Source organism: Comamonas sp. A7-5, assembly GCF_039581385.1.
Taxonomy (GTDB): domain Bacteria; phylum Pseudomonadota; class Gammaproteobacteria; order Burkholderiales; family Burkholderiaceae_C; genus Comamonas; species Comamonas thiooxydans.
In genome coordinates this window covers 1-53,833 of sequence record NZ_JBCPWO010000022.1, presented here as the reverse complement: position 1 = coordinate 53,833, position 53,833 = coordinate 1, and the positions used below count along the sequence as shown (strand labels likewise).

The following is a 53,833-nucleotide window of genomic DNA, read 5'->3' as shown; positions in this document are numbered from 1 at the left end:
CCAAGACGCCCGCCGATGTGCGTGCACGCGCCCATGCGGCCATCACGGCAGCGCTCAAGAGCGACGCGCTCAAGGAAAGCGTGGGTGTGGTCGGCCTGATTGCCACCAGTTCCACGCCCGAGGAAATGGCCCGTTCGCAGCAGGCCGAATTTGAGCGCTGGGGACCGCTGGTCAAGCAGATCGGCTTTACTGCGGATACTTGAGACCCCCTGAACGGCTGCGCCGTTTCCCCCTGAGGGGGACGGCGCCATCGCCGCGAGGCGGCTCTTGCTGGGCGCCTCTGACTATAGGGTTGCGCTTCTTGCATAGCCCGCGTTTTGGTTGAGTTTTTGCTGCAAACGCAGCCGGTTTTGTATGTCCTATTTGCCCCTCAGTGCCGATAACGCGTTTCTTCTTTTTGATGTGCTCAAGGCCGATGAGCAGTTGCAGCGCCTGCCGGCGCATGCGGCAACGGACCGGGGGCTGATGCAGCAGGTGCTGGAGGAGGCCGGCAAATGGGTGGGCGAGGTGGTGGCGCCGCTGTCGCGCGAAGGCGATGAGGTCGGCGTGCAGTTTGCAGCGGGCAAGGTCACCACGCCGCCTGGATTTGCCCAGGCATATCAGGACTTCTGGCAGGCGGGCTGGCCTGCACTGGCCTGTGCCGAGGAGGACGGCGGCCAGGGGCTGCCCTGGGTGCTGGAAGGCGTGCTGTACGAATGGCTGAGTGCTGCCAACCATGGCTGGACCATGGCGCCGGGCCTGCTGCATGGTGCTTATGAGTGCCTCAAGCACCATGGCAGCGATGCGCTCAAGGCCGCCTATCTGCCCAAGGTGGCCAGCGGTGAATGGCTGGCAACCATGTGTCTGACGGAGGCCCATGCGGGCAGCGACCTGGGGCAGGTACGCACGCAAGCCGTTCCGGTTGGCGAATCCGAGCTGGGCGAGCGCTTCGAGATCAGCGGCAGCAAGATTTTCATTTCGGGCGGCGAGCATGATCTGACCGATAACATCGTGCATCTGGTACTGGCGCGTCTGCCCGGGGCTCCGGCAGGGCCCAAGGGCCTGTCGCTGTTTCTCGTGCCCAAGCTGCTGCCAGGCGGCGAGCGCAACCGCGTGGTCTGTGAGCGCATCGAGGAAAAAATGGGCCTGCATGGCAGCCCCACCTGCGTGATGCGCTTTGATGGGGCTGCAGGCTGGTTGATAGGCCAGCCCGGAGCGGGTCTGAACGCCATGTTTGTCATGATGAATGCCGCGCGCCTGCATGTGGCGCTGCAGGGCATAGGCCTGCTGGACGCGGCATGGCAGAAGGCCCATGCCTATGCGCTGGAGCGCCGTCAGATGCGAGCGCCAGGGGCGGTGCCGGCCTCGCGTGGCGCAGGCGATGCAGCAGATCTGATCATCGAGCATCCGGCCATTCGCCGCACGCTCGATCTGCAGCGTGCCTGGGTGGATGGGGGGCGTGTGCTCGCCTACCAGACCGGTATCTATCTCGATGTGGCGCGACTTGCCGAAAGCGCCCGCGAGCGCGAGCAGGCCCAGCAGTGGTGCAGCCTGATCACGCCCGTGCTCAAGGCCGCCTGGACCCAGCAGGCGTTCGAGGGCTCCAGCGCCTGCCTGCAGGTGTTCGGCGGCCATGGCTACATCCGCGAGTGGGGCATAGAGCAGATCGTGCGTGATTCGCGCGTGGCCATGATTTACGAAGGCACGAATGAAATTCAGGCCATCGATCTGCTGGTGCGCAAGGTGCTGCCGGACGGTGGTCAGGCCATGGGGCAATGGCTGCTGACTTTGCGCAACAGCCTGGATGCAGGTCGGGCGCTGGATGCAGAAGTGCTGCGCTGCCTGGCCCAGCTGCGCTACTTCACCACGGTGCTGGCGCAGGCCTGCAAGGAAGATGACACCCTGGCCTGGCGCGTGGCCGACGACTACCTGCGCTGCGTGGCCGTGGTGCTGCTGGGCTGGGCGTGGGCACGTATTGCGGCTACAGCAGGGGGCGATAGTGAGCGCTGGCGAGGCCCCTGCAAGCAGGTGCAGCAGCGCATATTGCCCGAAATGGACTGGCGTCTGACTCTGATGAAGGCGCAGTGGGCGCAGGCTTCCGTCGTACACGGCAACCAGCTGTTCACCTCTGCGCATTGATCAAAATGGCTGCAAGATGCGAGCAATACCGGCACAATTGCGGTCTTTTCATCGCGCTCCTGGATTGCTCTTTTGCCTTCGAAGTTGACATCGCCAATGCTCGCTCACAAGACTGCTGAACCAGACTCCAAACCTGCACGCTCTTTGCGCGGCACGCGCTCCAGAGAGGCTGGCTTGGATCTCCCTGGCTCGGGGCAGGAGCCCAGGGACAGTGCCGAGGTTTTTGCCGTCGATCAGGTCGATGCCAGCTTTCTGGAGTCCCTGCTGGGCTACAACGCCAGGCGCGCCTCGCTGGCTCTGGTGGGTGTTTTCATGCGCTGCATGGAGCGTTTTGACCTCAAGATCGTCGAGTTCTCCGTGCTGTCTCTGGTGGGCAGCAATCCGGGTATCACCTCGCGCCAGCTCTGTCAGCAACTGGCCGTGCTGCCGCCGAATATGGTGGGCATGATCGATGCGCTGGGCAAACGCGGCTTTCTGGAACGGCGTCCGCACCCGCGAGACGGCCGCGCCACGGGTCTGTACCTGACCGGGGCAGGGCGCGAACTGGTGGATACGGCCGAGCCCGAGCTCAAGAGCAGCGAGACCCGTGCCATCGGGCATCTGAGTGCTGCCGAGCAGGTGCAGCTCATGGAGTTGTTGCAAAAGCTGTATCGCTGATCCCATGGCATGGCGCAGATCCTGCGCCCGGCGCGATAATGTGCGGCATCATGCAGATTCGCTTTACCAAGATGCAAGGTGCGGGCAACGACTTTGTCGTGCTCGACGAAACCCAGGCTCGCCTGGGCTTGAGCACCGCCCAGTACCGCTACCTGGCCAATCGTCACTTTGGCGTGGGCGCCGACCAGATCCTGACGGTGCGCCCGGCACCCGCAGAGGGCGTGGACTTTGAATATGTCATCCACAACGCCGACGGTGGCGAGGTCGAGCAGTGCGGAAACGGCGCACGCTGTTTTGCGCGCTATGTGCATGACAAGGGTCTGACCGACAAGAGCGTGATCCGCGTACAGACCCTCTCGGGCGTCATCGCCCCCGAAATTCATGGCAATGGCCGCGTCACGGTCGATATGGGTGCGCCTCAGCTGGATCCGGCCAAGGTTCCGTTTATGACCGACGGTCTGCAGGCCGAGACTCTGGGTTCGACGCAAAAATGGCCTCTGACGCTTGATACGCCTTTGCAGCCGGCTACAGTCTGGATAGCAGCCGTTTCCATGGGCAATCCGCATGCGGTGCAGCTGGTGGACGATGTGAATGCCGCTTTGGTGGAGTTGCATGGCCCGTTGATCGAGAACCATGCCCGTTTTCCTCAGCGTGTGAACGCCGGCTTCATGCAGATCCTCAACCGCGGTGAGGTCCGCTTGCGTGTCTATGAACGTGGTGCCGGCGAGACCCTGGCCTGCGGTACGGGGGCTTGTGCCGCCGTGGTGGCCGGCATTGGCTGGGGCCTGCTCGACCAGCGCGTCGATGTGCATACCCGCGGCGGTCTGCTGACCATTGAATGGACTGGCGGTGCGCACGATCGCGTGCGCATGACCGGCCCTGCCGAATTTGTTTTTGAAGGCCAGATCGACATACCTGATACCTTATGAACAGCTTGACCGATACCGCCATGACCGAAGAGTCGATTGCCGACTACCTCCAGGAAAACCCCGATTTCTTCGAGCGCCATGCCGAGATGCTGACAGGCGTGCGTTTGATCAGCGGCCATGGCCCACGTGCCGTCAGCCTGCAGGAACGTCAGGCCGAGATGCTGCGCGAAAAGATCAAGGGTCTGGAGCATCGCATAATGGACATGGTGCGCCATGGCAGCGAGAACGCTTCCATCGCCAACAAGATTCATCAGTGGACCCATGCCCTGGTCAGGGTGCAGGACCTGCGTGAGCTGCCCCATGCGCTCACCGCCAGCCTGCAGCACACGTTTGATGTCCCCCAGGTCGCACTGCGTCTGTGGAATGTGGCGGGTGCGCACAGCGGCACCGTCTACACCATGGGAGTGAGTGATGATGCCAAGGCCTTTGCTTCGTCGCTGACCATGCCGTTCTGCGGCCCCAATATGGGCTTCGAACCCGTGACCTGGCTGCCCAACCCCAATGCGGTGCAGTCGGTCGCGCTGCTGACCCTGCATGACGGTGCCATGGACAGCACTTCCAACGCCTTTGGCATGCTGGTGCTGGGATCGCCCGACCCGCTGCGCTTCGATGCCACCATGGGTCTTGAATTCCTTTCACGCATCTCCGAGCTGGCCAGTGCCTCGCTCTCGCGCATGCGCGCTCCTGCGCTGACGCTGGCGCACGGCTGAGGCTGCAAAAGGGGGTAGATACTGATGCAAGAGCGCGAGCAGCCCTCTTTTGAGGAGCAGTACGCGCAGCTTCCGGAAGTTGTCCACAGCTACCTGGAGCATGTGCGTGTGCAAAAGCGCCTGGCCGAGCGCACGCATACGCTGTATGCGCTGGACCTGATCAAGCTGCAGAGCTTTGCACAGGCGGCAGCTCAGGAGCTTTTGACACTGCAACCCTCGCATATTCGCCGCTTTGCTGCGCAAATGCATGGCGCCGGCCGCAGTGCACGCGGTATCGCACTGATTCTTTCTGGCTGGCGCAGCTTTTTCCGCTGGGCGGCCCAGCGGGGGCTGGTGCCTTTCAACCCCGTGGAGGGCGTGCGCGGCCCCAAAGCTGCCAAGCCTCTTCCCAAGGCACTGGCTGTGGACGATGCCGTGCAACTGGCCAGTTTTCAGAACCCCGAAGCTGATCCATGGATGGAGGCGCGTGACGTCGCCATGACCGAGCTGCTCTACAGCTGTGGCCTGCGTGTGGCCGAACTGGTGGGGCTGGATCTACGGCCCGACCAGCAGAGCCGGCATGAAGGCAGGGGCTGGATTGATCTGGAGGCGGGTGACGCCCATGTTCAGGGCAAGGGCAGCAAGCGCCGCATTGTGCCCGTGGGGCGCATGGCGATCGAGGCCTTGCAGCGCTGGCTGGCGCTGCGCAGCAGCGCGCTGGTCGGGACCGCACAGCTCAAGGCACAGGATGAAGCGGCCTTGTTCGTCGGCCGCCGGGGCGAGCGGCTCAGCGCCCAGTCGGTCTGGTCACGTCTCAAGCAGCGAGGCCAGCAGGCGGGGCTTGCGACTGGCGTTCACCCGCATGTGCTGCGCCACTCCTTTGCCAGTCATATGCTGCAGTCCAGTGGCGATCTGCGTGCCGTGCAGGAGTTGCTCGGGCATTCCAGCATTGCCACCACGCAGATATATACGCGGCTGGATTTCCAGCATCTGGCCCAGGCTTATGAAAAAGCCCACCCGCGTGCGCAGCGCAGCAGCGTCGGAGAGACGCCCGCTCCATTGCGCGTGCCGGACGACGAAGAGCAAAACTGAAGAGTCCTGATTTGATAGCTTGAAGTGATTGTTGAGTATGTGATGGAGGTGATTTTTTGCTGAAATTTCTGCCATCCCTGCTGCCCATGCGCGCTTGAAAGCACCGCTACACTCCCCAGCTGTTATCACCGGAGCGCGCATAGGGATGCGCCGCCCGTGTTTTTTGGGCAGCCGCATGTGGCGGCTGGCCGCAGCAAGAGGTTTCAACGCATGGCTCTCATTCCTGTCACCATCCTCACGGGCTTTCTGGGCTCGGGCAAGACCACGCTGCTCAAGCGCGTGCTGCACGAATCCCACGGCATGAAGATTGCCGTGATCGAGAACGAGTTCGGCGAGGAGAACATCGACACCGACATTCTCAAGACCGAATCCAAAGAACAGATCCTGCAGATGAGCAACGGCTGCATCTGCTGCACCATCCGCGAAGACCTGCGTGAGGCTTTGCAGTTGCTGGCCGCCAAGCGCCGCAAGGGGCAGGTGGACTTCGACCGCATCGTGATCGAGACCACCGGCCTGGCCGATCCCGGTCCCGTGGCCCAGACCTTCTTCATGGATGACGAGATCGCCGAGACCTACCTGATCGACTCCATCATCACTCTGGTGGATGCCAAGCATGCCAATCAGCAACTCGACGATCGCCAGGAAGCGCGCCGTCAGGTGGGCTTTGCCGACCAGATGTTCCTGTCCAAGACCGATCTGGTGACGGATGCGGAAAAGGAGGCGCTGATCCACCGCCTCAAGCACATGAACCCGCGCGCGCCCATCCGTGCCGTTCATTTTGGCGATGTGCCCCTGAGCGAAGTGTTCGACCTGCGTGGCTTCAACCTGAACGCCAAGCTGGACATCGACCCTGATTTCCTCAAGGAAGATGATCACGACCACGATCATCACGACCACAGCGCTTGCGACCATGACCATGGCCAATGCGAACACGATCATGAACACCAGCACGACGAGCATTGCGGCCACGACCACCATGACCACGAGCATGGCGAGCACTGCAATCACCCGCATCACCATCATCACGACGATGACGTGAAGAGCTTTGTCTACCGCGCCGATCGCGCGTTCGACCCGGCCAAGCTGGAAGACTTCCTGGGCGCCATCGTCAATATCTACGGCCCCAAGATGCTGCGCTACAAGGGCGTGCTCGACATGAAGGGCACCAGCCGCAAGGTCATCTTCCAGGGCGTGCACCAACTCATGGGCAGCGATCTGGGCCCCGAGTGGGAAGTCGATGAAAAGCGAGTCAGCAAAATGGTCTTCATCGGCATCGACCTGCCGCAGGACATTCTTCGCCAGGGACTGGATCAATGTTTGGTGTAAACCCTGGGTTTGGGGGCTGTTTCGGCGAAAGCTAACGGTTTGCTGACAATGACTGACGGCCTGCCAAGCAGGCCGTTTTGTTTGTCTGTTATTTCTCGCAAACTGACCGAAACAGGCGCAGGCTTTGTTGCAAATTGTGGGGTATGTGCAACGGAGCCGGGCTGGGGGGACTGGCGTGGCTACAATGCCGGCCCTAAAGAGGGTGTTGGAGCAATCCGGCCCTGCAAGGGCTCTGTACTGTAAGGAGACAGGACGTGACCGCTGTGAAAAGTAATCTGCCCAAGGCTGCAGCCAAAGCTGCGGCAGCGGCTGTGCACCCCCGCAGCGTCGAGACCTCTTTGGTGGACGCCGCGTTGAACAACCCGGTGCTGGTACCTGCAGCAGCGGGAGAATCTTCCAAATCGTCCAGATCCAAGCGTTCTGCATCGCCTCCAGCGCGGCAGCCTGAAACAGATGTTCCGTCCTTGGCAGCTTCGGCAGTCAAGGCTGCGGCAACCATGAGAGATACGAAAGCAATGACCAACACAAAGCAAGCTGTGCCCAAGAAAGATCCCAAGCTGGCCAACGCCTGGAAGACCAAGTCGGTAGAGGAGCTGACCGATGCTGAAGTGCTGGCCATGTCTGATGACGATTACATGAACGACGCCCAGTTGGCCTACTTCCGTCGCAAGCTGGTCGCGCTCAAGAACGATATGCATGTGAATGCGGGTGAGACTGCGGAAAACCTGCGTGAAGACACCGTCGTGGTGCCCGATCCTGCCGATCGTGCCACCATCGAGGAAGAGCACGCTCTCGAGCTGCGCACCCGTGACCGCGAGCGCAAGCTGCTCAAGAAGATCGACCAGTCCATTGCCCGCATCGATGCCGGCGACTACGGCTACTGCGACGAAACCGGCGAGCCCATCGGGGTGGGACGGCTGCTGGCTCGCCCCACGGCTACACTGTCGTTGGAAGCCCAGCAGCGCCGTGAACTCAAGCAGAAGATGTACGGCGATTGATCTGCGTCAGGCGTTGGCGGGGCTGCAGGCAGCAAAGTAGAGGACCATGGCAAAAGAAGAAAACAAGTCGGGAGGGTTGCTGTCCAAGGTGGTGCGTTTCGTGCGCCACCCGACCGTGAATTGGTCCGATTTGGAGAATCTCAACCAGGACAGCGAAGAAAGCCAGTACAGCAAGCAGGCGCTAAAGGAGATGCTGGAGCGCAAGCGCCAGAACGACTTTGTGCGAAAGCGCGAGTTTGACCAGTTGCGCAAGCTGCGTCAGGCTCAGTTGTCGAGGACCGCGGTGACTGCCAGGGCCCCGCTCGAGACGCCGACCCCACTGGCACCTTCCTCTTTTTTGCAGACTGCCCAAAGTTCCGTGCCGGGCGAGCGCGCAGAAACCATCAAGAAGATCGACGAGATCGAAGCGCAGATGGCCCAGCAATGGTGGCGCGGCAAGCTGGCCGCTGATGCCGCCACCATGCCGCTGCAACTGCCCGAGGGCGGAGGCAGCATGCCTTCGGTATTTAAAAGCCAGCCGCTTTCGATCAGCACGTTGCCGCTGCTTCAGGATGTGTTGCCAGGCGATCTGGAGCTGCCGCAATCGGGGCGGCAGGGCAATCCTGTTGCTTTGCCGGGCCTGCGTGGCGAGACGGACTTTTCACCAGCGTTTGCCACGACCGAGGTCTCCGCTCCAACCGATATCAACATGGTTCCGCCGTCCTTTGCGCGCTTCGAGCATGATGCCGCGCTGGAGGATGCTGCGATTGTCTTTGCCAGCGGTGACAGCGTCGCAGCCGAGACCAGCCTCAAAGCCTTGATTGCCGAGCGTGCTCAGGATACGCCGGCGCAGTTGCAGGTCTGGCTGGCACTGCTGGACATGTACCGCGCAGCAGGCATGCAGGCTCAGTTTGAAGACGCTGCCATGGACTTTGTGGCGCGCTTCGGTCGTTCGGCACCGCAATGGTTTGTGATGCCGCAGCAGGCGGGCAGGCTTAGCGAAACCGCGCCGGATGCCGCAGCAGTGCAGACCGGTTTTCGCTGGCAGGCTCCTGTGCATTTGGATGAGCCTGGCTTCAAGGCGCTGCTGGCCAGCAAGGCGCGCAGCGTCGGCAGCTCGGTCATGGACTGGAGCGTTCTGGAGAGCCTCGACCCCGGCGTGAAGAAGCCGCTGCTGGATGCGGCACATCGATGGGCCGACGAAAAGGGATCACTGGTTTTTGCCGGTCATGAAAGATTGCAGGCCGTGCTCAGCAAGCACACCCCTTCCGGTGATCGAGCCGTCGATCAGGACTGGTGGTATTTGCGTCTGGCCATGCAGCGCCTGATGCATCTGCAGGACGAATTTGAGCTGACGGCGCTGGACTATTGCGTGACCTACGAGCTGTCGCCACCCTCGTGGGACGATCCGGTCTGTGCGTATTCGAATGAAGGGCAGGCGCAGAACCTGCGTGCCAAGGATAGCCGGCTCTTGGGGCCGGAGACGATTCAGCCCGGCATGCTCTGGAAGGAGCATCAGCCGCGTTTTGCGCTGCAAGGAGTGATCGACGGCGATGCATTGCCCTGGCTGGCCGAGGTTCAGGAAAAGGCCAAGCTTGGCGAAGCCATCGCCATTGACTGCGCGCGCCTGGTGCGCATGGACTTTGCTGCCGCAGGCTCGGTGCTGAACTGGGCTGCGCAGATGCAGGAGCTGGGTCATGTGTTGCAGTTCAGTCAGTTGCACCAGTTGCTGGCGGTGTTCTTCAATGTTGTTGGCATTCAGGAACATGCACAGGTGATCCCAAGGAGGGACTAGCTCCCTGAGAGGCTATGCCGCCTCCCCCCAAGAGACCGCGTCTCCGGCTGGAGTCGGGCCGTTTGAGGCCTTGTCCACAGCAAGCGCTGCAAATTTAATTTTTCTGGGCCTCTTGAGGTCGATCTTGTCTGTCCCCATCTGCTCCAGATGGAACAGTTTCACGGCACCACCATTTTGAGCGTGCGCCGCCAGACTCCCGAGGGCGTGCAAGTCGCCATCGGCGGTGATGGTCAGGTCACATTGGGCAATATCGTCATCAAGGGCACGGCGCGCAAGGTGCGCAAGCTCTATCACGGCAAGGTGCTGGCGGGCTTTGCGGGGGCAACCGCAGATGCCTTCACGCTGTTCGAGCGCTTCGAGGCCAAGCTGGAAAAACACCAGGGCAACCTGACCCGCGCCGCGATCGAGCTGACCAAGGAGTGGCGTACCGACCGCGTGCTGCGCAAGCTTGAAGCCATGCTGGCCGTGGCCGATGCGACGACCTCGCTCATCATTACCGGCAATGGCGACGTTCTGGAGCCCGAGCAGGGCATTGTGGCCATCGGCTCCGGCGGCGCCTATGCGCATTCCGCAGCCAAGGCCTTGCTCAACAACACCGAGCTGTCGGCCGAAGATGTGGTGCGCAAATCCCTGGCGATTGCCGGCGAGCTGTGCATCTACACCAATATGAATCACACGATCGAGACGCTGTAAGCACTCGTCTATCCGAATTGATAGCTGCCGGCGCTTTATGGTTGGGCGCCGGAGGCATATTTGACTGAGAATTCACATGTCTTTTGCCATGACTCCCCAGGAGATCGTCTCCGAGCTGGACAAGCACATCGTCGGCCAGCATGGTGCCAAGCGCGCGGTGTCGATTGCATTGCGCAATCGCTGGCGCCGCCAGCAGGTGCCCGAGGGCCTGCGCCAGGAAATCACGCCCAAGAACATTCTGATGATCGGCCCCACGGGCGTGGGCAAGACGGAGATTGCCCGCCGCCTGGCAAAACTCGCCGACGCTCCCTTCATCAAGGTCGAAGCAACCAAGTTCACCGAAGTGGGCTATGTGGGCAAGGATGTGGACGCCATCATCCGCGATCTGGCTGAAGTTGCCGTCAAGCAGACGCGCGAGTCGGACATGAAGAAGATGCGTGCCCGCGCCGAAGATGCTGCCGAGGAGCGCATTCTCGATGTGCTGATCCCGCAGGCCCGCACTGGCGAAGTACCCGCGGACAACACGGCGCGTCAGGTTTTCCGCAAGAAGTTGCGCGAAGGTCAGCTTGACGACAAGGAGATCGAGATCGACATCGCCGAGCAGATGCCTCAGGTGCAGATCATGGGCCCCCAGGGCATGGAAGAGATGGCCGAGCAGCTGCGTGGCATGTTCAGCCATATGGGCCAGGAAAAGCGCAAGACGCGCAAGCTCAAGATCGCCGAGGCCCTGAAGCTGCTGACCGATGAGGAAGCAGCAAAGATGGTCAATGAGGAAGACGTCAAGACCCGCGCCATTGCCAATGCCGAGCAAAACGGCATTGTCTTCATCGACGAAATCGACAAGGTGGCGACGCGCCAGGAAACCAGTGGCTCCGATGTATCGCGTCAGGGTGTGCAGCGCGACCTGCTGCCCTTGGTCGAAGGTACCAGCGTCTCGACCAAGTACGGCGTGGTCAAGACAGACCACATTCTTTTCATCGCCTCGGGTGCTTTCCACCTGTCCAAGCCCAGCGATCTGATTCCCGAGCTGCAGGGGCGCTTTCCCATTCGCGTGGAACTGGAATCTCTGTCGGTACAGGACTTCGAGGCGATTCTGATGCAGACTCACGCCTCCCTGGTCAAGCAATATCAGGCGCTGCTGGCGACCGAAGGCGTGACTCTGGAGTTCAAGCCCGAGGGCATCACGCGTCTGGCAACGATTGCCTTTGACGTCAACGAGAGTACCGAAAACATCGGTGCACGGCGTCTGTCCACAGTGATGGAGCGTCTGCTTGACGAAGTCAGCTTCGATGCGGCCAAGCTTTCGGGTCAGACCGTGGTGATCGATGCAGCCTATGTGGATCAGCGCCTGCAGGTGCTGAGCAAGGATGAGGATCTGTCGCGCTTCATTCTTTGAAGAACCGAGCGCTTGAAGCGAGCTGCCCGCCTGTGCGGGCAGTTTGCGTTTGTAGGAGAAGGTCGAGACTTAAATCAGTTCTTTCCATTGAATTGAATGGTTGCAATTGACGCCTCCTAATGAGAGTCCACTTGCATTGACTTTGCTAAGTGCTTGTAAAGGAAAGGTATTTTCAGAATAAGGCTTTTCTTTTTCTCTCTAAGTGCTTGATTTCATTGCAAATAATTGTTCCTTCGGGTTTGGATTCACCTTAAATTGCTGATACAGTGCAAAAAAGTGCAATTAAGTGGTGAAAGCTGCCCTCGTGCCCATTTTGGGGGAACGAGCGGCTCCAGATGACCGGAGTAACTTGCCGTGTTTCAAGGGGCGTCTTCGCTGAATCTCGATGGAAAGGGGCGGCTCTCAGTGCCGACCCGGCATCGTGACGCCCTTTTGTCCTTGGCGGAGGGGCAGGTCACTTTCACCAAGCATCCCGATGGCTGTCTGTTGCTGTTTCCGCGCCCCGAGTGGCTGCAGTTTCGCGAACGCGTCGCGCAACTGCCGATCACGGCTCAGTGGTGGAAGCGGATTTTTCTGGGCAATGCCATGGATGCTGAGATGGATGCAACCGGTCGGCTGCTGATTTCGCCCGAGTTGCGTGAGGCCACAGGTCTGACCAAAGAGGTCTTGATGCTGGGCATGGGGGCGCATTTCGAGGTCTGGGACAAGGCCACATATGAAATGCGCGAAGCGGAAGCGCGCCAGCAACCGATGCCGGCGGCTTTCCAGGATTTTGTTTTGTAGGAAGTGCTTGTGAATCAGCCGTTGCAACATATCACCGTCTTGCTGGACGAGGCCGTGGACGCCCTGCTGGGTGGTGCCGCCGAGCCGCCCGCTGGCCAGTGGGTCGATGCGACGTTCGGTCGAGGCGGTCATTCCCGGCTCATTTTGCAAAGGCTGGGGCCGGACGGGCGCTTGATCGCGTTCGACAAAGACCCGGACGCAATTGCTGAGGCGGCGCGCATCACCGATGCGCGTTTTTCGATTCGGCATGAAGGATTTCGCCATCTTGGCGAACTGCCCGAAGGCAGTGTGCAGGGTGTGTTGATGGACCTGGGGGTGAGCTCGCCCCAGATCGACAACCCGGACCGGGGCTTCAGCTTCCGCTTTGACGGCCCCCTCGACATGCGCATGGACACCACGCGTGGTCAGAGCGTGGCCGAGTGGCTCGAAGATGCGGAAGTGCAGCAGATTGCGGAGGTGATACGTGACTACGGCGAAGAACGGTTTGCTGGCCCCATTGCAAAGGCGATTGTTGCTCGGCGCGAAAGCCAGGGCCCATTACGCACCACTGCCGAGCTGGCCCAACTCGTGGCTGGCGCGGTCAAGACCCGCGAGGCTGGGCAAAACCCGGCAACACGGACCTTCCAGGCTCTTCGGATTTTCATCAATGCCGAACTTCAGGAGCTTGAGCAAGCGCTAGAAGCCAGTCTGCGCGTGCTGGCTCCCGGCGGCCGTCTGGCCGTGATCAGCTTCCATTCGCTGGAAGATCGCATCGTCAAGCAGTTCATTGCCAAGCATTCCAAGGAGGTCTACGACCGCCGTGCACCGTTTGCGCCTCCCACGCCCATGCGTCTGAAGGCGCTGGAGCGCATCAAGCCCAGTGCTGCCGAGGTGGATGCCAATCCTCGTTCGCGTTCCGCCGTGATGCGCGTCGCCGAGCGCACCGAGGTGCCTGCATGATGCATCGCCATGCCGCTCCGAGCATGGCTGCGGGAGGGCTGCCATGCTGCGCATAAACCTGCTGCTGCTGCTGGCGGTCATGACCAGCGCCATCTTTCTGGTGCATACCCAGTATGAGTCGCGTCGTCTGTTCACCGAGCTGGACCGCGCCGAGGCAGAGGCGCGTCGGCTGGCGACGGATCAACTGCGCCTGCAGGTGGAAAAGCGTGCCCAGGCCGCGCCTCAGCGCATCGAGACCTTGGCGCGCGAAAAGCTGCAGATGAAGCAGGCTTCTCAGGCCATTACGCAGTACGTGCATGAAACGGCTGCAGGAACTGCGCAATGACACGCAGCGTGCTCTATACCACCAGCCCTTTGCTGGCTTCGAAAACACCGCTGTGGCGCAGCAAGTTCATCGTAGCTGCGCTGGCGCTGGGTTTTGTGGGCCTGGGCGCGCGTGCAGCCTATGTGCAGGTCTTCGGCAACGACTTCTTCAAGCGTCAGGGCCTGGTGCGCTTTGCGCGTACTCTGGAGCTGCCGGCCAACCGTGGCCGTTTGCTGGATCGCAATGGCCTGATTCTTGCGTCCAGCGTGCCGGCGGCCAGTATCTGGGCCATTCCCGAGGACGTGGATCTGAAGGACCCTGAGGTCCAGCAAAAGCTCAAGGAAGTGGCGCGCCTCATGGACATGCCGCTGCGCTCCCTGATGGAGAAGCTGGATGTCGAGGACAAGACCTTTGTCTGGGTAAAGCGTCAGCTGGACTGGGATGTGGGCCAGAAGATCGTGGCGCTCAATATCAAGGGCATCTACAACCGCAAGGAATACAAGCGCCAGTATCCCGAAGGGGAGTCTGCGGCGCATATCGTGGGCTTCACCAATGTGGAAGACCATGGTCAGGAAGGCATGGAGCTGGCGTTCGACAAGGAACTAGCCGGCAAGGCTGGCTCGCGTCGTGTGATCAAGGATCGTCTGGGCCGCGTGGTGGAGGGCGTGGGCGATGAAGTGCCGCCGCAGGATGGGCAAGATATTCAGTTGTCCATCGACAGCAAGGTCCAGTACTACGCCTATCAGAAACTCAAGCAGCAGGTCGAGACCTTCAAGGCCAAGGCAGGCAGCGTGGTGGTGATGGATGCGCACACCGGCGAGCTGCTGGCCCTGGCGAACTATCCGAGCTACGACCCGGGGCATCGCAAGAATCTGACGGGCGAGCAGCTGCGCAACCGCGCGCTGACCGATACCTTCGAGCCGGGTTCGACCATGAAACCCATCACAGTGGCCGCAGCCCTGGAGCTCAAGCGTGTCAAGCCGAGCACCATCATCGATACCGCACCCGGCCGCTACACGGTGACGGGCTCCACCATCACCGATACGCACAACTACGGCGCGCTGACGGTGGAGGGCGTGATCCAGAAGTCCAGCAACGTGGGCGCGACCAAGGTGGCGCAAAAGCTCTCACCTCAGGAAATGTGGGAGTACTTCAGTGCGCTGGGCTTCGGCCAGAAGCCGCAGATTCAATTCCCGGGCGCGGTCTCGGGTCGTCTGCGTGCCTGGAAGACCTGGAAGCCTATCGAGCAGGCCACCATGTCCTATGGCTATGGCCTGTCGGCCTCGCTGTTCCAGATGGCACGTTCCTACACCGTGTTCTCCAACGACGGCAATGTCATTCCCTCGACGATTCTGAAAACGAACGAGCCTCCTGTGGGCGTGCGTGTGATCTCCAAGGAAAATGCCGAGGCGGTGCTGCACATGCTGCGTCTTGCTGCAGGCCCAGGCGGTACCGGCCAGAAGGCCCAGGCCGAGGGCTACACCATCGGCGGCAAGTCGGGCACTGCCCGCAAGCAGGTGGGCAAGAGCTATGCCGCGGGCAAGTACCGGGCCTGGTTCACGGGCATTGCTCCCATCGACAAGCCGCGCATCATCGTGGCCGTGATGGTGGACGAGCCCACGGCAGGTTCTTACTACGGTGGCACGGTGGCCGGCCCGGTGTTTGCGGACGTGGTCCAGCAGACATTGCGTTTCATGGGCGTTCAGCCCGACAAGGAAGTCAAGCCTCAGATCGTGGCTGCACCCGCTGAGGAGCCTGTGCTATGAGCACCCCCATTCAAATCCTGAACAATGCAGCCGAGGCCGTTGCCTGGCTGCGCAGTCGCGTGCAGGGTGACCTGCAGACCGATAGCCGCAAGGTCAAGGCCGGCGATGCCTTTGTCGCCTGGCCTGGAGCTGCCACTGATGGCCGAGCCTATGTGGGCAAGGCTCTGGAGCAGGGCGCCGCCGCCGTGCTGGTGGAGGCCGATGGTCTGCAGGCCTTCGATCTGAGCGGCGACAGCATTGCAGCTCTCAAGGGACTGAAGGCTGCGACGGGACTGATTGCCGACCAATGGTTTGCACATCCCAGTGGCGAGCTCGACGTGCTGGCCGTGACCGGCACCAACGGCAAGACCACCACAGCCTGGTGGCTGGCGCATGCGCTCTCGAAAGTGACGCTGAACACGCGCACCGGCTGTGCGCTGGTGGGCACCCTGGGTGTGGGCGTGCCGCCTGCGCTGGAGTCGACAGGCATGACCACGCCGGACCCGGTGTTGCTGCAGCGTGCGTTCCGCAGCTACGCCGACCAGGGTCTTGCCGCCTGTGCCATCGAGGCATCGTCCATCGGCATCGTCGAGCACCGTCTGGACGGCAGCAAGATTCGCGTGGCGTTGTTCACTAATTTCACGCAGGACCACCTGGACTACCACGGCAGCATGGATGCCTACTGGCAGGCCAAGGCCCAGCTGTTCGACTGGCCCGGCCTGCCGGCCGCCGTGGTCAATATCGACGATGCGCATGGCGCCAGGCTCTGGGCCAGGCTGCAGGGCCGTGCGATGGATGTCTGGAGTGTTTCCATTCAAGGACCTGCGCGTCTGCAGGCCAAGGACATCGGACTGGGCGACGAAGGCCTGAGCTTTACCGTGCTGGAAGCTGGTCACAGCCTGCGCATGAATACGCGTCTGGTCGGTCAGTACAACGTCTCCAATCTGCTTGGGGTGCTGGCCACCCTGCGCTGCCTGGGCCTGACGCTGGAGCAGGCCGTACAGGCCTGCGCCGATCTGGAGCCCGTGCCCGGTCGCATGCAGCAGATCGTCAAGCCCGGTCAGCCTCTGGTGGCCGTGGACTATGCCCATACGCCCGATGCGCTGGAAAAAGCCTTGCGCGCGCTGCAGCCCGCCGCGCGGCAGCGCCAGGGCAAGCTGTGGTGTGTGTTCGGCTGCGGCGGCGACCGGGACAACAGCAAGCGTCCGCTGATGAGGCAGGCCGCCCAGGCGCATGCCGACGGCGTTTTCGTCACCAGCGACAACCCGCGCAGTGAAGTGCCCGAAAGCATCATCGACCAGATCCTGGCTGGCATGCAGGCGGGCGAGGCATTGCATGTTCAGGCCGACCGCGCGGCGGCCATTGCCCAAGCCATTGCCCGTGCCGATGCGCGCGACGTGGTGTTGATTGCCGGCAAGGGACATGAGGACTATCAGGAGACGAAGGGCGTGCGCCATCCGTTCTCCGACATGGCTGAGGCGCAGAAGGCGCTCGCAGCCCGCGAAGGAAAGATTCGGTCATGATGACCCTGGCAAAAGCGCTGGAGCTGATCCAGACGCATATCCCCAAAGCCCGCCTGGTCGGCAACGGCCAGCTGGAGCTGACACGTGTGCACACCGATACGCGCACGTTGCAGAACGGGGACTTGTTCGTGGCCCTGAAGGGCGAGCGTTTTGACGCCCATGATTTTCTGTCTCAGGCGCAGGCCGCCGGTGCTGTGGCGGCCATTGCCAGCCATGGGCTGGAGGCTGCAGGCATGGCCGGCATCGAAGTGCCGGATACGCTGCTGGCACTGGGCGCGCTGGCACAAGCATGGCGTGCACAGTTCGATCTACCCTTGATTGCCGTGACCGGCAGCAATGGCAAGACCACGGTCACGCAGATGATCGCGTCCATTTTGCGCGCGCATGTGGGTGGGCAGGGCGAGGCAGCACTGGCCACGCGTGGCAATTTCAACAACTCCATCGGCATGCCGCTGAACCTGTTGCGCATGACGGGCGCGCATCGCATTGCGGTGCTGGAGATGGGCATGAACCACCCCGGCGAGATTGCCGAGCTGGCTGCCATCGGCCAGCCCACGGTGGCTCTGGTCAACAACGCTCAGCGCGAACACCAGGAATTCATGGGTACGGTGGAAGCCGTGGCGCGTGAAAACGGCTCGGTGCTGCGCTTTCTGCCCAAGGACGGAGTGGCCATCTTCCCTGCCGGAGATGAATACACGCCGCTGTGGACCGAACTGAGCGCCGGTCGCTCCAGCCTGATGTTTGGCGAGGCCGCTGATGGGGCTCAGGTTTTTGCCAGCGATGTGGCCTGGGCCAACGGAGCCTGGAGTTTTGCGCTGAACACCCCGCAAGGCGTGGCAGCCGTGCAGTTGCATATTGCCGGCCGCCACAATGTGCGCAACGCACTGGCCTCAGCTGCCTGCGCCCATGCCGCCGGCGTGCCTTTGCCTGCCATTGCACAAGGACTCTCCGGCTTCGAGCCCGTGACGGGGCGCTCGCGCGCGCTGGCCGTGCAGATCAAGGGTCAAGGCATCACGGTGGTCGATGACACCTATAACGCCAATCCCGATTCCGTGGCAGCTGCTATTGCCGTGCTGGCCGAGCTGCCTGCACCGCAGTTGCTGGTGCTGGGCGACATGGGGGAGGTCGGCGATAACGGCCCGCAGTTCCATGCCGAGGCCGGCGCGCTGGCGCAGCAGGCAGGTATTGCCCATTTCTTTGCTCTGGGTGACCAGAGCACGTTTGCGGCCTCTGCCTTTGGCAGCGGAGCTCGGCATTTTGATAGCATGTCCGCCCTTCAGCAGGCGGTGTGCGCAGTTTTACCCAAGGTAGGTAGCGTGTTGGTCAAGGGTTCGCGGTTCATGAAGATGGAGCAAGTGGTGCAGAGCATTGAGGCCTGCGCAGACAAGAAGCAGGGCAACTGCGAGGAGGCCGCATGCTGCTGATGCTGGCTCAATGGCTGCAGGGTATTTCGCCGGAGTTCGGCTTTCTGCGCGTCTTCCAGTACCTGACGCTGCGTGCCGTGCTGGCTGCCGTCACCGCCTTGCTGATCGGCCTGATCGTCGGCCCCAGGGCGATTCGCATGCTGACCGCACTCAAGATCGGTCAGCCCGTGCGCGGCTATGGCATGGAGACCCATCTGGTCAAAAGCGGCACGCCCACCATGGGCGGCGTGCTGATTCTGTTCTCGATCGCCGTGTCCACTTTGCTGTGGTTTGACCTGTCCAACCGCTTTGTCTGGATCGTGCTGCTGGTCACGCTGGGCTTCGGTGCGATTGGCTGGGTGGACGACTGGCGCAAGGTCGTCAACAAGGACCCCGAGGGCATGCGCTCGGGCGAGAAGTATTTCTGGCAGTCCGTCATCGGCCTGCTGGCTGCGCTGTATCTGGTGTTCTGCATCTCCGAGAACAGCAACGCCGAGGTCTTCGCGCTGTTCATCTCCTGGGTGCAGTCGGGCTTTTCCATGGATCTGCCGCCCAAGGCCGGCCTGATGGTGCCCTTTTTCAAGGAAGTCAGCTACCCGCTGGGCGTGCTGGGCTTCATCGTCATGACCTATCTGGTCATCGTGGGCGCCAGCAATGCCGTGAACCTGACCGACGGCCTTGACGGCCTGGCCATCATGCCCGTCATCATGGTCGGCACGGCGCTGGGCATCTTCGCCTATGTGACCGGCAACGCCACCTATGCGCGCTACCTGCTGTTTCCCAGCATCCCCGGCACGGGCGAGCTGATGGTGTTCTGCGGCGCCATGGCGGGTGCCGGTCTGGCTTTTCTCTGGTTCAACGCACATCCCGCCCAGGTCTTCATGGGCGACGTGGGCGCGCTGGCGCTGGGCGCTGCTCTGGGAACGATTGCCGTGATCGTGCGCCAGGAAATCGTGCTGGCCGTGATGGGCGGCATCTTCGTGGCGGAAGCCATCTCGGTGATGCTGCAGGTGACTTACTTCAAGTACACCAAGAAGCGCTATGGCGAGGGCCGCCGTCTGCTGAAGATGGCACCGCTGCACCATCACTTCGAGAAGAGCGGCTGGAAGGAGACCCAGGTCGTGATCCGCTTCTGGATCATCACCATGCTGCTGTGCCTGCTGGGCCTGTCCACCCTGAAGCTGAGGTAGTCGCCATGCAAGACGAAGACCTCAAGCTCGATGATCAGGTTCTGCAGCCGGATGCGGTTGTGGATGCTATGCAAACGCAAGCGCCTATCGCTGATCTGCAAAGCATTTCAGATGAAAATATGTCTGAAATGATTCAGGAACAAGCGCAAGAAGCTCCTGAAATGCAAGCGCCTGTCAGCATCACCAAGACGCTGGATGCCGAGCCGGTGCCCGATATCTCCACCTTGACGGCAGCCAGGGACGCGGCCGCCTTCGTGGCACAGATCTTTGCCGACCCCAGCATCTCCGATGCGGCCGATGCCGAAGTGACCGAGGTCGAGTCGCAGCCCGAAGCCGAGCTGGAAGCAGTGGTGGAGCTGCCACCTGTCCCCGTGCACTGGCCGCAAGGCGCGGCCCAGCACCTGCAGGGCCAGCGCGTGCTGATTCTGGGTCTGGGCATCTCGGGCATCGCCATGGCACGCTGGTGCGTGCGTGCCGGTGCCGAGGTCACGGTGGCCGATACGCGCGAAGCCCCGCCCTATCTGCCTGCGCTGCAGGCCGAACTGCCCGGCGTGCGCTTTGTTGCCGGCGCATTCACGGCTGCTCTGGTCGATGGCCAGAGCCTGAGTTCCGTCTATCGTTCGCCGGGCCTGAGCCCGGCCAGCGTTGCCCCGGTCTTCGATGCCGCACGCAGCATCGGCCTGCCCACGGGCGGCGAACTGGATCTGTTTGCCTTTGCGCTCAAGGGCCTGCGCGAAGCCCATGGCTATGCGCCCAAGGTGCTGGGCATCACCGGCACCAACGGCAAGACCACGGTCACCTCGCTGACCGGTCAGCTGCTGGAGCATGGCGGATTGAGCGTGGGCGTGGCCGGCAATATCGGTCCTTCGCTGCTCGACACTCTGTCCGCTCGCATCGATGCAGAGACTCTGCCACAGGCCTGGGTGCTGGAGCTGTCCAGCTTCCAGCTCGACGACTGCCGCGGCTTCGAGCCCACGGCAGCCACGGTGCTCAATATCACCCAGGACCATCTGGACTGGCATGGTGGCATGCAGGCCTATGCCGATGCCAAGGCCCATGTCTTTGGCGAGCAGGCTCTGATGGTCCTCAACCGCGAAGACCCCGTCGTCATGGCCATGCTGCCGGCGCCCGTGGCGGTGCCCGGCAAGCGCGGCAAGACTTTCCAGCGTGCCCATGTCAGCTTTGGCGGCGACATGCCGCGCCGCCCCGGAGACTTCGGTCTGGAGGTGGTCAACGGCATGACCTGGCTGGTGCGCGCCCATGAGGCCGACGAAACCAGCAAGGGCAAGAACGCCGACGATCTGCACATCGTGCGCCTGATGCCCGCCGATGCGCTGCGCATCCGCGGCCGCCACAACGCCATCAATGCGCTGTCGGCCCTGGCGCTGGCGACCGGTGCAGGATGCACGCTGGCACCGTTGCTCTACGGCCTGCGCGAATACCGGGGCGAGCCGCACCGTGTGCAGCCCGTGGGCCGGGTGGGCGATGTCGAATACTTTGATGACAGCAAGGGCACGAATGTGGGCGCCACCGTGGCAGCCCTTATGGGCCTGGGGCCGGACCACCGCATCGTGGTGATTCTGGGCGGTCTGGGCAAGGGCCAGGACTTTACGCCGCTGGCCACTCCCGTCTCGCGCTATGTGCGCGCGGCCGTGCTGATCGGCCAGGATGCGCCGCTGATTCGCGAGGCGCTTGGCGACACAGGCGTGACCCTGGTCGATGCCGCAAGCATGCAGGACGCTGTGCAGCAGGCCGCGCGTCTGGCCCATGCCAATGATGCGGTGCTGCTCTCGCCGGCCTGCGCGAGCATGGACATGTTCAAGGACTATGCGGACCGCGCCCACCAGTTTGTGGAAGTGGTGCGTGAGCTGGCGCTTGAAGCCGGCCAGCAACTGGAGGACGGCGCATGACAGCCGCCTTCCTGACCAGCCTCTCCGGCCGCATGCGCTCGTGGTTCCGCAGCGCAGAGGAAAGGCCCATCGACGTGCTGCCCGTGCGCGTAGGCGGGCCGCTGTACGACCGTCCCACCCGTACTCCGGCAAGCGTACTGGGGCTGGATCAGGCATTGATCTGGGTCGTCATCGCCTTGCTGTCCTGGAGTCTGGTCATGGTGTATTCGGCATCGATTGCGATGCCCGACAACCCGCGCTTCGGCAAGATCGAGCCCTATCACTTTCTGCTGCGCCACACCATGTCGATAGGCATGGCCTTTGTGGCCGCGCTGCTGGCCTTCCAGGTGCCCATGAATGTCTGGGAGAAGGTGGCGCGCAAGCTGTTTCTGATCTCCATTGTGTTGCTGGTGGCGGTGCTGATCCCGCATGTGGGCACGGTGGTCAACGGCGCGCGGCGCTGGCTGTCGCTGGGCATCATGAACTTCCAGCCTTCCGAGCTGGCCAAGTTCTCCATCCTGATCTACGCGGCCGACTACATGGTGCGAAAGATGGAGGTCAAGGAGCGCTTCTTCCGCGCCGTGCTGCCCATGGGTCTGGCCGTGGTCGTGGTGGGCGTGCTGCTGCTGGCCGAGCCAGACATGGGGGCTTTCATGGTGATCGTCGTGATCTCCATGGGCATTCTGTTCCTGGGCGGCGTGAATGCGCGCATGTTCTTCATCATCGCACTGCTGGTGGTGCTGGCCTTCGGCATGATCATCGCCACCTCGGAGTGGCGCCGCGAACGTATTTTTGCCTACCTTGATCCCTGGGATGAGAAGCATGCGCTGGGCAAGGGCTACCAGCTCTCGCATGCGCTGATTGCCATCGGACGGGGCGAGATCTTTGGCGTGGGCCTGGGCCGCAGCGTGGAAAAGTTGCACTGGCTGCCCGAAGCGCATACCGACTTCCTGCTGGCCGTGATCGGCGAAGAATTTGGTCTGGTCGGCCTGCTGCTGATTGCTGCCGTCTTCTTCTGGTTGACCCGCCGCATCATGCTGATCGGCCGTCAGGCCATCGCGCTGGACCGTGTCTTTGCCGGGCTGGTGGCCGAAGGCGTGGCGATCTGGATGGGCTTCCAGGCCTTTATCAACATGGGTGTGAATCTGGGCGCCTTGCCAACCAAAGGCCTGACTCTGCCGTTAATGAGTTTTGGCGGTTCGGCCATTTTGATGAATTTGATTGCGATAGCTGTGGTGCTCAGAGTCGATTACGAAAACAAGCTGCTGATGAAGGGAGGCCACGCATGAGCCTGCTCATCAAGCCAAGCAAGCCGCGCACGGCACTGGTGATGGCCGGTGGTACCGGCGGTCATATCTTCCCCGGTCTGGCCGTGGCACAGGAGTTGCGTGCGCGCGGCTGGAATGTGCACTGGCTGGGAGCGCCCGGCTCCATGGAGTCGCGCATCGTGCCGCCCCAGGGCTTTGCACTGGAGCTGATCGAATTTGGCGGCGTGCGCGGCAAGGGGCTCAAGACCCTGGTGCAACTGCCGTTCAGGCTGGCGAAGGCCTTCTCGCAGGCGCGTGCCGTGATGAAGCGCGTGCAGCCCGATGTGGTCATCGGCCTGGGCGGATACCTCACCGTGCCCGGTGGCCTGATGGCTGCGGCTTCGGGCGTGCCTGTGGTGCTGCACGAACAGAACTCCGTGGCAGGCATGGCCAACAAGGTCGTGGCCAAGGTGGCCAAGCGAGTGTTCACGGCTTTCCCCAAGGTATTTGCCAAGGGCGAATGGGTGGGCAATCCGCTGCGTCAGGCTTTCCTGGAGCAGGCCGAGCCCGCCCAGCGCTTTGCCGGCCGCAGCGGCCCGCTCAAGCTGCTGGTGGTGGGCGGCAGCCTGGGAGCCAGGGCGCTCAATGAGATCGTGCCCCAGGCTCTGGCCCTGATGCCTGCCGATCAGCGCCCCGTGGTGCTGCACCAGAGCGGTACGGCCCAGATCGATGCGTTGCGTGCCAACTATCAGGCTGCAGGCGTACAGGCCGAGCTGACTCCCTTCATCGATGACACGGCCAAGGCTTTTGCGGATGCCGATCTCGTCGTCTGCCGTGCCGGTGCCAGCACCGTGACCGAGATAGCCGCTGTAGGGGCGGCAGCGGTCTATGTGCCCTTCCCTGCTGCGGTGGATGACCACCAGACCAGCAATGCCCGCTTCCTGGTGGATGCCGGTGGCGGTTGGTTACAGCCGCAAAGTACTTTGAGCGCCCAAGGGTTGGCGGAAATGCTACAAAATATGCAGCGTGCGACGCTGTTGGAGCGCGCTGAACTCGCGAAGAAAATGCAAAAGACTGATGCCACCGCGAAGGTGGTCGCCGCTTGTGAGGAGTTGGCAGCATGAAACACGCCATTCATCACATTCACTTTGTCGGTATTGGCGGCGCCGGCATGAGCGGTATTGCAGAGGTTCTGCACAACCTGGGTTACGCCATTTCAGGCTCGGATCTGGCCGACAGCGCCACGCTGCGCCGCCTGGCGGGCCTGGGCATCAAGACCTTTGTCGGTCACGCGGCCGAGAACGTTGTTGGCAGCGATGCCGTGGTGACATCCACGGCCGTGCAGGGCGACAACCCCGAGGTTCTGGCTGCGCGCGAGAAAAAGATTCCTGTGGTTCCCCGTGCGCTGATGCTCGCCGAGCTGATGCGTTTCAAGCAGGGCATCGCCATTGCCGGAGCGCATGGCAAGACCACCACCACCAGCCTGGTGACCAGTGTGCTGGCCGAAGCCGGCCTGGACCCCACCTTCGTGATCGGCGGCAAGCTCAACAGCGCCGGCGCGAATGCCAAGCTGGGCCAGGGCGACTACATCGTGGTCGAGGCTGACGAGTCCGATGCCTCCTTTTTGAACCTGCTGCCTGTGATGGCCGTCGTTACCAATATCGACGCCGATCACATGGAAACCTACGGCCATGACTTCGGCCGCCTCAAGCAGGCCTTTGTCGATTTCCTGCATCGCATGCCGTTTTACGGGCGCGCCATCCTTTGCGTCGACAGCCCTGCCGTGCGCGAGATCCTGCCCAAGCTGGCGCGTCCGGTCACGACCTACGGCTTTGCCGAAGATGCCCAGGTGCGCGCCGTGAACGTGCGTGCCGAAGCCGGTCGCATGCGCTTTACCGTGCGCCGCCAGAACGGCCAGAGCTACCCCGATCTGGAGGTTGTGCTGAGCCTGCCCGGCGAGCACAACGTGCTCAACGCCCTGTCTGCCGTGGCGGTGGCCATGGAACTCGAGATTTCCGACGAGGCGCTGCTGCGCGCCTTGGAAGGCTTCAAGGGCGTGGGACGGCGTTTCCAGCGCTATGGCGAACTGCCGGCTGCCAATGGCGGCACGTTCACCGTCATCGACGACTACGGTCATCACCCCGTGGAAATGGCAGCCACGCTGGCTGCGGCACGCGGTGCCTTCCCGGGGCAGCGCCTGGTGCTGGCCTTCCAGCCACACCGCTACAGCCGCACACGCGACTGTTTCGAGGACTTTGTGAAGGTCATCGGCAGCGCCGACTCGGTGCTGCTGGCCGAGGTCTATGCCGCGGGCGAGGCACCCATCGTGGCTGCCGACGGTCGATCCCTGGCTCGCGCCTTGCGTGTGGCCGGCAAGGTCGAGCCTGTATTTGTGGAAAACATTGCCGATATGCCGGCAGCCATCGCTGCCAATGCGCAAGCGGGCGATGTATTGCTGTGCATGGGGGCCGGATCGATTGGCGCCGTGCCTGGGAAATTGGTTGAAATGCTTCAGAAACAAGAGCTGGCCGCGCCCGCAGGGAGCGCGCAATGAGCATGTTTGGTACAAATATCGATGTGAAGGCACTGGGCAAGGTCGCCGTGCTCATGGGCGGTCGCTCGTCCGAGCGCGAGGTCTCGCTGATGTCCGGCGCTGGTGTGCTGGCCGCACTGCAGTCCAAGGGTGTCGATGCCCACAAGTTCGACCCTGCCGAACAGGGGCTGGAGCAGCTCAAGGTGCAAGGCTTTGACCGCTGCTTCATCGCGCTGCATGGCCGCTACGGTGAGGACGGCACGGTGCAGGGTGCACTGGAGTTGCTGGACATTCCTTATACGGGTTCGGGCGTGATGGCTTCCAGCATCGCCATGGACAAGATCATGACCAAGCGCATCTGGCGCTTTGAAGGCCTGCCCACGCCGGACTGGCGCATGGTCGCTTCGGCCGGTGAAACCCGCGCCGCACTGGAAGCCCTGGGCGCTCCCATGATCGTCAAGCCCGCACGCGACGGCTCCAGCATCGGCCTGACCAAGGTGATGAATGCCGACGAATGCGCCAAGGCCTACGAGCTGGCGGCCCAGTACGACGCAGAAGTGCTGTGCGAGCAGTTCATTGCCGGTGACGAGACCACCTGCCCCGTGCTGGGCACGGGAGCCCAGGCCGGTGCGCTGCCGGTGATCCGAATCGTTGCGCCCGAAGGCAATTACGACTACCAGAACAAGTACTTCACAGATACCACGCAGTACCACTGCCCTAGCGGCCTGCCGGCTGCCGAGGAGGCCGAGATCCAGCGCATCGTGGAAAAAGCCTTCCGCACGCTGGGCTGCCGTGGCTGGGCGCGTGCCGACATCATGATTCGCGCCAGCGACCGCAAGCCTTTCTTGCTGGAGATCAATACCTCTCCAGGCATGACGGGGCATTCTCTCGTCCCCATGGCTGCGCGCGCTTCCGGCGTGAGCTACGAAAACCTGTGCCTTGGCATCCTGGCCATGAGCACGCTGGATGGAGAAGCGGAGCAGCCATGAACCGCAACCAGCCCACAGCCGTCGTCCCGTTCGACGTCAAGCTCATGAACATCACTGCCACGGTGATGTTCATGGGCTGCTTGACGGCGTGCGTGATGGCCGTGGGGTGGTGGTTGATGCGAACTCCGGCCTTCAATATCGGTCGCATCGTGGTGGAAGGCGAGCTGGTGCATAACAACGCCGTGACGCTGCGCGCCAATGTGGCGCCAGTGCTCAAAGGCAACTTCTTCACGGTGGACCTGAAGGCGGCCCAGCATGCATTCGAGCAAGTGCCCTGGGTGCAGGAGGCGCAGGTGCGCCGCGAATATCCGAACGGCTTGCGCGTTGCGCTCAAGGAGCATGTGGCCGAAGCCTTCTGGGGGGCTGAGACCGGTACCGGTCTGGTCAACAAGGCCGGCGAAGTGTTTGAAGCCAATCTGGGCGAACTGGACCGCGAAGGTCTGCCGCGTCTGCAAGGCCCCGAGGGCTCGGCACCGCGTGTTCTGCAGATGTATCGAGCGCTGGAGCCGGCCTTGAAGCCGCTCGATGTGGCGCTGGACAGCCTGACTCTGGATGCGCGTGGCAGTTGGACGCTGGTGCTGGATAACGATGCGCTGCTGGAACTGGGCGGTGGCACGACCGAAGACATATTGCAGCGCGTGCAGCGCTTTGTGCGCACGCTGCCTCAGATCACCTCTCAATACAAGCGCTCGGCTGCGGCACTGGAGTCTGCAGACCTGCGTTACGAAGACGGCTATGCCTTGCGACTCAAGGGCGTGACCACTGGAACCTCCGCGCCGGCAGCTGCTGCCAGGGCCAGACGATGAGCAGGAGCAGGGGAGCAGACATGCAAGGCGCACACAAAGACAAGACAGAACCTACCGGGGGCGGAAGCTGATATGGCAAGAGAATACAAGGATGTGATTGTTGGGCTGGATATCGGCACGGCCAAGGTCATGGCGGTGGTGGCCGAGGTCATGTCCAATGGCGAGCTCAAGCTGGCGGGCCTGGGCGTAGCCCCCAGCAACGGCTTGAAGCGCGGCGTGGTCGTGAATATCGATGCGACCGTGCAAAGCATCCAGCAGGCGCTCAAAGAGGCCGAGCTGATGGCGGATTGCAAGATCCAGCGAGTGTGTACCGGCATTACGGGCAGTCATATCCGCGGTCTGAATTCCAGCGGCATGGTGGCCATCAAGGACAAGGAAGTCTCGTCCACCGATATGGCTCGCGTGATGGAAACCGCCAAGGCCATCAATATCTCGTCCGACCAGCGCCTGCTGCTGGTCGAGGCGCAGGAGTTCGTCATTGACGGCCACGAGGTGCGCGAGCCCATCGGCATGAGCGGCATTCGCCTTGAAGCCAAGATCCATATCGTGACCGGCGCCCAGAGCGCGGCCGAGAACATCATCAAATGCGTGCGCCGCTGCGGACTGGAAGTCGAGCAGTTGCTGCTCAACCCGCTGGCGTCGGCCCAGGCCGTGCTGACTGACGACGAGCGCGAGCTGGGCGTGGCCGTGGTGGATATCGGCGCGGGAGCGACCGATGTGGCCATCTTCACCGGCGGTGCGATTCGCCACACGGCCGTGATCCCGATTGCCGGTGACCTGATCACCAGCGACATCGCCATGGCCCTGCGTACCCCCACCAAGGATGCCGAGGACATCAAGGTCGAGAGCGGCTATGCCAAGCAGTTGCTGGCCGATCCCGATGCCCAGGTCGAAGTGCCGGGCCTGGGCGACCGCAGCCCGCGCATGATCAGCAAGCAGGCCCTGGCCGGCGTGATCGAGCCCCGCGTGGAAGAGATCTTCTCGCTGGTGCAGCAGGTCATCCGCGAATCGGGCTACGAAGAAGTACTGTCCTCGGGCATCGTGCTCACGGGCGGCAGCGCCGTCATGCCCGGGATGATCGAGCTGGGCGAAGACATCTTTCTCAAGCCCGTGCGCCGCGGGCTTCCCAAATATTCCGGTGCGCTGGCCGACATGGTCGCCCAGCCCCGTGCCGCCACGGTGATGGGCCTGCTCGATGAAGCACGTCTGGCACGTCTGCGTGGCTACAAGGTGGCCCAGAAGAGCGGTTCCATGAAGACCGCTTTTGGCCGGTTCAAAGACTTCATCGTGGGGAACTTCTGATATGAGCACTTATCGCATGTTCATCACCGGACCACCACAGATGGATTTTTCGCGGTATCGACGACGAAGACCGCGAAGACCTCAAGAGTTCGAAATTTCTTTTCCACAGCAGCGACAAACCACCACTAGAGAACAGGAGCACCACCATGCCTATCGACATGATTGAAACCGAAGAATTCAACCAAGGCACGCAGATCAAGGTGATCGGCGTCGGCGGCGGCGGCGGCAACGCCGTCGACCACATGATTGAACGCAGCGTTCAGGGCGTCGAATTCATTACGGCCAATACCGATGCTCAAGCTCTGTTGCGCAGCCGCGCTCACCGCACCATCCATCTGGGTGGCAGCGGCCTGGGTGCCGGCAGCAAGCCCGACAAGGGCCGCGATGCTGCGGAAGCTGCTGTGGAAGATATTCGCGCTGCCATCGAAGGCGCGCACATGCTCTTCATTACGGCAGGCATGGGTGGTGGTACGGGTACCGGTGCATCGCCTGTGATCGCACGAGTGGCCAAGGAAATGGGCATTCTGACGGTGGGTGTGGTGACCAAGCCTTTCGAGTGGGAAGGCGGTCGCCGCATGCAGAACGCTGACGCCGGCCTGGCCGAGCTGGAGGCGAATGTGGACTCGCTGATCGTTGTGCTCAACGAAAAGCTGCTCGATGTGCTGGGCGACGATATCTCCCAGGACGAGGCTTTTGCCCATGCCAACGACGTTCTGAAGAACGCTGTGGGCGGCATTGCCGAAATCATCAACGAGTACGGCCATGTGAACGTCGACTTCGAAGACGTGCGCACCGTGATGGGCGAGCCCGGCAAGGCCATGATGGGCACGGCCAAGGCCGCCGGTCCCGATCGTGCCCGTATCGCTGCCGAGCAGGCCGTGGCCTGCCCGCTGCTGGAAGGCATCGATCTGTCCGGCGCCAAGGGCGTGCTGGTGCTGGTGACTGCAGCCAAGGGTAGCCTCAAGCTGTCCGAGTCGCGTCTGGCCATGTCCACCATCAATGCCTATGCGTCTCCCGATGCGCATGTGATCTACGGCGCTGCCTACGATGACTCGCTGGGCGACGAAATCCGCGTGACCGTGGTGGCCACCGGCCTGTCGCGTCCCAATGTGCGTCGCCAGAACATCCAGGTGGTGCAGGGCGGTCTGCGTACCGGTACCGACAACGTGGCAGTGGGTCTGCCTCCCCTGGGCGGCATGGACTACGGCACGGCCAACACCAATGTGCCCAGCGTCTGGCGCACCAACCGCACCCAGGCTTCGGAGCGCGTGAGCGCGCTGGCGTCTGGCGGCATGGACGATGTGGAGATCCCGGCGTTTCTGCGCAAGCAGGCTGATTAAGCCCCCCCTGAGCGGCTTTGCCGCTTCCCCCTCTCTGGCGCTTTGCGCCGGAGGGGGACGACACCCTCGGTGCGGGGCGGCGGGGCCGCCAAGGCCCTTCCTCGGTGTCTCTGCCTCCGAGTGCGCCAGCGCTTGAGAGTCAGCCGCAAAGGCCTTTGGATCGTTAAGGACTGATGGCCCATCAGTTCGCTGTATCGCAGCGATTAAGACAACCCTGGGTCGGCGTAAGCCGGCTCGGGGTTGTCCCATTTAAAATACCAGCATGCTTCAGCAACGTACCATCAAGACCATTTCCCGTGCCGTAGGCGTGGGCCTGCACAGCGGCCAGCGTGTCGAGTTGACGCTGCGCCCTGCCCAGCCTGATACCGGCATCGTGTTCCGTCGCGTGGACTTGCCTGAGCCTGTGGATATCCCCATTTCCGCCGAGGCAGTGACCGATACGCGCATGGCCTCGACCATCGGCAGCGGCGGAGCCAAGGTGCATACGGTAGAGCACCTGATGTCGGCCATCGCCGGTCTGGGAATCGACAACCTCTACGTGGACATCACTGCCGAAGAAGTGCCGATTCTCGATGGCTCTTCGTCCTCGTTCGTTTTTCTGCTGCAAAGCGCCGGAATCGAGTTGCAGAAAGCGCCCAAGCGCTTCATCCGCATCAAGAGCCCGATCGAGGTGCGCGAGGGCGAAGGCCAGAACCTCAAGTGGGCGCGCTTCGATCCCTACCATGGCTTCAAGCTGCGCTTCGAGATCGACTTCGCTCACCCAGCCGTGGACTCCACGGGGCAGTGCGTGGAGTTCGACATGGGTCTGGACAACTACACACGCGACATCGCCCGCGCCCGCACCTTCGGCTTCACCAAGGATGTGGAAATGCTGCGCAACAATGGCCTGGCACTGGGCGGCGGGCTGGACAACGCCATCGTCATGGATGACTACAAGGTCCTGAACAGCGACGGCCTGCGCTATGACGACGAGTTTGCCAAGCACAAGATCCTTGACGCGATCGGCGACCTGTACCTGATCGGCAAGCCCATTCTCGGTGCCTACAGCGCCTTTCGCTCGGGTCACGGCCTCAACAACAAGCTGCTGCGCGCAATGACCGAGCAGCCCGAGACTTGGGAGCTCGTGACCTTCGAGGGCGAGCGCCAGGCTCCTCAGGGCTTTGCCATGCCCGCTCAGGCCTGGTGAGCGAGACCTCCATGTTGATCTTTCGCTGGCTGGCCACCTTGCTGATTCTGGCTTCGGCATTGAGCTTTGCCTTCTATCTGGGAACCGGCAAGGCGCACTACAAGCGCCTGGGCTTTTTGCTGTTCAAGTGGACGGTGATTGCCGGTCTGGCCTTTTTTGCCGTGATGTTTGTCGGACGCATCATCTGAGAACTAATGAATATTGATAGCGGCTTGCCAAATCCGGCTTGGCGTTTCATAGGTTTCTGTTCTGTAAACAGCGCGCAAAAAGTGGTAAATCGGCAGTTGCTCACTTCTTGCGGCGCCGAAATTGGGTAAAGATGGATCTGCTGCGGCTGCCATGACCGGCCGCACACCTTGTTGACCGAAACAATTCGACAAAGGAGTACCCATGTCCCGTTTGACTACCCGCATTCTTTCTGCCTCCATTGCCGCCTGCCTGGGTCTGGGCAGTCTGGCCGTTCAGGCTCAGCCCGGCCCGCCACCCGGCCGCGGCAATGGACATGGAGCGCAGGACATGCGCCATGGCGGTCGCCATGATGATCGTGGTCGGCATGAGCAGCGCCATGACAGGCGCGACGACCGACGTGCCGATCATCACGACAATGGTCGCCGTGGCGGTGGTCCCGACCATAACTGGTACAAGGGCAGTCGCGTGCCGCCGCAATACCGCAGCCAGCACTATGTGGTGAATGACTGGCGCGGCCACCATCTGTCGGCGCCGCCGCGTGGCTATCACTGGATTCAGAACGGCGGCGACTATCTGCTGGTTGCCATTGCCACAGGCGTGATTGCCTCCATGGTGCTGAGCAATTACTAAACCGTGAAACCTCTCGAAAAGCCGTGGCCTGCCGCGGCTTTTTTGTATGTAAAGGAGTCCTGTAAAGCAGGCTCAGTTTGGGTCATGCAATTGACCATCCCCAGAATCTGGCCGAACATTCTGCGGACGCACTGCAATGCAGATCGGGAGCGGATCACGGAGGGTTGGCCTTATATGCGAAGAGTCGATGTACCGACCAGGGATGGGCATTCCATCGTGCTGACACGCATCGGCCCCGCGCGGGGGGCGGTGGTGGTCGTGACGCACGGCACGTTTTCCAGCGCATCCTCATGCCAGAGGCTGGGTCGATTCCTCGCTGCGCAGGGTTTTGGCGTCTGGCTTTTCGATTGGCGAGGACATGGGCTGAATCAGTCAGTCAGCCACGATTACGACCTGGAAACTGTGGCCGAGCATGACGTTGACAGGCGCTCTTCAAGAGATTCTCCGCCAGGAGCAAGGTCGCTCCATGGTATTCATCGGGCATAGTGGTGGGGGCATTGCAGCGGCCATCTGGGCAGCGCGCCAGCCCGAGCGTGCGCAGGCGCATCTGGCCGGTCTCGTGTTGCTGGCCGCTCAGACGACCCATGCAGCTGCAACCTTTTCAGCGCGGATCGCAATCCACGGGTACAGGGCCTGGATAGACCGTAGGCAATGGTTGATCGCAAGCTCAATGGTGGGCCCCGAGAGGGAGAGCGCTCGCCTGATGCGGCAGTGGTGCCATTGGAACCTGCGCCGCAGCTTTGTCGGGAAGGACGGCATGGATTATCCGAGCAGTCTGGCCCAGGTTCGGATTCCCGTTCTGGCACTGGCAGGATCTGCGGACCGTGTGATCGCTCCCTGGCGGGGCTGCGAAGCCCTTGCCAGGGCCTTCGCAGGGCCTGATGTGGAGTTTCTGCTATGCGGCAAGGCCGCAGGCTTTGCGGAGGACTACAGCCACAGTCGGTTGCTGATGTCCGGCAATGCGCAATCCGATGTGTTTCCCAGGATCGCGCAGTGGATCAGGCTCAGGTCCGTACTGGATCAATAGACCCGTCCGCCCCGGTACATGGCATGTTGCTTGCGGTGCAGATCGGTGGACTTGGCCATCAGCCCCATGGCGGCAGCAGCATGGGCATGGGTGATGGCTAGTCCCAGCGCGTCGGCGGCATCGGTGCCGGGCAGGCCGGGCAGTTGCAGCAGCCGTTTGACCATTTCCTGGATCTGGCTCTTGGCTGCGCGACCATGGCCGACTACGGCTTTTTTCATCTGCAGGGCGGTGTATTCGGAAACCGCGAGATTGGCGTTGACCAGGGCCGTCAGCGCCGCACCACGGGCCTGGCCCAGCAGCAGCGTGGACTGGGGGTTGACGTTGACGAAGACGATTTCCACGGCAGCCACCTCGGGCTGGTAGCGTGAGGCGACTTCGGAGATGCCGTCGAACAGCACCTTGAGACGGCCCGGCAGGTCGCCGAGTTCCATCTTGTTGGTGCGTATGGTGCCGCTGGCCACATAGGACAGGCGCTGGCCTTCCATGTCGATGACGCCAAAGCCCGTGGTCTGCAGGCCAGGGTCGATTCCTAGAATTCGCATGGCTGTCGATTATCCACGTACAAAACCTTCACGCTCCATGCGGGTGACAGCAAGCAAGAGCCGCCTCGCGTCCCTCTCGGAGGAAGGCACGGGGCCGCCCTGGCGAAGCGCCTCAGGGGGGTGTCACCATCGGTATATAGCGCGCAATCGTGCGACTGCGCTGCGCCAGATAGCGCGATTGCGGCATTTTCTCGAAGCGCTTGGGTGCCGGAAGCATGGCGGCAAGTCGTGCTGCCTCAGCCGCATTGAGCTGGGCGGCACTCTTGCGGAAGTAATGCCGGGCGGCGGCCTCGGCGCCGAACACGCCCTGGCCCCATTCCACATTGTTGAGGTAGATCTCCAGAATGCGCTGCTTGCTCAGCATCAGCTCCAGCAATTGCGCCAGCACCAGCTCCTGCCCCTTGCGCAGAAAATTGCGTTCCCCCGACAGCAGCAGGTTCTTGGCCAGCTGCTGGGTGATGGTGGAGCCACCATAGACCTTGGCAGGCTTGCTGCTGCTTCCGGCTTTTTCTGCCTGCATGGCCCTGGACTCGGCTTTGGCGTTGCGCTGCCAGGCCCTCTGAACGGCATCCCATTCCACGCCGTGGTGGTCCATGAAGCCGGCATCTTCGGAGGCGATCACCGCGCGCTTGAGGTTGCTGGAGATCTGGCCGTAGTCCACCCATTGCTGGCGCCAGCGCAGGCCCTCACTGCTGTGGGCAAGCTGCCAGGCTTCGGAGCGCTGATAGCTGGTGGACTCTGGATCCGACCAGGCCATGACTGCGATGCGTGCTACAAAAAACAATTGCAGCAACAGACCTGCGCAGAGCACAAGCAGTAGCAGTCGGCCAAGAGCTTTCATGGTGCCTGGTGATTTCAATGTGCCGCTTCGGCCTGCAGCAAGGCACGCAACTCGGCCAGCACCTGCGCCGACGGTGGACGCACGCCGCGCCACAAGGCAAAGGATTCAGCAGCTTGCTCCACCAGCATGCCCAGGCCATCACGCGCCAGCGCGCCATGACTGCTGGCCCAGTCCAGAAAATTCTGGGCGGCGGGGCCATACATCATGTCATAGGCCAGACTGCGTGCATGCAGCACGCTGGCTGGCGCGGGCACATCAGCCCCGGCCAGGCTGCTGGCCGTGGCGTTGATGATGATGTCGAAGTTTTGAGTTGGATCGGCCTCCAGTGCTTGTCTGTCAAGCGTAAGAAGCTCTACTTTATGTAGCGTGGCCATGGCCGCGTGCTGCTCAACCAGCGCCACGGCCTTGGCCTGCGTGCGGTTGGTGACGACGATGCGGTGCGGCTGTTGCTCGATCAGCGAACCCAGTGCCCCGGCTGCTGCGCCACCCGCACCCAGCAGCAGCAGATCGCGCCCGGTGATGGGCACTCCGGCATTGCGGGTGATGTCGGCCACGATGCCCAGGCCATCGGTGTTGTCGGCATGAATGCCGCTGGCGCTGAATACCAGCGTATTGGCAGCACCAGCCAGCCGCACGCGCTCGCTGGTGCTGGTGGCCAGCTCGGCCGCCTGCAGCTTGAAGGGAACGGTCACATTGCAGCCCTTGCCGCCGCGCGCGGCAAAGTCGCGCACAAAGTCGGCAAAGCCATCCAGCGGCACCAGGGCGCGGTCATAGCTGACGGGCTGGCCGGTCAGCTCGGCAAAGCGGGCATGAATCCAGGGGGAGCGGCTATGGGCAACGGGGTTGCCCATGACGCAGTAGGCATCAAGCGTATTTGTCATAAAAAGGCTGAAAGAAATCGCTGAGCAGAGTTGGATACGCGTTGGGACAGTGGCCTGTGAAACCGGCTAGGCCTAAGCCGAGGCAGCCGCGCAAGGGCCATCCCGCCGCGCTGGCTGCGTTCCCCGCCCGCAAGCGAAGCGATGCGAGAGCGGGGGAAGACGCCGAAGGCGGCACAGGAGGTCACCTTATGTCTGTTTCCAGTGTCTGCTCGCGCGTGAACTTGAAGCGCGAGACGACGGCGATCTGATCGGCCTTGGTACGCATGGCCGGGCCGAAGTGGCCGTAAGGGGCTGCGGCGCGGGCAATGGCCTCGGCACGGGTATCGAGCATGCGGTTGCCCGAGCCCTGCACCACCTCGGTGGAAAGCACGCGGCCGTCATGATTCACGGTCAGGATCATGACCAGCTCGCCATACAGCTTCTTGCCCTTGTTCTCGGGGAAGTTTTCCGTGCCCTTGTCTTCCACCTTGCGGCGCAGCGCATCGTAGTAGACGGCGTACACGGCCTCCTTGGTGGCGGGGCTGATATAGCGCTTCTTGGGGCGGGCGTTTTCCGCGTTGATACGCTTTTCAATCTCCGCCAGCAGCTTGATGAGCTGCAAGCGCTTTTCTTCCTGTGCCTCCAGGGCCTTGTTGTCGGCGCTCAGCCGCGGGTCTATGGGGGGCAGCGCGGCCACTTGCTGGCGCAGCTGGGTCAGCAACTGATTCTGCTGCTCCTGCATGGCATCGAGCTGGCGCTGTTTTTCCTCGAAATCGTCGCCCACTGTCGTCAGGGCCGAGTAGGGCATGGGACTGGTGGCCCGGCCCCGGTCGGCATCGCCGCCGCCGGCCAGCGAGGTCTGGGCAATGGCCTGGGCCTTGTCCGGCGTCTCGTTGGCGCGGGCATTGACCAGAATCACTTCCAGAGGCGTGTCCTGAAACACGCGCTCAAAGCGTTCCGGGTCCACGAAGCGGACGGTCAGCAACACGGCATGGACGACGATGGACACGCCCAGCGCCAGCTGCAGCGTACTCAGTCGTCGAAGAGAGGTGGGCAGTTTCACGGCAGCGTCAGAGCGATGAGGTGTGGAGATCAGGACTTGGGCTGGTCTGCAGCGGGATCGGCGTCGTTCATGTCCACTGCAATGGAGATGGGGCCGGCCACGGTTTCTTCATCGTCCTCGCCGCTGTCCTCGCCTTCGCTTTCGGCCTCGGCTCCTGCATCCAGGCGCTCGATCAGCGTGCCCGAGATGTCCAGCGAGATCTCGTCGATCTCGCCGAGCTTGACGCGCACATGGGCGCCGCGCGGCAGGTTCTGCGCACCCAGCACGGGCAGTACCAGAGGCAGATTGTCGGCGCGCACCAGGAAGGAGCCGTTGGGGCCTTCCTTGAACACGCTGGCCGTCAGTTCGCTGATGCCGTTCTGCTCAAGATACTTGAGCGTCCAGAAACGCTCCATGCCGGCCTGATAGCCGTTGTAGGCGCTGTAGGCGCCGTCAAAGCTGCTGATGATGCCGAACAGCTCGGCGTCCTTGGGCTTGAAGGGCGCTGCCAGGGCAGCCGTCTTGCCATGGCGGGCGCAGGCAATGATCTGCCACTGATTGACAAGGTCCACATAGCGTCGCAGCGGGGAGGTGGCCCAGGAGTAGGCTTTCACACCGATGCCGGCATGGGGCAAGGCCTTGGTGCTCATGCGTACCTTGACGCCGGGTGCCAAGCTGGCCTGGCTGCGGTAGATGCCGGGCACACCGTGCTCGGCCAGCATCAGTCCCCAGGTGCTGTTGGCCACGATGGCGGCCTCGGCCACGATCAGGTCCAGCGGCGCGCCGCGCTTGCGCACGGTGATCTGCACCTGCTCGCTGCCATTGGGCTCGGCGCCGTCGTTGCCGACGAGACGGAAGTTGTAGTCCGGGCGGTTGAAGTTCTCGGGCTTGCCGCGCACCACTTCGCGATTGGCCTTGAGGAACTTGGACCAGCGCTGCAAAAAGGTGAGCTCCTTGCGCTTGCCCAGCAATGAATCAGGCGTATTTTCAACCTCGATTGAGGAGTCGGTCAGCCATTCCTCGGTGACGATGTGATCGAGCTTGTCATAGCGGAAGTTGACCTCCACGGGCACGCGCTCGAGACGGGTTTCGCTGGAGATGGTCTCCAGCGTCTCCTCGTTGATCTGCACATACAGCGAGACCGCGGGGTTGGAGCGGCCCTCATCCAGCGTGTAGATATGCACCACGTCGTCGGGCAGCATGGTGATCTTGTAGCCGGGCATGTAGACGGTGGACAGGCGGGCGCGGCCCAGCTTGTCCAGCTCGCCGCCGGGCGTGATGGCCAGACCGGGGGCGGCAATGTGGATGCCCACGGTGACGGTGCCCGTGCCCAGGCCCGTGACGGACAGCGCATCGTCGATTTCGGTGGTGGCCGAGTCGTCGATGGAAAAAGCCTTTACATCGGCCACGGGCAGGTCGGCCGGTGGCTGGGGGGCCTGCACAGAGGGGAAGCCCGTGCCCTTGGGGAAGTTGTCGAACAGGAAGCGCTTCCAGTGAAACTGGTAGGAAGAGTCGATGGCGCCTGCGCGGTGCAGCAGCTCCAGTGGGGCCAGCTTGGTGGCGCGGCTGGCATCGACCACGGCCTTGTATTCGGCAGCGTTCTTGTCGGGCTTGAACAGAATCTTGTAGAGCTGTTCGCGGATCGCCTGCGGGCATTCGCCGCGGCCCAGTTCCTCGGCCCAGGCGTCGATCTGTGCCTGAATCTGCTTTTTCTTCTCGATGGCGGCAAGGGCTTGCTGCAGGATTTCTGCAGGAGCCTTCTTGAAGCGGCCCTTGCCCGCACGACGGAAATAGTGCGGTGCGTCGTACAGGCAGAACAGCGCACCGGCCTGCTGGGCCAGCGTCGCGGATTCGGAAAAATAGTCACGCGCCAGGTCGGCAAAGCCGAACTCTTCCTCGGGCGCAAATTCCCAGGCCAGATCCAGGTCGATCTCGGCGGCCTGGGCCTGGCCCTGAGCGACCAACTCGGCAGGTGCCGGCTTCTCGAACTTGAGCAGGATATTGGCGGCCTTGACCTTGACCCGCTTGCCCGAGTCCAGCTCGACTTGGGCAGAGGATTCGGCTTCGGAGAGGATGCGCCCGGCCAGAAATTTGCCGGCTTCTTCAAACAGTGCGTGCATAACCGCGCATTTTCCCACGAGCCGAACATTCGGCGCTCAGAAGTGATTCAGTTCATGCTTGAGGTCGGTCAATATCAGACGCGGCCCCCGCGCGGTCAGGGCCGTGAACAGGGGGGCACGTTGCTGCAATACAGCCGTTTCCTGGGGTGGCGCCTGGAGTCGCCGAGGGGATCAGGCCAAGGCCAGAAATTCGTCGATCCGGTCCAGATACTCGGCAAAGTTGCTCAGGGCGTGGTCGCCGCCTTCTTGCACCAATTGAAGTGCGTGAGGGTAGCGCTCGCTCATCTCGTTCCAGTCCAGCACCTCGTCGCCCTGGGCGATCAACACCATCTCGGGTGCTGCGGGCGTCATGGTGCGGGTGTCGAGCTGGCGCAATTCCTCAATGTATTCGGGGCGAAAGAAGAAGGTTTCCTCGGGGTCATGCCAGCTGGACTGCTCGCCAATGTATTTTTCCAGGTCGCGGGCCGGGTTGACGGCGGGGTTGATCATCACGCTCTTGCAGCGTGCCAGCTGGGCCACCCAGCTGGCGTAATAGCCGCCCAGCGACGAGCCCATGACGGCCATGTTCTGGCGTGGCCAGTTGGCGATTCCCTCGGCTATCACCGCCGCCGCTTCGCGCGGCGAGGGCGGCAACTGCGGGCACCACCAGCGTACCTTGGAATGCCTGGCGCCCACATAGTCCGCCATGATGCGTGCCTTGTTGGACTGGGGGGAGGAGCGAAAGCCATGCAGGTACAGCAGGTGGGTGGTCGTCATAGCGGCAATCTCCTCTGGTAAAAAACACTTCTGTCGCGGTCATTGTGGACTGTCTACCCCAAGACTATCAGGGGAGAAGGCCTATGGCGGGGGGGAGTGAGCGTGGGCCGACTTGAGCCGTCAGCAAAGCTCAACCCTGCAAGCTGCACGGCAGTCGGCTCCCACGATAATTGCGGCCCATGTCCGCCATCGAATTCGATAAGCCCTCGCTGCTGCAACGCATTGTTCCGCTGTTTCGCGGCTTTGATTTTCTGCTGCTTCTCTTTATCGCCATGTTGGCGGGCGCGGGGCTGCTGGCCATGTACTCGGCGGGTTTCGATCACGGCACGCGCTTTGTGGACCACGGCCGCAATATGCTGATTGCGGCGGGTCTGCTGTTCGTGCTGGCCCAGATATCCCCCCAGCAATTGATGAAGGTGGCCGTGCCGCTCTACACCTTGGGCGTGGTGTTGCTGGTGGCAGTGGCGCTGTTCGGCATCACCAAGAAGGGGGCCACGCGCTGGGTGAATGTGGGAGTGGTGATTCAGCCCTCCGAGCTTTTGAAGATCGCCACGCCGCTGATGCTGGCCTGGTGGTTCCAGCGCCGCGAGGGCAATCTGCGCGCCTCGGACTTTGTCATCGCCTTTGTGCTGCTGATGGTGCCCGTGGGCCTGATCATGAAGCAGCCCGATCTGGGCACCTCGCTGCTGGTGATGGCTGCCGGCCTGTCCGTGATCTTTTTTGCCGGCCTGCCCTGGAAACTCATCGTGCCGCCGGTGCTGCTGGCCCTGGTCGGCATTTTCCTCATCGTCTGGTTTGAACCCCAGCTCTGTGCCGATGGCGTGAGCTGGTATTTTCTGCATGACTATCAGCGTACACGCGTCTGCACCTTGCTGGACCCCACGCGCGACCCGCTGGGCAAGGGCTTTCACATCATTCAGGGCATGATCGCCATCGGTTCGGGCGGTGTCTGGGGCAAGGGCTTTATGGCTGGGACGCAGACCCACCTGGAATTCATTCCAGAGCGCACCACCGACTTCATCTTTGCCGCCTATTCCGAAGAATTCGGCCTTATAGGCAATCTCTTCATCATCGTCGGCTTTCTGCTGCTGGTCTGGCGCGGGCTGGCCATTTCCATGAATGCCAACTCGCTGTTCGGCCGACTGATGGCAGCCGCCGTGGCCATGATCTTCTTCACCTATGCGTTCGTGAACATGGGCATGGTCAGCGGCATTTTGCCGGTGGTGGGCGTGCCTCTGCCTTTCATCAGCTATGGCGGCACGGCCATGGTCACGCTGGGCCTGGCGCTGGGCGTGCTGATGTCGGTGTCGCGGGCGCAGCGGCAACTACCCGGCGGTGATGGGCATATTCCCCATGCGTGAAGACCCGTGATAGGGATTGGATGCTCTTAAAAGGAGAGCTTCAATCCTATGCTTTGCAAGCCTTGAGTAATGGTTTTATGTGAAACTGCGTGCCGGGGCGGCAGGCTTAGATCGTTGAAAAATGTCAGTAGTTCCGTCCAAGGTCTTGCTTCGACTGTAAACAGCGTTTACAAACGGTTCTGGGGGGTCAGAAGACCGATCAAGCGGGAGCGGCAAAGACCCAGGTGGGGTTCTGCAATGCAAAGCGGGCAGGGCGGAACCCGGCAAGTGCGAAGCTAAGTGAATGGAGCGGAATGTTGTTCAGCCTGGTGGGGCAGCATTCCGCTCTTTTTTATGCGCAGCCCGAGACAAGTCAGGGCTTGCAGCTATCTCTACAATGCTCTCATGATTTCCCGCGAACCCACCATCGAACGCTTGGCCACGGCCCGTCAGTTGCTGCTTGAGCCCTTCGGCCTGGACGAAACCCATCTTGCGCGTGCGCTTGCCGAAATTCGCTCGCACCAGGTGGATGACGCCGATCTCTACTTCCAGTACACCCGCGCGGAAGGCTGGAGTCTGGAGGAAGGCATCGTCAAGACCGGCTCCTTCTCCATCGATCAGGGAGTAGGCGTTCGGGCGGTCAGCGGCGAGAAGACGGCTTTTGCCTATTCCGACGACATTTCCGAAGCCTCGCTGCTGGATGCCGCACGTACCGTGCGCTCCATCTCCAGCGCAACCCAGACGCGCCGCGTCAAGGCGGGTGCGCAGAAGATTGCGCAAAGCCGCTCGCTCTATCCTGAGCTGGACCCCATCAGCACGCTGGACAGCACGGCCAAGGTCGAGTTGCTGGGCAAGGTGGAAAAGCTGGCCCGCGCCAAGGACCCGCGCGTGGTGCAGGTCATGGCCGGTCTTGCCAGTGAATACGATGTGGTGCTGGTGGCCCGTGCGGACGGCACGCTGGCCGCTGACGTGCGCCCGCTGGTGCGCCTGTCGGTGACGGTGATCGCCGAGCAAAAGGGCCGCCGCGAGGTGGGCTCCTCCGGTGGTGGCGGTCGCTTCGGTCTGGCCTATTTCAGCGACGAGCAGATCAGCCAGTATGTGGACGAGGCCGTGCATGCAGCCCTGGTCAACCTCGAATCGCGTCCCGCACCGGCCGGTGTGATGACCGTGGTGCTGGGTTCTGGCTGGCCCGGCGTGCTGTTCCACGAGGCCGTGGGCCACGGCCTGGAAGGCGACTTCAACCGCAAGGGCTCCAGCGCCTTCAGCGGCCGCATCGGTCAGCGCGTCGCCGCCAAGGGCGTGACCGTGCTGGACGACGGCACGATTGCCGATCGCCGTGGCTCTCTGAACGTGGACGACGAGGGCCATGTCAGCCAGAGCAATGTGCTGATCGAGGACGGCATTCTCAAGGGCTATATCCAGGACTCCATGAATGCACGCCTGATGGGCGTCAAGCCCACGGGCAATGGCCGTCGAGAAAGCTATGCCCACATCCCCATGCCGCGCATGACCAACACCTATATGCTGGGTGGCGACAAGGATCCGCAGGAGATCATTGGCTCCATCAAGAAGGGCCTGTACGCCACCAACTTCGGCGGAGGTCAGGTGGACATCACCAGCGGCAAGTTCGTGTTCTCTGCCAGCGAAGCCTACTGGGTGGAAAACGGCAAGATCCAGTACCCCGTCAAGGGAGCGACCATCATCGGCAGCGGCCCGGAGTCGCTCAAGCACATCAGCATGATAGGTAACGACATGCGCCTGGACTCGGGTGTGGGCACTTGCGGCAAGGAAGGCCAGAGCGTGCCTGTGGGCGTGGGCCAGCCTACGCTGCGCATTGACGGCCTGACAGTTGGCGGCACGGCCTGATAGAGGTTTCATGGCGGGTCTGCCCGTCGTGAGCACCAACCCCCGCTTTGCATGGCAGAGCGGGGGTTTTTCATTTCAGTGTGCTGCAGACCATTCGCCACAGACCGTTTACGGCAAAAAAGCTTGTGGCAAACCGCTGTAGATCGCCTGGCAGCAGGGTTTTTTCATGGCGTTTGGTGGCCTTGCCCTGAATATTGCTGATACGCTGAAAAATTGCACTGATTATGGGTAAATTGAAATTAAAATCAATAAAATTCTGAAAAATAAGAAAAAACGCAAAAATATTGCGCATGAATAAATTTTAAAAAATGCGCCATTTCAGAGGGAAAACCTGTTTTTGACAGAACAGCGGTGCGAGCTGCTGATGTTGCAATGCAAAAGAGCTGTGCTACATTGAAAGACATGCAAACGCAACGCGCCTATTTCTTTTACTTTTGGTTCTCGCCCCCGGCGGCTGAGAGGTAAACGCGCGCACCCTGCAAACACCTCCCAAAGAACCGCCGAAGCTGCAAAGCCCGGCGGTTTTTTTTCACCCCTACGTTTCAGCACCCCCGGTTTTCAACGATCAAACACCTCACGAAAGATTGCCATGACTGCTCTGAACACTTCCGCCACCGATTCCTGGTATCGCGCCGGCTCTCCCAAGACAGGCCAGACCGACGACGCACGTATCAAGGAAATCACAGTGTTACCCCCTCCAGAGCACCTCATTCGCTTCTTCCCCATTCGCGGCACTGCCGTGGAGACGCTGATCAGCGACACCCGCCGCAGCATCCACAACATCATGCGTGCGCAGGACGACCGTCTGCTGGTCATCGTCGGCCCTTGCTCCATTCACGATCCGGCTGCTGCCCTGGACTACGCCCGCCGTCTGGCCGTGGTGCGCGAGCAGTACAAAGACACGCTGGAAGTGGTGATGCGCGTCTATTTCGAAAAACCCCGCACCACCGTGGGCTGGAAGGGGCTGATCAACGATCCCTACCTGGATCAGAGCTATCGCATCGACGAAGGCCTGCGCATTGCGCGCCAGCTCCTGATCGACATCAACCGCCTGGGTGTGCCAGCGGCCAGCGAGTTCCTGGACGTGATCTCGCCCCAGTACATCGGCGATCTGATCAGCTGGGGCGCCATCGGTGCCCGCACCACGGAAAGCCAGGTGCATCGTGAACTGGCTTCGGGCATTTCGGCGCCGATTGGCTTCAAGAATGGCACGGACGGCAATATCCGTATTGCCACCGACGCGATTCAGTCGGCCAGCAGAGGCCACCATTTCCTGTCGGTGCACAAGAACGGCCAGGTCGCCATCGTGCATACGGGCGGCAATCAGGACTGTCACGTGATTCTGCGCGGTGGCAAGACGCCCAACTACGATGCCGAGCATGTGGCGGCCGCCTGTAGGGATCTGGAGACAGCGGGCCTCACACCTTCGCTGATGGTGGACTGCAGCCACGCCAACAGCAACAAGCAGCATGAGCGCCAGAAGGATGTGGCCCGTGATATCGCGGCTCAGATCGCCGGTGGCTCCAGCAGCGTGTTCGGCGTGATGATCGAAGGTCATCTGGTCGGCGGTGCGCAGAAGTTCACGCCCGGCAAGGACGAAGTCTGCGATCTGACCTACGGCCAGAGCATTACCGATGCCTGCCTGGGCTGGGATGATTCTCTGGCAACGCTGCAAGAGCTGTCGCAGGCCGTGAGCCAGCGCCGCGCTGCTGCGCTCGCCAGCAAGCAGGAAGCCGAAGTGCTCGCCTGATCGATAAAGCGGGCGTGAACGAAACAGGCCACAGGGAGTATTTCCTGTGGCCTGTTTGTTTTTCTGTATGGGAATGGGCTGCTTGCCTGCTCGATCAGTGTTTGGTGTCCGGCGTTGATGCCGGTGTCATTTCGCAGCCATTGAGGGTGGCATCGATGCGGTTGAGCAGGCGCAGCAACTGCTGCTTGTCAAAGTCGGTGCGCTGCTGCCACTCGTGGTCGGCCAGCGGATAGACATGGCTTTGGTGGGGGAGGCTGCCTTTGGCATCGATCACGGCGCGCAGGCGCGGGATGAACACCCATTGCAGCCACTCGTGCAGCTTGAGCGTGTCGTACATGAAAGGCGTGGTGGATTCCAGTGCCTTGGGGTCTGGGGCTACGGCGGACCAGAGCTTCTGGACCTGCAGTTCGGCTTCCAGCTGCAGCAGATGCTCGCGTATTTCTTGGTGGATGTTCTCAGCGGTCATGGTGATGGTTCCTGAAGGCGTTGCAAGGCCTGCAAACTGGTATTCGTCAAAGATTTATGCAGTATGTAAGTCCTCTCGTCACATTTTCAAGGCAGGAGCCTGGATGGAGATAACTGGCGGGTTACGAGTCCGTAATGACACTTGAAAAAGACGGTTTTGCCCTTATATTCTTGCCAAGCATGCGAGCAATGCTATGAAATTTAAAGATTTTTCATTGCTTTGCATGCCATGTTCCTGTAACCACTGTGATGCTTGATGCAAGTCTTTCAGGCCATGCATTGGTTGCCGCAGCTGTTTGCAAGCCGTCAGCTTGCAGCGTCTTCAGCACCGCGGTCACTATTAAGCTGTGGCCACGACAACGAATGGTGCAAGAGTCACCAGGTCAGAGGAGATTTATGCGTAGTGAAGTAATAGTGGTTTTGGATGGCGACCGTGAATACCGGGTCGATACCCAGTCGCTGTCCCCTATCAGTTCGGACGAAGGCCGACGCTGGCTGGATCAGCAGTTTGTCTCGCTCGAGTGCGAGCCTTTGCGGGCCACCGGCAAGGTGTTGCTGGCTGACAAGCTGGTGGTGGTGGCGCGTGAGGCGCGCAATCGCCCCGAGCTGTTTGACAACGAAGACTGGCGCAACAGCTATGCCCTGGCAGCGCATGCAGTGCTGTCCAAGCCCTTGATCCGGGTGGATGTGCCTGCGATGTCGATAAGCTATTGATCCCCCCCTGAGCCGCTTTGCGGCTTCCCCCCGGGGGGACGACGCCTTTGCTGCGGGGCGACCCTTGCTTGGCGTCTCTGGCTTGGTCTGTTCCCGAGCAATGAAAAATGCCCGCGTAGAGCGGGCATTTGCTTTTTTGGAGACCTATTTCAGCGCTTCCAGCAGCTTGGCGTGGATGCCGCCAAAGCCGCCGTTGCTCATGCAGACGATATGGTCACCAGGGCGGACGACGGCGCTGATCTGCGCTATCAGGGTCTCGATATCACCTGCTACCTGAGCGCGCTGGCCGGGGCCTACGCCCATGGATTCCAGGGCTTCGGCGGCATCCCAGTCGAGGCCTGCAGTGTGGCAGAAGACCAGATCGGCGCTTTCCAGCGACCAGGGCAACTGGCTCTTCATGGTGCCCAGCTTCATGGTGTTGCTGCGAGGCTCGAACACTGCCAGGATGCGGGCCTCTGCCCCGAGCTTGCGGCGCAGGCCGTCCAGGGTGGTGCGGATGGCTGTGGGATGGTGGGCGAAGTCGTCATAGACCTCGATGCCGTTGACCGTGCCGCGCAGTTCCATGCGACGCTTGACGTTCTGAAAGCGCGACAGGGCTTCGCAAGCCACCTCGGCACTAACGCCCAGATGGTCGGCAGCAGCGATGGCGGCCAGTGCATTGAGCTGGTTGTGCACGCCGGTCAGGCTCCAGCGCAGTTGCGCCACCTTTTTGCCGCGGTGCAGCACGGCAAAGTCGCTGGGATCGCCATCGGCGCTGAAATCGCTGACAGCCGAGCCGAAGCTCCGCACTTCACTCCAGCAGCCCTGGGCCAGCACGCGGGTCAGGCTCTCTTCCAGGCCGTTGCTCACCACACGGCCGGTCGACGGTACGGTGCGTATCAGGTGGTGGAACTGGCGCTCAATGGCTGCCAGATCGTCAAAGATGTCGGCGTGATCGAATTCCAGGTTGTTGAGCACGGCCGTGCGGGGGCGGTAGTGCACAAACTTGCTGCGCTTGTCGAAGAAGGCGGTGTCGTACTCATCGGCTTCGATCACAAACACGGGTTCGTCACCGACGGGGCCAGGACCAGCGGCGGGGCGCTGGGCCGCACCGAGGCGGGCGGAGACGCCAAAGTCCAGCGGTACGCCGCCGACCAGGAAACCGGGTTGCAGACCTGCGCACTCAAGCACCCAGGTCAGCATGGATGTGGTGGTGGTCTTGCCGTGGGTGCCGGCCACGGCCAGCACATGGCGACCGCGCAGCACATGCTCGGCCAGCCATTGCGGGCCGCTGGTATAGGCGGCGCCGGTGTCCAGAATCGCTTCCATCAGCGGGAATTTGGGCGATCCGTCGGGCAGACGTTTGCGGCTGACGACGTTGCCGACCACATACATATCGGGCTTGAGCGCAATCTGGTCGGCGCCATAGCCCTCGATCAGCTCGATGCCCAACTGGCGCAGCTGATCGCTCATCGGCGGGTAAACACCGGAATCGCAGCCCGTCACCTTGTGACCGGCTTCTCGTGCCAAGGCGGCCAGGCCCCCCATGAAGGTGCCGCAAATGCCCAGAATATGTATGTGCATGGCCGGGGATTCTACGTTTGCCTGCATGACCTGGAGGCAAGCCATGGCCTGCCTGAGCGCTGACGGTAACCTTTCTTACCAAATTGATAGCTGGTTGCGCATGATCTATATGGATTTAAACGTGTTTTTACTTTCAGTTCGATACGAAACGGGTGCTAGCAGCTATCAAAACCTTGGTCTGTACGGTCCAGGTCAAAGTGCGGTCATTCATCTGGGTCACAATGCGAGCATGATCTGCCGCGCCTGCTGCGGCAGGCGTGATGAAATAGCGCTATGAGTTTGGATAACGTGACTGCTGAAATCGCTCAGACAGCGGCCCGCCTGGTGGTGGAGGAAGGCCTCGAATGGGGTCCGGCCAAGCAACGGGCCGTGCGTCAGCTCGGCCTGCCCGGCCGCACGGCGCTGCCCGACAACGACCAGCTTGAAGAAGCGGTGCGTGAATATATAGAGCTGTTCTGCGGCGACACCCAGCCGCAGGAGTTGCAGGCACTGCGCGAGCTGGCCCTGGTCTGGATGGACAGGCTGCAGGAGTTTCGCCCGCATCTGGCTGGAGCAGTCTGGCGCGGCACGGCCACGCGGCTGTCGGATATCTATCTGCAACTGTTCTGCGATGATCCCAAGTCTGCCGAAATAGCGCTCATCAACAACCATGTGCAATACGAGCCGAGCACGGTCACAGGCTTTCAGGGCAAGCCGGTCGAGGCACTTTCCATTCATGCACTGTGCAAGCCGATCAATGAAACCGTGGGCGTGCATCTGCTGGTCTACGACCATGATGATATGCGCGGAGCCATGAAGCCCGACAGCCATGGCCGCAGCCCGCGTGGTGATGCCAAGGCCTTGCGCAAGCTGCTGCAGGAGAGCTGCGATGAGTGAAAACACCTCTGAGAACAAGTCGACCAATGGCTCGCGCCGCATGTGGCTGACCGGCGCAGTGGCCGCAGTGGCGGCCGGGGGCGGCGCCGGCGTGGCCTGGTGGCGCAGCCAGCCTCAGGCCATGGGCCCTGGCGCTGAGGCGCAACTGTGGGGGCAGACCTTTGAAACACCCGATGGCAAGCCTTTTGCCATGGCTGGCTTCCAGGGGCGCCCCTTGCTGGTCAACTTCTGGGCCACCTGGTGCCCGCCCTGTGTCAAGGAGCTGCCCATGCTCAGCGAATTTGCGGCGCAGCAGGGTGCAAAAGGTATTCAGGTCGTTGGCCTCGCGGTCGACAAATCCGAAGCCGTGCTGCGTTTTTTGCAGCGTCAGCCTGTGCAATTCCCGGTAGCCATCGCCATGCAAGGGGGATTGGGACTGAGCAGAAGTCTGGGTAACTTGCAGGGAGGCCTGCCATTCACGGTTCTGTTTGATGCCAAGGGGCAAGTGCGGCAACGTAAAATAGGCGAGCTTTCCAGCGAAGATCTGACAGATTGGAGCAAATAGAGCGAATGAACATTGCTCTTGTCGTCAGAAAAGTGTAGGTAACTAAATTCCATGGCGACGTTAGTGAAAAATATCTGCCAATGCACGCAGAAGGCCGAATTTGAGGTAAATTCGCGCCCTGTTTAGAAATACGTCGCTGGAGCTCCCATGGATTTGCGAAAACTCAAGACCCTTATTGATCTGGTGTCCGAATCGAATGTGTCGGAACTGGAGATCACCGAAGCAGAGGGCAAGGTCCGTATCGTCAAGAGCGAAGGTGTGGTTCACCAATACGTTGCTGCCCCCGTGCAAGCTGCTCCTGTGATGGCTGCCCCCTTGGCGGCAGCTCCCGTTGCCGCTGCTCCCGTGGCGGCCGCAGCCCCTGCTGCTGCTGAAGGCCATGTGGTGAAGTCGCCCATGGTCGGTACCTTCTACCGTGCCTCCAGCCCCGGCGCCAAGCCCTTTGTGGATGTGGGAAGCCAGGTCAAGGAAGGCGAAACCATCTGCATCGTTGAAGCCATGAAGATCCTCAACGAAATCGAAGCCGACAAGACCGGCACCATTGTTCGCGTTCTGGGTGAAAACGGCCAGGCTGTGGAATACGGCCAGCCTCTGTTCGTGATCGAGTGATAGATCATGAGGCGTTGCGTGCAGTTCGCATGGCAGCGCCGAGGTGCGCTAGCCACTGGCTGCGCGACTGAGTCATTGGCAGTAGTCTGTGCTGCGGCACAGGCACCAAGCTGCGAGGAACTTCATGTTTAAGAAAATTTTGGTTGCCAATCGGGGCGAGATCGCCCTGCGCATCCAGCGCGCTTGCCGTGAGCTGGGTATCAAGGCGGTGATGGTGTACTCCGAAGCCGACCGTGATGCCAAGTACGTCAAGCTGGCCGATGAGGCCGTCTGTATCGGCCCAGCTCCTTCTCCGCTGTCCTACCTCAATATGCCGGCCATCATCTCGGCTGCCGAGGTGACCGATGCAGAAGCCATCCATCCCGGTTACGGTTTCCTGTCTGAGAACGCCGACTTTGCCGAGCGAGTGGAAAAGAGCGGCTTCACCTTTATCGGCCCGACTCCCGAGAACATCCGCACCATGGGTGACAAGGTTTCGGCCAAGCAAGCCATGATCAAGGCCGGTGTGCCTTGCGTGCCCGGCTCGGACGGCGAACTGCCCGATGATCCCGCGCTCATCAAGCGCATTGCAAAGACCATCGGCTATCCCGTGATCATCAAGGCCTCGGGCGGCGGCGGCGGTCGCGGCATGCGTGTGGTGCACACCGAAGCTGCGCTGATCAATGCCGTGCAGATGACCAAGGCCGAAGCCGGCGCTGCTTTCGGCAATCCTGCCGTCTACATGGAAAAGTACCTGCAGAATCCGCGTCACGTGGAGATCCAGGTGCTGGCCGATACGCACAAAAACGCCGTGTATCTGGGCGAGCGCGATTGCTCCATGCAGCGTCGCCACCAGAAGGTGATCGAGGAGGCTCCGGCTCCCGGCATTCCCCGTCGTCTGATCGAGAAGATCGGCGAGCGCTGCGCTGCGGCCTGCAAGAAGATCGGCTATCGCGGTGCGGGTACTTTCGAGTTCCTGTACGAGAACGGCGAGTTCTACTTCATCGAGATGAACACCCGCGTGCAGGTGGAGCACCCCATCACCGAGCTGATCACGGGCATCGACATCGTGCGCACCCAGATCATGATCGCTGCCGGCGAGAAGCTGCCTTTCACCCAGCGCCAGGTCGAGTTCAAGGGGCACGCCATCGAGTGCCGTGTGAACGCCGAAGATCCGTACAAGTTCATCCCTTCGCCCGGCCGCATCTCCATGTGGCATGCTCCCGGCGGTCCTGGCGTACGTGTTGACACCCATGTGTACAACAATTACTTCGTGCCGCCCAACTACGACTCCATGATCGGCAAGATCATTGCCTATGGCGATACCCGCGAGCAGGCCATGGCCCGCATGCGCACGGCCTTGCTGGAGACCGTGGTGGAAGGCATCAAAACCAATATTCCGCTGCACCAGGATCTGATGGTCGACTCCAAGTTCATGGAAGGCGGCACCAACATCCACTATCTGGAAGAGTGGCTGACGCATCGCACGCCCAACAAGCGATGAGATCAGGAGCCTTGCTGCTCTGAGTTCCCATGCTGGCCTCTGGCAACGGAGGCCAGCATTTTCGTTTTTCAGGAAAGTACAAGTGCGTTCTCTCCATCAGGGCTGACCTGGCATGGATGACGCAGTTGCTAGAAAGGATGGCCATGTTCGAGCTGAGCCTGCTGTGCCCCGAAGATCGGGTCGAAACCATTAGCGAAGCGCTGGATGCACTCGATGCATTGAGCGTGTCCGTAGAAGATGCCGATGCGCAGACCGAAGCCGAGCAGGCACTGTTCGGCGAGCCTGGAATGCCCGCACCGAAGGAAGGCTGGAACCGCAGCCGCGTGATCGCCCTCTATCCCGACGAAGCTGCGGCCACCGAGGCGCGTGATCTGCTGCTGCCGCAGGACTTTTTTGAGGGCTGCAAGATTCTGGCCCTCAAGCCCGTGCCCGAGCAGGACTGGGTGCGCCTGACGCAGTCGCAGTTCGAGCCCGTGGATATCACGCCCGAGTTCTGGATCGTGCCCACCTGGCATGAACTGCCCGAGCAGGCCAAGGTCAGCATCCGTCTGGACCCTGGTCTGGCTTTCGGTACCGGCACCCACCCCACTACTCGCATGTGTCTGCGCTGGATTGCACGCCAGCCCAAGGGTACCCTGGGACGCACGCTGGACTATGGCTGTGGCTCGGGCATCCTGGCCATTGGTGCAGCCAAGTTCGGCGCGACTGATGTGGATGCGGTGGACATCGATCCCGCGGCCGTGGAATCGACCAACTACAACACCAGTGCCAACCATGTGGAAGTCAGGGCCGGCCTGCCAGATGCGGCTGGCGGCGAGTACCAGACCGTGCTGGCCAATATTCTGGCTACGCCGCTCAAGGTGCTGGCGCCGCTGCTGTGCGGTCGTGTGCAAGCTGGCGGCAATCTGGTGTTGGCGGGCATTCTGGAACGCCAGGCCGACGAGCTGAAAGAGGCCTATGCGCCTTATCTCAAGCTGGAGGTGGCCGACAGCGAAGACGGCTGGATTCTCATGACTGCACAGCGAGCAGCCTGATTGCGATGCAAACCCGCAGCCAGCAGGTGTGCGGGTTGTTGCTGCCTACAATTGAACCCTGATGAGCCAAGTCACCCGTTGCCCCTCCTGTGGAACCCGCTTCAAAGTGGTCGCCGACCAACTGCGCATCTCGCAGGGCTGGGTGCGCTGCGGGATGTGCCAAAGCGTCTTTGATGCCTCGCAGGATTTGCAGTCCGTGCCCGACGAGCTGCTGCAGCCGGAAGCTACTGATGCGCCGCAGAAGCCTGCCGTGCAGGAGGTGCAGCCGACGGAAGCCGGAGAACAGCGGACGCCGGTTTGGCCGCAGCAGGATGCCGCGGATGCTCCCGCCCCCGATACGCAGAAGGCTGAGGCCTTGCAGGAGTTGGCATCGGATTCGGTGGACGCGGTACCGACTGTTGCCCCGGCAGCAGAGCCTGCCGATGTGGTTTCCGAATCCGAGTCGTCCATGCCCGGGATGGCGGATGCACAGCCCTCGTTTGTCGATCAGGCGCGTCCTCTGACTGAAGAGGATGCAGCAGCTGCTCAGCGTGATCCTCATCCGGATGCGAGCGAGCCGGAGGATGGGCTGGAGTCTGGTGATATTCCCGCTCCCGCCGAGCCGGAGCTGCTTGTGCCGCCGCCGTCGAGCGAGGTCCTGATGGCCGAGGCCGCGCAGGACCTCAAGGAGGCCGAAGCTGTCTCGAAGGAGGCGCTGCTGCATGCCGATATCGGCGCTATACAACCCGCCAGGGACCTGGCGCAGGCTGTCACGGATGCGGATCAGGATGAGGTTGTTGCCATTGCTGGCGATGAACCTGGCTTTGTGCGTCAGGCCCGTCGGCAGGCGTTCTGGCACTCGGCAGGCATGCGTGTGGCGCTGGTGCTGGGCTCGTTGGTAGCCGTAGCCGGTGCCGTTGGGCAATATGCCTGGCTGCAACGCGATGTGCTGGCTGCGCAATATCCGGCGCTGGCCCCTGTGCTGGCCAAGGCCTGCAGTCTGGCGGGTTGCGAGCTGCAGGCCCGCCGCGCGATTGCCGATGTGGTGATCAGTGGCTCGGGCTTCAAGCAACTTGCCGATGACCATCAGTACCAGTGGAGCCTGACATTGGAGAACCGCTCCGATGTGCCAGTGGCCATGCCCATGGCCGAGCTGACCTTGACCGATGCACAGGACAGGCCTTTGCTGCGCCGTGTGATCGATCTGAGGCTGCTGGGTGCCCCGGAGCAGCTGCATGCCCGTCAGGAGTGGAGCGTGAACGTTCCTGTGCAGGTGCAGGACCTCGGCGCCGCAGTGGCGGGTTACCGGGCGCTGGTTTTTTATCCCTAATACGGCTTGTGCCAATTCGGATCAGGCAGGGTGTTTCGTCAATAGAAATGCCCGTTGTACATCCTTGTTGGCGCAAGCCCCCCTTCATTCATTTCTGAAAGAGAACGCACCATGGCCGCTTTGATCTGCGGGTCGCTGGCATTCGACAACATCATGACCTTTGAAGGTCGTTTCGTAGACCAGATTCTTCCCGACCAGCTGCACATACTGAATGTATCGTTTCTGGTGCCCACGCTGCGCCGCGACTTTGGTGGCTGTGCCGGCAATATTGCCTATAGCCTGAAGCTGCTCGGCGGCGATGCGCACCCCATGGCCATGGTGGGCAGTGACGGTGCGGATTATGTGCAGCGCTTCAAGGAGCTGGGCATTGAGACCCGTCATGTGGGTCAGCTGCAGAGCACGCATACGGCGCAGTGCATGATCATGACCGACCATGACAACAACCAGATCACGGCTTTCCACCCAGGCGCCATGATGCAGGCGCACGAGAATCGCATCACTGCCGACATGGCTGCCGATGTCAAGATCGGCATTGTTGCTCCCGATGGCCGTCAAGCCATGATCGAGCACGCCGCCCAGTTCAAAGCTGCAGGCATTCCCTTTGTGTTCGATCCCGGCCAGGGCCTGCCCATGTTCAATGGCGACGAGCTCAAGGCCTTTATCGAGCAGGCCGACTGGGTGGCAGTGAACGACTATGAAGGCAAGATGCTCAGCGAGCGCACGGGCCTGAGCTTTGACGAGATCTCGCACAAGGTGCGCGGCCTGGTCGTGACCCTGGGCGCCGAAGGTTGCGAAGTCTGGCAGCAGGGCGAAAAGACATTGGTTGCTCCGGTGAAGCCCGCTGCCGTGGTCGATCCCACAGGTTGCGGCGATGCCTGGCGTGGTGCCTTCCTGTTTGGTCTGGAGCGTGGTTGGGATCTGGTGCGTTGCGCCGAACTGGGAAACCGCATGGGTGCGCTCAAGGTTGCGCATCGCGGCCCGCAGAACTATCAGCTGGACTTTCAGCCCTGATTGGGTGTCCGTGCCCTGAGGGCACTGATATCAGGCATGTAAAAAAGCCCGACTCTCGCAAGAGAGGCCGGGCTTTTTTATGGCGTGCAGGTCAGCGAACCGATCAGGGCTTGTTACCTGTGGGGAAGGGCCAGGCGGCTTGAGGTGCCAGGCGGGTCTGTGCCACGGGTGCAGCGGTTTCGGTTACTGCGGCAGGAGCGGGTGCTGCTGCAGCCTTCTTGGGAGCAGCGGCCTTGGCAGCAGTTGCAGCCTTCTTGGGTGCAGCCTTTGCAGGAGCGGCGGCCTTGGCAGCAGTCGCAGCCTTCTTGGGAGCAGCGGCCTTGGCAGCAGTTGCAGCCTTCTTGGGGGCAGCGGCCTTGGCAGCAGTTGCAGCCTTCTTGGGTGCAGCGGCCTTGGCAGCAGAGGCAGCCT

General features: G+C 61.8%; 52 protein-coding genes and 2 pseudogenes. 43 read left to right on the top strand and 11 right to left on the bottom strand.

Features of this window, described 5'->3' with window-relative positions; genetic code table 11:
* The 28 genes and pseudogenes from AAIL67_RS23250 to AAIL67_RS23115 form a co-directional block, all read left to right on the top strand.
* Positions 1-203 (top strand): annotated as a pseudogene (locus AAIL67_RS23250) (twin-arginine translocation pathway signal protein); the annotation flags it as partial.
* 151 nt (positions 204-354) lie between these two features.
* Complete coding sequence (locus AAIL67_RS23245; protein WP_343485218.1) at positions 355-2,118, top strand: acyl-CoA dehydrogenase family protein; 1,764 nt, start codon at positions 355-357, stop codon at positions 2,116-2,118.
* A gap of 96 nt (positions 2,119-2,214) precedes the next feature.
* Entirely contained in the window at positions 2,215-2,775 is a 561-nt protein-coding gene (locus AAIL67_RS23240) for a MarR family winged helix-turn-helix transcriptional regulator (protein WP_034354357.1), read from the top strand.
* 50 nt (positions 2,776-2,825) lie between these two features.
* Entirely contained in the window at positions 2,826-3,704 is an 879-nt protein-coding gene (dapF, locus tag AAIL67_RS23235; RefSeq protein ID WP_343485217.1) for a diaminopimelate epimerase, read from the top strand.
* Entirely contained in the window at positions 3,701-4,414 is a 714-nt protein-coding gene (locus tag AAIL67_RS23230) for a DUF484 family protein (RefSeq protein WP_034354355.1), read from the top strand. Before dapF ends, AAIL67_RS23230 begins: the two co-directional genes overlap by 4 nt.
* Before the next feature lie 24 nt (positions 4,415-4,438).
* Complete coding sequence (locus tag AAIL67_RS23225; RefSeq protein ID WP_343485216.1) at positions 4,439-5,485, top strand: tyrosine recombinase XerC; 1,047 nt, start codon at positions 4,439-4,441, stop codon at positions 5,483-5,485.
* Positions 5,486-5,695: 210 nt separating this feature from the next.
* The gene (locus AAIL67_RS23220; protein WP_034354351.1) at positions 5,696-6,811 is read left to right on the top strand and encodes a GTP-binding protein; all 1,116 of its coding nucleotides are present in this window, start codon (positions 5,696-5,698) and stop codon (positions 6,809-6,811) included.
* A gap of 254 nt (positions 6,812-7,065) precedes the next feature.
* Positions 7,066-7,809 (top strand): RNA polymerase-binding protein DksA, encoded by a 744-nt coding sequence (dksA, locus tag AAIL67_RS23215; protein ID WP_187771826.1) that lies wholly within the window; start codon positions 7,066-7,068, stop codon positions 7,807-7,809.
* Positions 7,810-7,855: 46 nt separating this feature from the next.
* A complete protein-coding gene (locus AAIL67_RS23210) occupies positions 7,856-9,583 on the top strand; it encodes an STAS domain-containing protein (RefSeq protein WP_063663882.1) in 1,728 nt (575 codons plus the stop codon).
* A gap of 147 nt (positions 9,584-9,730) precedes the next feature.
* Complete coding sequence (gene hslV, locus AAIL67_RS23205) at positions 9,731-10,276, top strand: ATP-dependent protease subunit HslV (RefSeq protein ID WP_003051248.1); 546 nt, start codon at positions 9,731-9,733, stop codon at positions 10,274-10,276.
* Between the two features lie 76 nt (positions 10,277-10,352).
* The gene (gene hslU / locus AAIL67_RS23200) at positions 10,353-11,672 is read left to right on the top strand and encodes an ATP-dependent protease ATPase subunit HslU (RefSeq protein WP_343485215.1); all 1,320 of its coding nucleotides are present in this window, start codon (positions 10,353-10,355) and stop codon (positions 11,670-11,672) included.
* A gap of 354 nt (positions 11,673-12,026) precedes the next feature.
* Positions 12,027-12,455 carry a division/cell wall cluster transcriptional repressor MraZ gene (mraZ, locus tag AAIL67_RS23195; RefSeq protein ID WP_003051254.1) on the top strand — a complete coding sequence of 143 codons (429 nt, stop codon included), beginning with the start codon at positions 12,027-12,029 and terminating at the stop codon, positions 12,453-12,455.
* A gap of 9 nt (positions 12,456-12,464) precedes the next feature.
* The gene (gene rsmH / locus AAIL67_RS23190; protein WP_003081144.1) at positions 12,465-13,394 is read left to right on the top strand and encodes a 16S rRNA (cytosine(1402)-N(4))-methyltransferase RsmH; all 930 of its coding nucleotides are present in this window, start codon (positions 12,465-12,467) and stop codon (positions 13,392-13,394) included.
* A gap of 43 nt (positions 13,395-13,437) precedes the next feature.
* Positions 13,438-13,719 (top strand): cell division protein FtsL, encoded by a 282-nt coding sequence (ftsL, locus tag AAIL67_RS23185; protein ID WP_003068998.1) that lies wholly within the window; start codon positions 13,438-13,440, stop codon positions 13,717-13,719.
* The gene (locus AAIL67_RS23180) at positions 13,716-15,464 is read left to right on the top strand and encodes a penicillin-binding protein 2 (RefSeq protein ID WP_003068995.1); all 1,749 of its coding nucleotides are present in this window, start codon (positions 13,716-13,718) and stop codon (positions 15,462-15,464) included. Before ftsL ends, AAIL67_RS23180 begins: the two co-directional genes overlap by 4 nt.
* Positions 15,461-16,966 carry a UDP-N-acetylmuramoyl-L-alanyl-D-glutamate--2,6-diaminopimelate ligase gene (locus AAIL67_RS23175; protein WP_034404173.1) on the top strand — a complete coding sequence of 502 codons (1,506 nt, stop codon included), beginning with the start codon at positions 15,461-15,463 and terminating at the stop codon, positions 16,964-16,966. The genes AAIL67_RS23180 and AAIL67_RS23175 overlap by 4 nt, the downstream gene beginning before the upstream one ends.
* Positions 16,963-18,390: a UDP-N-acetylmuramoyl-tripeptide--D-alanyl-D-alanine ligase gene (murF, locus tag AAIL67_RS23170; RefSeq protein WP_343485214.1), complete on the top strand. Its 1,428-nt coding sequence runs from the start codon at positions 16,963-16,965 to the stop codon at positions 18,388-18,390. Before AAIL67_RS23175 ends, murF begins: the two co-directional genes overlap by 4 nt.
* Positions 18,381-19,559, top strand: coding sequence for a phospho-N-acetylmuramoyl-pentapeptide-transferase (gene mraY / locus AAIL67_RS23165; RefSeq protein WP_343485213.1), 1,179 nt, complete (start codon positions 18,381-18,383; stop codon positions 19,557-19,559). Before murF ends, mraY begins: the two co-directional genes overlap by 10 nt.
* A gap of 5 nt (positions 19,560-19,564) precedes the next feature.
* Positions 19,565-21,469 (top strand): UDP-N-acetylmuramoyl-L-alanine--D-glutamate ligase, encoded by a 1,905-nt coding sequence (murD, locus tag AAIL67_RS23160; RefSeq protein ID WP_343485212.1) that lies wholly within the window; start codon positions 19,565-19,567, stop codon positions 21,467-21,469.
* Positions 21,466-22,737: a putative lipid II flippase FtsW gene (ftsW, locus tag AAIL67_RS23155; RefSeq protein ID WP_012839829.1), complete on the top strand. Its 1,272-nt coding sequence runs from the start codon at positions 21,466-21,468 to the stop codon at positions 22,735-22,737. Before murD ends, ftsW begins: the two co-directional genes overlap by 4 nt.
* Positions 22,734-23,819, top strand: coding sequence for an undecaprenyldiphospho-muramoylpentapeptide beta-N-acetylglucosaminyltransferase (murG, locus tag AAIL67_RS23150; protein WP_034354334.1), 1,086 nt, complete (start codon positions 22,734-22,736; stop codon positions 23,817-23,819). Before ftsW ends, murG begins: the two co-directional genes overlap by 4 nt.
* A complete protein-coding gene (murC, locus tag AAIL67_RS23145) occupies positions 23,816-25,249 on the top strand; it encodes a UDP-N-acetylmuramate--L-alanine ligase (protein WP_003081129.1) in 1,434 nt (477 codons plus the stop codon). Before murG ends, murC begins: the two co-directional genes overlap by 4 nt.
* The gene (locus AAIL67_RS23140; protein WP_063663889.1) at positions 25,246-26,217 is read left to right on the top strand and encodes a D-alanine--D-alanine ligase; all 972 of its coding nucleotides are present in this window, start codon (positions 25,246-25,248) and stop codon (positions 26,215-26,217) included. Before murC ends, AAIL67_RS23140 begins: the two co-directional genes overlap by 4 nt.
* Positions 26,214-27,023 carry a cell division protein FtsQ/DivIB gene (locus AAIL67_RS23135; RefSeq protein WP_034354328.1) on the top strand — a complete coding sequence of 270 codons (810 nt, stop codon included), beginning with the start codon at positions 26,214-26,216 and terminating at the stop codon, positions 27,021-27,023. Before AAIL67_RS23140 ends, AAIL67_RS23135 begins: the two co-directional genes overlap by 4 nt.
* Positions 27,024-27,095: 72 nt before the next feature.
* Positions 27,096-28,325: a cell division protein FtsA gene (gene ftsA / locus AAIL67_RS23130; RefSeq protein WP_003051293.1), complete on the top strand. Its 1,230-nt coding sequence runs from the start codon at positions 27,096-27,098 to the stop codon at positions 28,323-28,325.
* Positions 28,326-28,471: 146 nt separating this feature from the next.
* A complete protein-coding gene (ftsZ, locus tag AAIL67_RS23125) occupies positions 28,472-29,665 on the top strand; it encodes a cell division protein FtsZ (RefSeq protein ID WP_003068965.1) in 1,194 nt (397 codons plus the stop codon).
* A gap of 262 nt (positions 29,666-29,927) precedes the next feature.
* Entirely contained in the window at positions 29,928-30,851 is a 924-nt protein-coding gene (lpxC, locus tag AAIL67_RS23120; RefSeq protein ID WP_343485211.1) for a UDP-3-O-acyl-N-acetylglucosamine deacetylase, read from the top strand.
* An 11-nt stretch (positions 30,852-30,862) separates the two neighbouring features.
* Positions 30,863-31,039 carry a hypothetical protein gene (locus tag AAIL67_RS23115; RefSeq protein ID WP_003068960.1) on the top strand — a complete coding sequence of 59 codons (177 nt, stop codon included), beginning with the start codon at positions 30,863-30,865 and terminating at the stop codon, positions 31,037-31,039.
* Positions 31,040-31,042: 3 nt separating this feature from the next.
* Here AAIL67_RS23115 and AAIL67_RS23110 read toward each other — a convergent pair whose 3' ends face one another.
* Positions 31,043-31,243 carry a hypothetical protein gene (locus AAIL67_RS23110; RefSeq protein WP_131324648.1) on the bottom strand — a complete coding sequence of 67 codons (201 nt, stop codon included), beginning with the start codon at positions 31,241-31,243 and terminating at the stop codon, positions 31,043-31,045.
* On the opposite strand from AAIL67_RS23110, the gene AAIL67_RS23105 reads away from it, so the two are divergent.
* The 3 genes from AAIL67_RS23105 (at position 31,242) to AAIL67_RS23095 (ending at position 32,697) form a co-directional block, all read left to right on the top strand.
* Positions 31,242-31,670: an RcnB family protein gene (locus AAIL67_RS23105; RefSeq protein ID WP_034354321.1), complete on the top strand. Its 429-nt coding sequence runs from the start codon at positions 31,242-31,244 to the stop codon at positions 31,668-31,670. The genes AAIL67_RS23110 and AAIL67_RS23105 overlap by 2 nt on opposite strands.
* An 84-nt stretch (positions 31,671-31,754) precedes the next feature.
* On the top strand, positions 31,755-32,156 hold the full coding sequence (locus tag AAIL67_RS23100) for an alpha/beta fold hydrolase (RefSeq protein ID WP_343485210.1): 402 nt from the start codon (positions 31,755-31,757) through the stop codon (positions 32,154-32,156).
* The gene (locus tag AAIL67_RS23095; protein WP_343485209.1) at positions 32,083-32,697 is read left to right on the top strand and encodes an alpha/beta hydrolase; all 615 of its coding nucleotides are present in this window, start codon (positions 32,083-32,085) and stop codon (positions 32,695-32,697) included. Before AAIL67_RS23100 ends, AAIL67_RS23095 begins: the two co-directional genes overlap by 74 nt.
* Here AAIL67_RS23095 and ruvC read toward each other — a convergent pair.
* The 6 genes from ruvC to AAIL67_RS23065 form a co-directional block, all read right to left on the bottom strand.
* Positions 32,691-33,239, bottom strand: coding sequence for a crossover junction endodeoxyribonuclease RuvC (ruvC, locus tag AAIL67_RS23090; RefSeq protein ID WP_034354317.1), 549 nt, complete (start codon positions 33,237-33,239; stop codon positions 32,691-32,693). The two genes, AAIL67_RS23095 and ruvC, sit on opposite strands and share 7 nt — an antisense overlap.
* Before the next feature lie 112 nt (positions 33,240-33,351).
* Positions 33,352-34,080 carry a monofunctional biosynthetic peptidoglycan transglycosylase gene (gene mtgA, locus AAIL67_RS23085; protein WP_343485208.1) on the bottom strand — a complete coding sequence of 243 codons (729 nt, stop codon included), beginning with the start codon at positions 34,078-34,080 and terminating at the stop codon, positions 33,352-33,354.
* 14 nt (positions 34,081-34,094) lie between these two features.
* Positions 34,095-34,961, bottom strand: a complete 867-nt coding sequence (gene aroE / locus AAIL67_RS23080) for a shikimate dehydrogenase (protein ID WP_343485207.1) — start codon at positions 34,959-34,961, stop codon at positions 34,095-34,097.
* A 181-nt stretch (positions 34,962-35,142) separates the two neighbouring features.
* Entirely contained in the window at positions 35,143-36,003 is an 861-nt protein-coding gene (locus AAIL67_RS23075; RefSeq protein WP_343485206.1) for a TonB family protein, read from the bottom strand.
* Between the two features lie 29 nt (positions 36,004-36,032).
* The gene (locus AAIL67_RS23070) at positions 36,033-38,102 is read right to left on the bottom strand and encodes an RNB domain-containing ribonuclease (RefSeq protein ID WP_063663897.1); all 2,070 of its coding nucleotides are present in this window, start codon (positions 38,100-38,102) and stop codon (positions 36,033-36,035) included.
* 171 nt (positions 38,103-38,273) lie between these two features.
* Positions 38,274-38,858, bottom strand: a complete 585-nt coding sequence (locus tag AAIL67_RS23065) for a YqiA/YcfP family alpha/beta fold hydrolase (protein ID WP_003068947.1) — start codon at positions 38,856-38,858, stop codon at positions 38,274-38,276.
* A 179-nt stretch (positions 38,859-39,037) separates the two neighbouring features.
* Between AAIL67_RS23065 and rodA the strand changes: the two genes are divergently transcribed.
* Both rodA and tldD read left to right on the top strand, forming a co-directional pair.
* Positions 39,038-40,219, top strand: a complete 1,182-nt coding sequence (gene rodA / locus AAIL67_RS23060) for a rod shape-determining protein RodA (protein WP_003068946.1) — start codon at positions 39,038-39,040, stop codon at positions 40,217-40,219.
* A gap of 384 nt (positions 40,220-40,603) precedes the next feature.
* Positions 40,604-42,064, top strand: coding sequence for a metalloprotease TldD (gene tldD / locus AAIL67_RS23055; RefSeq protein ID WP_003051333.1), 1,461 nt, complete (start codon positions 40,604-40,606; stop codon positions 42,062-42,064).
* Between the two features lie 70 nt (positions 42,065-42,134).
* Here tldD and AAIL67_RS23050 read toward each other — a convergent pair whose 3' ends face one another.
* Positions 42,135-42,356: an ABC transporter gene (locus AAIL67_RS23050; protein ID WP_253232575.1), complete on the bottom strand. Its 222-nt coding sequence runs from the start codon at positions 42,354-42,356 to the stop codon at positions 42,135-42,137.
* Positions 42,357-42,653: 297 nt separating this feature from the next.
* Between AAIL67_RS23050 and AAIL67_RS23045 the strand changes: the two genes are divergently transcribed.
* Positions 42,654-43,814: a 3-deoxy-7-phosphoheptulonate synthase gene (locus tag AAIL67_RS23045; RefSeq protein ID WP_003068944.1), complete on the top strand. Its 1,161-nt coding sequence runs from the start codon at positions 42,654-42,656 to the stop codon at positions 43,812-43,814.
* 94 nt (positions 43,815-43,908) lie between these two features.
* Here the strand turns inward: AAIL67_RS23045 and AAIL67_RS23040 are convergent, their stop codons facing one another.
* On the bottom strand, positions 43,909-44,280 hold the full coding sequence (locus AAIL67_RS23040) for a YqcC family protein (RefSeq protein WP_012839819.1): 372 nt from the start codon (positions 44,278-44,280) through the stop codon (positions 43,909-43,911).
* 395 nt (positions 44,281-44,675) lie between these two features.
* Here AAIL67_RS23040 and AAIL67_RS23035 point away from each other — a divergent pair, with 395 nt between their 5' ends.
* Positions 44,676-44,993: a hypothetical protein gene (locus AAIL67_RS23035; protein WP_012839818.1), complete on the top strand. Its 318-nt coding sequence runs from the start codon at positions 44,676-44,678 to the stop codon at positions 44,991-44,993.
* 144 nt (positions 44,994-45,137) lie between these two features.
* Here AAIL67_RS23035 and mpl read toward each other — a convergent pair whose 3' ends face one another.
* Positions 45,138-46,556 carry a UDP-N-acetylmuramate:L-alanyl-gamma-D-glutamyl-meso-diaminopimelate ligase gene (gene mpl / locus AAIL67_RS23030; RefSeq protein ID WP_063663900.1) on the bottom strand — a complete coding sequence of 473 codons (1,419 nt, stop codon included), beginning with the start codon at positions 46,554-46,556 and terminating at the stop codon, positions 45,138-45,140.
* Between the two features lie 43 nt (positions 46,557-46,599).
* Here mpl and AAIL67_RS23025 point away from each other — a divergent pair, with 43 nt between their 5' ends.
* The 8 genes from AAIL67_RS23025 (at position 46,600) to AAIL67_RS22990 (ending at position 53,422) form a co-directional block, all read left to right on the top strand.
* Entirely contained in the window at positions 46,600-46,833 is a 234-nt protein-coding gene (locus AAIL67_RS23025) for a hypothetical protein (protein ID WP_156507094.1), read from the top strand.
* On the top strand, positions 46,830-47,432 hold the full coding sequence (locus tag AAIL67_RS23020) for a hypothetical protein (RefSeq protein ID WP_003068937.1): 603 nt from the start codon (positions 46,830-46,832) through the stop codon (positions 47,430-47,432). Before AAIL67_RS23025 ends, AAIL67_RS23020 begins: the two co-directional genes overlap by 4 nt.
* Positions 47,425-47,976: a TlpA disulfide reductase family protein gene (locus AAIL67_RS23015; RefSeq protein WP_034393383.1), complete on the top strand. Its 552-nt coding sequence runs from the start codon at positions 47,425-47,427 to the stop codon at positions 47,974-47,976. Before AAIL67_RS23020 ends, AAIL67_RS23015 begins: the two co-directional genes overlap by 8 nt.
* Positions 47,977-48,123: 147 nt before the next feature.
* Positions 48,124-48,585 carry an acetyl-CoA carboxylase biotin carboxyl carrier protein gene (accB, locus tag AAIL67_RS23010; protein ID WP_003068934.1) on the top strand — a complete coding sequence of 154 codons (462 nt, stop codon included), beginning with the start codon at positions 48,124-48,126 and terminating at the stop codon, positions 48,583-48,585.
* 124 nt (positions 48,586-48,709) lie between these two features.
* On the top strand, positions 48,710-50,068 hold the full coding sequence (accC, locus tag AAIL67_RS23005; protein ID WP_003068932.1) for an acetyl-CoA carboxylase biotin carboxylase subunit: 1,359 nt from the start codon (positions 48,710-48,712) through the stop codon (positions 50,066-50,068).
* 143 nt (positions 50,069-50,211) lie between these two features.
* A complete protein-coding gene (gene prmA / locus AAIL67_RS23000; protein WP_003068930.1) occupies positions 50,212-51,102 on the top strand; it encodes a 50S ribosomal protein L11 methyltransferase in 891 nt (296 codons plus the stop codon).
* Positions 51,103-51,163: 61 nt separating this feature from the next.
* On the top strand, positions 51,164-52,411 hold the full coding sequence (locus AAIL67_RS22995) for a zinc-ribbon and DUF3426 domain-containing protein (protein ID WP_063663903.1): 1,248 nt from the start codon (positions 51,164-51,166) through the stop codon (positions 52,409-52,411).
* 111 nt (positions 52,412-52,522) lie between these two features.
* Positions 52,523-53,422 (top strand): carbohydrate kinase family protein, encoded by a 900-nt coding sequence (locus AAIL67_RS22990; protein WP_034354288.1) that lies wholly within the window; start codon positions 52,523-52,525, stop codon positions 53,420-53,422.
* A gap of 103 nt (positions 53,423-53,525) precedes the next feature.
* On the opposite strand, the pseudogene AAIL67_RS22985 reads toward AAIL67_RS22990, so the two are convergent.
* Positions 53,526-53,833: pseudogene (locus AAIL67_RS22985) on the bottom strand (hypothetical protein); the annotation flags it as partial.

Coding starts and splice junctions, on each gene's coding strand:
- AAIL67_RS23240 (WP_034354357.1), top strand. CDS start 2,215: ATGCTCGCTCACAAGACTGCTGAACCAGACTCCAAACCTGCACGCTCT.
- mpl (WP_063663900.1), bottom strand. CDS start 46,556: ATGCACATACATATTCTGGGCATTTGCGGCACCTTCATGGGGGGCCTG.
- murC (WP_003081129.1), top strand. CDS start 23,816: ATGAAACACGCCATTCATCACATTCACTTTGTCGGTATTGGCGGCGCC.
- murG (WP_034354334.1), top strand. CDS start 22,734: ATGAGCCTGCTCATCAAGCCAAGCAAGCCGCGCACGGCACTGGTGATG.
- mraY (WP_343485213.1), top strand. CDS start 18,381: ATGCTGCTGATGCTGGCTCAATGGCTGCAGGGTATTTCGCCGGAGTTC.
- AAIL67_RS23140 (WP_063663889.1), top strand. CDS start 25,246: ATGAGCATGTTTGGTACAAATATCGATGTGAAGGCACTGGGCAAGGTC.
- murF (WP_343485214.1), top strand. CDS start 16,963: ATGATGACCCTGGCAAAAGCGCTGGAGCTGATCCAGACGCATATCCCC.
- AAIL67_RS23070 (WP_063663897.1), bottom strand. CDS start 38,102: ATGCACGCACTGTTTGAAGAAGCCGGCAAATTTCTGGCCGGGCGCATC.
- AAIL67_RS23045 (WP_003068944.1), top strand. CDS start 42,654: ATGACTGCTCTGAACACTTCCGCCACCGATTCCTGGTATCGCGCCGGC.
- accC (WP_003068932.1), top strand. CDS start 48,710: ATGTTTAAGAAAATTTTGGTTGCCAATCGGGGCGAGATCGCCCTGCGC.
- AAIL67_RS23015 (WP_034393383.1), top strand. CDS start 47,425: ATGAGTGAAAACACCTCTGAGAACAAGTCGACCAATGGCTCGCGCCGC.
- hslV (WP_003051248.1), top strand. CDS start 9,731: ATGGAACAGTTTCACGGCACCACCATTTTGAGCGTGCGCCGCCAGACT.
- AAIL67_RS23040 (WP_012839819.1), bottom strand. CDS start 44,280: ATGACCGCTGAGAACATCCACCAAGAAATACGCGAGCATCTGCTGCAG.
- AAIL67_RS23225 (WP_343485216.1), top strand. CDS start 4,439: ATGCAAGAGCGCGAGCAGCCCTCTTTTGAGGAGCAGTACGCGCAGCTT.
- AAIL67_RS22995 (WP_063663903.1), top strand. CDS start 51,164: ATGAGCCAAGTCACCCGTTGCCCCTCCTGTGGAACCCGCTTCAAAGTG.
- mtgA (WP_343485208.1), bottom strand. CDS start 34,080: ATGAAAGCTCTTGGCCGACTGCTACTGCTTGTGCTCTGCGCAGGTCTG.
- AAIL67_RS23050 (WP_253232575.1), bottom strand. CDS start 42,356: ATGCGCAATATTTTTGCGTTTTTTCTTATTTTTCAGAATTTTATTGAT.
- AAIL67_RS23105 (WP_034354321.1), top strand. CDS start 31,242: ATGTCCCGTTTGACTACCCGCATTCTTTCTGCCTCCATTGCCGCCTGC.
- AAIL67_RS23230 (WP_034354355.1), top strand. CDS start 3,701: ATGAACAGCTTGACCGATACCGCCATGACCGAAGAGTCGATTGCCGAC.
- AAIL67_RS23095 (WP_343485209.1), top strand. CDS start 32,083: ATGACGTTGACAGGCGCTCTTCAAGAGATTCTCCGCCAGGAGCAAGGT.
- AAIL67_RS22990 (WP_034354288.1), top strand. CDS start 52,523: ATGGCCGCTTTGATCTGCGGGTCGCTGGCATTCGACAACATCATGACC.
- lpxC (WP_343485211.1), top strand. CDS start 29,928: ATGCTTCAGCAACGTACCATCAAGACCATTTCCCGTGCCGTAGGCGTG.
- AAIL67_RS23020 (WP_003068937.1), top strand. CDS start 46,830: ATGAGTTTGGATAACGTGACTGCTGAAATCGCTCAGACAGCGGCCCGC.
- dapF (WP_343485217.1), top strand. CDS start 2,826: ATGCAGATTCGCTTTACCAAGATGCAAGGTGCGGGCAACGACTTTGTC.
- ruvC (WP_034354317.1), bottom strand. CDS start 33,239: ATGCGAATTCTAGGAATCGACCCTGGCCTGCAGACCACGGGCTTTGGC.
- AAIL67_RS23135 (WP_034354328.1), top strand. CDS start 26,214: ATGAACCGCAACCAGCCCACAGCCGTCGTCCCGTTCGACGTCAAGCTC.
- AAIL67_RS23025 (WP_156507094.1), top strand. CDS start 46,600: ATGGCCTGCCTGAGCGCTGACGGTAACCTTTCTTACCAAATTGATAGC.
- ftsZ (WP_003068965.1), top strand. CDS start 28,472: ATGCCTATCGACATGATTGAAACCGAAGAATTCAACCAAGGCACGCAG.
- ftsW (WP_012839829.1), top strand. CDS start 21,466: ATGACAGCCGCCTTCCTGACCAGCCTCTCCGGCCGCATGCGCTCGTGG.
- ftsA (WP_003051293.1), top strand. CDS start 27,096: ATGGCAAGAGAATACAAGGATGTGATTGTTGGGCTGGATATCGGCACG.
- AAIL67_RS23065 (WP_003068947.1), bottom strand. CDS start 38,858: ATGACGACCACCCACCTGCTGTACCTGCATGGCTTTCGCTCCTCCCCC.
- aroE (WP_343485207.1), bottom strand. CDS start 34,961: ATGACAAATACGCTTGATGCCTACTGCGTCATGGGCAACCCCGTTGCC.
- AAIL67_RS23245 (WP_343485218.1), top strand. CDS start 355: ATGTCCTATTTGCCCCTCAGTGCCGATAACGCGTTTCTTCTTTTTGAT.
- AAIL67_RS23100 (WP_343485210.1), top strand. CDS start 31,755: ATGCAATTGACCATCCCCAGAATCTGGCCGAACATTCTGCGGACGCAC.
- AAIL67_RS23180 (WP_003068995.1), top strand. CDS start 13,716: ATGACACGCAGCGTGCTCTATACCACCAGCCCTTTGCTGGCTTCGAAA.
- accB (WP_003068934.1), top strand. CDS start 48,124: ATGGATTTGCGAAAACTCAAGACCCTTATTGATCTGGTGTCCGAATCG.
- AAIL67_RS23110 (WP_131324648.1), bottom strand. CDS start 31,243: ATGGGTACTCCTTTGTCGAATTGTTTCGGTCAACAAGGTGTGCGGCCG.
- hslU (WP_343485215.1), top strand. CDS start 10,353: ATGTCTTTTGCCATGACTCCCCAGGAGATCGTCTCCGAGCTGGACAAG.
- rodA (WP_003068946.1), top strand. CDS start 39,038: ATGTCCGCCATCGAATTCGATAAGCCCTCGCTGCTGCAACGCATTGTT.
- murD (WP_343485212.1), top strand. CDS start 19,565: ATGCAAGACGAAGACCTCAAGCTCGATGATCAGGTTCTGCAGCCGGAT.
- AAIL67_RS23220 (WP_034354351.1), top strand. CDS start 5,696: ATGGCTCTCATTCCTGTCACCATCCTCACGGGCTTTCTGGGCTCGGGC.
- tldD (WP_003051333.1), top strand. CDS start 40,604: ATGATTTCCCGCGAACCCACCATCGAACGCTTGGCCACGGCCCGTCAG.
- AAIL67_RS23175 (WP_034404173.1), top strand. CDS start 15,461: ATGAGCACCCCCATTCAAATCCTGAACAATGCAGCCGAGGCCGTTGCC.
- ftsL (WP_003068998.1), top strand. CDS start 13,438: ATGCTGCGCATAAACCTGCTGCTGCTGCTGGCGGTCATGACCAGCGCC.
- AAIL67_RS23210 (WP_063663882.1), top strand. CDS start 7,856: ATGGCAAAAGAAGAAAACAAGTCGGGAGGGTTGCTGTCCAAGGTGGTG.
- AAIL67_RS23035 (WP_012839818.1), top strand. CDS start 44,676: ATGCGTAGTGAAGTAATAGTGGTTTTGGATGGCGACCGTGAATACCGG.
- AAIL67_RS23115 (WP_003068960.1), top strand. CDS start 30,863: ATGTTGATCTTTCGCTGGCTGGCCACCTTGCTGATTCTGGCTTCGGCA.
- prmA (WP_003068930.1), top strand. CDS start 50,212: ATGTTCGAGCTGAGCCTGCTGTGCCCCGAAGATCGGGTCGAAACCATT.